Annotated in this window: 27 protein-coding genes and 1 pseudogene (1 of these 28 running past the window's edge); 12 read left to right on the top strand and 16 right to left on the bottom strand. The window is 64.8% G+C overall.

Annotation, left to right across the window (positions count from 1 at the left end; translation table 11 throughout):
- From EGJ22_RS05735 to EGJ22_RS05670, 12 genes are all read right to left on the bottom strand, one after another.
- Positions 1-1687, bottom strand: partial view of a non-ribosomal peptide synthetase gene (locus tag EGJ22_RS05735; RefSeq protein ID WP_125920154.1) — the beginning only. Its footprint begins 10130 nt before the window's first position; 1687 of the gene's 11817 nt are visible here — the first part of the coding sequence; it begins with the start codon at positions 1685-1687; its stop codon lies beyond the left edge, outside the window.
- 190 nt (positions 1688-1877) lie between these two features.
- Positions 1878-4373 carry a TonB-dependent receptor gene (locus EGJ22_RS05730; RefSeq protein ID WP_256671748.1) on the bottom strand — a complete coding sequence of 832 codons (2496 nt, stop codon included), beginning with the start codon at positions 4371-4373 and terminating at the stop codon, positions 1878-1880.
- 193 nt (positions 4374-4566) lie between these two features.
- Entirely contained in the window at positions 4567-7761 is a 3195-nt protein-coding gene (locus tag EGJ22_RS05725; RefSeq protein ID WP_029886514.1) for an amino acid adenylation domain-containing protein, read from the bottom strand.
- Positions 7758-19880, bottom strand: a complete 12123-nt coding sequence (locus EGJ22_RS05720) for a non-ribosomal peptide synthetase (protein ID WP_050492213.1) — start codon at positions 19878-19880, stop codon at positions 7758-7760. The genes EGJ22_RS05725 and EGJ22_RS05720 overlap by 4 nt, the downstream gene beginning before the upstream one ends.
- Positions 19881-20159: 279 nt before the next feature.
- Positions 20160-21551, bottom strand: a complete 1392-nt coding sequence (locus EGJ22_RS05715; protein ID WP_029886512.1) for an aspartate aminotransferase family protein — start codon at positions 21549-21551, stop codon at positions 20160-20162.
- Positions 21552-21757: 206 nt separating this feature from the next.
- On the bottom strand, positions 21758-23080 hold the full coding sequence (locus tag EGJ22_RS05710; protein ID WP_064314289.1) for an ATP-binding protein: 1323 nt from the start codon (positions 23078-23080) through the stop codon (positions 21758-21760).
- Complete coding sequence (locus EGJ22_RS05705) at positions 23077-23760, bottom strand: response regulator transcription factor (protein WP_009684795.1); 684 nt, start codon at positions 23758-23760, stop codon at positions 23077-23079. Before EGJ22_RS05705 ends, EGJ22_RS05710 begins: the two co-directional genes overlap by 4 nt.
- Positions 23761-24165: 405 nt before the next feature.
- On the bottom strand, positions 24166-24729 hold the full coding sequence (locus EGJ22_RS05690) for an NTP transferase domain-containing protein (protein WP_029887988.1): 564 nt from the start codon (positions 24727-24729) through the stop codon (positions 24166-24168).
- Positions 24726-25697, bottom strand: coding sequence for an XdhC family protein (locus EGJ22_RS05685; RefSeq protein WP_029887987.1), 972 nt, complete (start codon positions 25695-25697; stop codon positions 24726-24728). The genes EGJ22_RS05690 and EGJ22_RS05685 overlap by 4 nt, the downstream gene beginning before the upstream one ends.
- A gap of 3 nt (positions 25698-25700) precedes the next feature.
- On the bottom strand, positions 25701-26912 hold the full coding sequence (locus tag EGJ22_RS05680; protein WP_029887986.1) for a cytochrome c: 1212 nt from the start codon (positions 26910-26912) through the stop codon (positions 25701-25703).
- Between the two features lie 2 nt (positions 26913-26914).
- The gene (locus tag EGJ22_RS05675; protein ID WP_029887985.1) at positions 26915-27451 is read right to left on the bottom strand and encodes a (2Fe-2S)-binding protein; all 537 of its coding nucleotides are present in this window, start codon (positions 27449-27451) and stop codon (positions 26915-26917) included.
- Entirely contained in the window at positions 27444-30275 is a 2832-nt protein-coding gene (locus EGJ22_RS05670; protein ID WP_029887984.1) for a xanthine dehydrogenase family protein molybdopterin-binding subunit, read from the bottom strand. The genes EGJ22_RS05675 and EGJ22_RS05670 overlap by 8 nt, the downstream gene beginning before the upstream one ends.
- Before the next feature lie 696 nt (positions 30276-30971).
- On the opposite strand from EGJ22_RS05670, the gene dsbD reads away from it, so the two are divergent.
- From dsbD to dsbG, 3 genes are read left to right on the top strand one after another with little or no spacing between them, the layout of a single operon-like run.
- Positions 30972-32687 carry a protein-disulfide reductase DsbD gene (gene dsbD / locus EGJ22_RS05665; RefSeq protein WP_029886906.1) on the top strand — a complete coding sequence of 572 codons (1716 nt, stop codon included), beginning with the start codon at positions 30972-30974 and terminating at the stop codon, positions 32685-32687.
- Complete coding sequence (locus EGJ22_RS05660; RefSeq protein WP_009684802.1) at positions 32687-33523, top strand: TlpA disulfide reductase family protein; 837 nt, start codon at positions 32687-32689, stop codon at positions 33521-33523. The genes dsbD and EGJ22_RS05660 overlap by 1 nt, the downstream gene beginning before the upstream one ends.
- Before the next feature lies 1 nt (position 33524).
- Complete coding sequence (dsbG, locus tag EGJ22_RS05655; RefSeq protein WP_009684803.1) at positions 33525-34283, top strand: thiol:disulfide interchange protein DsbG; 759 nt, start codon at positions 33525-33527, stop codon at positions 34281-34283.
- A 421-nt stretch (positions 34284-34704) separates the two neighbouring features.
- On the opposite strand, the pseudogene EGJ22_RS05645 reads toward dsbG, so the two are convergent.
- Positions 34705-35046 (bottom strand): annotated as a pseudogene (locus tag EGJ22_RS05645) (phosphopantetheine-binding protein); the annotation flags it as partial.
- Positions 35047-35407: 361 nt separating this feature from the next.
- On the opposite strand from EGJ22_RS05645, the gene EGJ22_RS05640 reads away from it, so the two are divergent.
- The 6 genes from EGJ22_RS05640 to EGJ22_RS05615 all read left to right on the top strand — a co-directional run bounded on the left by EGJ22_RS05640 (position 35408) and on the right by EGJ22_RS05615 (position 40001).
- Complete coding sequence (locus EGJ22_RS05640; RefSeq protein WP_029886908.1) at positions 35408-35614, top strand: hypothetical protein; 207 nt, start codon at positions 35408-35410, stop codon at positions 35612-35614.
- Positions 35615-35680: 66 nt separating this feature from the next.
- Entirely contained in the window at positions 35681-36547 is an 867-nt protein-coding gene (locus tag EGJ22_RS05635) for an McbB family protein (protein ID WP_080709243.1), read from the top strand.
- Positions 36544-37335: a SagB/ThcOx family dehydrogenase gene (locus tag EGJ22_RS05630; RefSeq protein ID WP_080709244.1), complete on the top strand. Its 792-nt coding sequence runs from the start codon at positions 36544-36546 to the stop codon at positions 37333-37335. The genes EGJ22_RS05635 and EGJ22_RS05630 overlap by 4 nt, the downstream gene beginning before the upstream one ends.
- A 3-nt stretch (positions 37336-37338) precedes the next feature.
- A complete protein-coding gene (locus tag EGJ22_RS05625; RefSeq protein WP_080709245.1) occupies positions 37339-38544 on the top strand; it encodes a YcaO-like family protein in 1206 nt (401 codons plus the stop codon).
- Positions 38541-39299 carry an ABC transporter permease gene (locus tag EGJ22_RS05620; RefSeq protein ID WP_050492232.1) on the top strand — a complete coding sequence of 253 codons (759 nt, stop codon included), beginning with the start codon at positions 38541-38543 and terminating at the stop codon, positions 39297-39299. The genes EGJ22_RS05625 and EGJ22_RS05620 overlap by 4 nt, the downstream gene beginning before the upstream one ends.
- Complete coding sequence (locus EGJ22_RS05615; RefSeq protein ID WP_029886910.1) at positions 39300-40001, top strand: ATP-binding cassette domain-containing protein; 702 nt, start codon at positions 39300-39302, stop codon at positions 39999-40001.
- Between the two features lie 292 nt (positions 40002-40293).
- Here the strand turns inward: EGJ22_RS05615 and EGJ22_RS05610 are convergent, their stop codons facing one another.
- Entirely contained in the window at positions 40294-53247 is a 12954-nt protein-coding gene (locus tag EGJ22_RS05610) for a non-ribosomal peptide synthetase (protein WP_029886911.1), read from the bottom strand.
- Between the two features lie 618 nt (positions 53248-53865).
- On the opposite strand from EGJ22_RS05610, the gene EGJ22_RS05605 reads away from it, so the two are divergent.
- Complete coding sequence (locus EGJ22_RS05605) at positions 53866-54396, top strand: RNA polymerase factor sigma-70 (protein ID WP_009684812.1); 531 nt, start codon at positions 53866-53868, stop codon at positions 54394-54396.
- A 131-nt stretch (positions 54397-54527) separates the two neighbouring features.
- Here EGJ22_RS05605 and EGJ22_RS05600 read toward each other — a convergent pair whose 3' ends face one another.
- Positions 54528-55541: a GNAT family N-acetyltransferase gene (locus EGJ22_RS05600; RefSeq protein WP_009684813.1), complete on the bottom strand. Its 1014-nt coding sequence runs from the start codon at positions 55539-55541 to the stop codon at positions 54528-54530.
- 62 nt (positions 55542-55603) lie between these two features.
- Positions 55604-56413: an ABC transporter substrate-binding protein gene (locus EGJ22_RS05595; protein WP_009684814.1), complete on the bottom strand. Its 810-nt coding sequence runs from the start codon at positions 56411-56413 to the stop codon at positions 55604-55606.
- 185 nt (positions 56414-56598) lie between these two features.
- Between EGJ22_RS05595 and EGJ22_RS05590 the strand changes: the two genes are divergently transcribed.
- Together EGJ22_RS05590 and EGJ22_RS05585 are read left to right on the top strand one after the other, a co-directional pair.
- A complete protein-coding gene (locus EGJ22_RS05590; protein WP_009684815.1) occupies positions 56599-57150 on the top strand; it encodes an exonuclease domain-containing protein in 552 nt (183 codons plus the stop codon).
- A 73-nt stretch (positions 57151-57223) separates the two neighbouring features.
- Positions 57224-57508 (top strand): pyrimidine/purine nucleoside phosphorylase, encoded by a 285-nt coding sequence (locus EGJ22_RS05585; RefSeq protein ID WP_009684816.1) that lies wholly within the window; start codon positions 57224-57226, stop codon positions 57506-57508.
- Positions 57509-57671: the final 163 nt, after the last annotated feature.

Genomic DNA, 57671 nt, shown 5'->3' with positions numbered 1-57671 from the left:
CCTTCAGGATCGCCAGCAGGCCGATCACCATGTCCACGCCCCGCTCCAACGCGACCCCCACCCGCACGTCAGGCCCTACACCCGCTGCCCGCAGCAGGTGCGCCAGGCGGTTGGCCCGTCGGTTGAGCTCGTCATAGGTCACCCGCTGCTCGCCCGCCACCACGGCGATAGCCTGCGGCACCCTGGCCGCTTGCGCCTCGATGGCCACATGCAGGCATGGCGCGGCCGGGTATTCGGTGAGCGCCGGGTTCCACTGGGCGATGACCCGATGCTGCTCGTCGGCCGCCAGCAGCGCGAGCTCCGCGAGGGGCCGCTCGGGTGCCTCGGCCAGCCCTGCCAGCAGGTGCAGCCAATGCCGCCCAAGGCGCTCGATGGTTGCGCCGGTGAACTGACCTGCGTCGTACTCCAACACCGCGCTCATGGCCTCGGGGGCGTAGTCGACATCCAGCGACAGGGCGAACTTGGCCTGCTGCGGGCCGGTCGCGAGGAAATCGACGGCCACCTCCCCCAGGCGCAGCGCTGCCGGCCGGTCGCCATCCACCCGCCAGTTGAACAAGGTCTCGAACGTGGCGCCAGCCTGCCCCTGCTGCTCAAGCAGCTCGATCGGCCAGTCGGCGTGCTCCAGCAACGCCAGGGAATGACGCCGGATACCCTGCAGGAACGCCTGCCCCGTGGTCGCGCCGTCAACCTGCACGCGATACAGCTGGGCGTTGACGAAGTAACCGACCAGGTCCTGGATCTGTGCGCGGTTGCGCGCAGCATTGGGCACGCCGACGCAGAAATCGGCCTGGCCACTGTAGCGCGCCAGCAGCAGCTGCCAGGCGCCCAGCACGAAGGCGAACGGCGTCAGCCCGAGGCGCTCGCACTGGGTGTGCAGGCGGGCCATCAGCGCCGCGGGCACGCTTACCCGGTGCAGCGCCGCAATGCCAGACTGCGCGGCATGGGGCGCGCGATCGACCGGCAAGCTCAGTGGGGCGATGTCCCCTGCCAGGTAGTCTTTCCAGTAGGCCTGGGCTCGCCCGTATTCCGCCGTGCCGGGGTATACGTGGCGTTGCCAGTGGGCGTAGTCCGCATATTGCACCGGCAAGGCCGGCAAGGGCGTGGTGTCGCCTTGCAGGGCCTGGGTGTAGGCCAGGGTCAGGTCACGCAGCAGGATCGGGTTGGACCAGGCGTCGGAGACGATGTGGTGCATGTTCAGGAACAGCACATGCTCCTGCGGGCCAAGCTCGAACAGTACGCAACGCAGCAGCGGCGCCTGCCCCAGGTCGAACGGTTGCAGGGTCAGCGCTTGCAGGCGCGCGGCCAGCAGCTGCCGGAGCTCGGCACCGTCCGCCGCGGCCAGGCGTTCGACCTGCAGCAGCGGGCGCGTCGCGTTGTCCACCACTTGCATGGGCTGGCCATCGACCGCTTCGAAGCCGGTGCGCAGGATCTCGTGGCGTGCCACCACCTGCTGCAGCGCCGCCTCCAGCACCGCCACTTGCAAGGGGCCGACAAGGTGCAGCGCGCGCGCCAGGTGGTAGGCAGAACTGCTCGGGTCCAGTTGCTGCAGCACCCACAGACGCTGCTGGGCGAACGAAGCCTGACACGTGGATGGCCGCCCCATGGGGCAAATGACGCCGGGATCGTCGCTGTCGTCAGCCATCAACAGCGCCAGCAGGTCATCGTCGGTCAAGGGGGTGGAAGACATCAGTGTCGGCCTCGTGTCGAAGGGTGCGGGAAGTGCGTCGTCCTCAGTTGACGAAAGGCTTGCGGCGAAATTTACACGGCTGGGCGGCCCGCAGCGGGCGCCCTGGCGGCCTGCCCGGCGAAACGAAACCGGCCGGTCCCTGGGCAGGGATCGGCCGGTTTCAGGTGCCTGTCGGCAGGTGCTGGCGGGCTTAGAACTCGCCGCGCAGGGTCAGCATGTAGTTGCGAGGGTCGCCGTAGAAGTTGCCGTTCGCCGCACTGGAGACCGTCTGATAGTAGGTCTTGTCGAACAGGTTGTTGGCGTTGAGCGACACCGTCCAGTGGTCATCCACGCGGTAGCGCACCAGGGCATTCCAGACGGCGTAGCCGCTTTGCTTGTAATCGAACGGAATGTTCGACTCGACCACGTTGCCATTGCCGTCCACGCGTACGGTGGTACCGCTGACGTAAGTGGCGCTCTGGACATCGACGCCACCGCCGACGGTCCAGTCCTTGAACGCGTCAGGTAGCTGGTAGGTGGTCCACACCTTGAACTGATGCTTGGGCGTGATGGTGCTCAAGGCCGTGCTGTCGGTTTCGTTCTTGTTGTAGTTGTACACGTAGCTGGCCATCAGGTTCCAATCCGGGAGGATCTCGCCCGTCGCTTCCAGCTCGATGCCCTTGCTGACGACCTCGCCCTGGTTCACGTAGCAGCAGCTGCCGCCATACAGCACCGACGCCTGCGGGTAGTTGGTGTCTTGCACCGCGCCGTTCTTGCGCTTGGTGTAGAACACCGCCAGGCTGGTATTCAGGCGGCCGTCGAACAGCTCGCCCTTGATGCCCAGCTCGGTGGTCTTGCCCTCGAGCGGCTCGAGCACATCGTTGCTGCCCAACGGCCCGCGCAGGTAGCTCTGCTGCGGCTTGTAGATCTTCGAGTAGCTGCCGTACAGCGACCATTGATCGTCGAGGTCATAGATGGCGCCGAAGTACGGCACGAAGCGCGTCGGTTCGCGCATGTCGATGTCGCTCTGCACCACGCCTGCGTTGGTGTAGACCTGCTGGAAGTGGTAACGGGCCGCGCGCCCACCGAGGATGACCTTGAGCGGGTCGCTCACCTGCAGGGTCAGGCGCCCGTACAGGCCGTACTGCTCCTGGGTGTTGGGGCTGTAGTCGCGCGGGGTCACCAGCGAGGTAGTGGTCGGCTTCCAGTAGCCTGGGTCGAACACGTCGATCGGCACGCCGGTGCCGGTAAACACCCCCGAGCCCTGCCAGCGGCTGGTGACGCGCTGGTAGTCGGCGCCCAGCACGAACTGGTGCTCACGGCCAAAGGCGTCGAAGCTGCCGGACAGGTTGCTGTCGACCAGGTCCTGGCTGGTGGAATAGACGTTGTAGCTGGCCCGCCAGACTGGCCCGGCCAGGGTCACCGGGTTGACCGCGTTGCCCGACACCGCCGCCAGCGCCTTGCCGGCGTCACGGGTATTGGTGTACGAGACGTTCAGCTTCCAGTCGTTGTCGAAGTAGTGGTCGATCTTGGTGAAAATTTCCTGGGAGATATTGTCCATGTAGGACCAGTTCTGCCCCAGGTTGGTGTGCCGCGCCAGGCCGATGTCGGCACCGGTGGTGTAGCGCGGCAAGCCCAGCGACGAGTTGGAGTGGGTGCTTTCGTACATGCCGCCCAGGGTGAAGATGGTCTGCGGGCCGAGGTCGACCTCGAACACCCCGTAGACAGTAGGCTTCTGCGTGGCCAGCTTGTCGGTGAAGTACTGGCGGTCGTTGTAGGCCGTGACCAGACGGCCACGCACGTTGCCGCTGTCGGTCAGCGGGCCGGTCAGGTCGACCTGGGTGCGGTAGTTGTCCCACGAACCGGCGGCGGCCTCGAGCTTGAGCTGGAAGTCCGACAGCGGGCGCTTGCGCACCAGGTTGATGACGCCACCCGGGTCGCCGACGCCGCCGAACAGTGCGCCCGAACCGCGCAGCACCTCGACATGGTCGAATTCGGCCAGGTTGTACAGGCGGCGCGAATAGAAACTGGTGGCCACCGACGACAACGCCATGGGCGCAGCACCGTCGATCTGGATGCTGTCGATGTTGAAGCCGCGCGAGTAGAACTCGTAGGTGTCGCTGGTGGTTTTCTGCACCGTGACGCCCGGGGCCATTTTCAGCGCGTCCTGCAGGCTGGTGATACTGCGGTCTTCGATCAGCTGGCTGGACAGCACCGACACCGACTGTGGCGTGTCGCGCAGGCTGGTCGGCGTCTTGGAACCGACGCTTACCGCACCGGTGGTGTACGAGCCACTGTTCTCGGTCATTTCGCCCATGCCCTGGCTGGTGATGGCCGTGGACTGCAGGATGATGCCGTTGGTGCTGCTGGTGGCCGGCAGCAGGATCACCGCGCCGTTCTCGATCTGGAAGTTGTAGCCGGTGCCGTCGAGCAGCATGTGCAGGGCGGTTTCCGATTCCATGTTGCCGGACACGCGCGACGATTGCGCATCGCCGATCATCTCGGGCGAGAACAGGATCTGCAGGCCGGTCTGCTCGCCGAACGCGCGCAGGGCGCTGCCCAGTGGCTGCTTCGGAATATCGACCTTCACCTCTTTGGCGTAGGCCGCGTTCCCCAAGGCCAGCAGCACCGCCGATACCGACAGGCAAAGTATGCTCTTTTGCAGTGCAGACGCCTTGCGTCGCCCTTGCCGTACTACGGAACCCATTGTAATCCCCTTGCTGTGATGTTCTTTTCTAATGGTTGGCGTAAAAATGACGCCCCGCAGCCCCCTTCCCGAGCTGCGCCGGCACCTACGCCTTGGATGAAGGCGTAGATGAGACGAGCGACGTTCATGAGAAATTAGAGTTTTTTGCAATTTTGAGAACAGGCCCGGGCGCGGACGCACCCGGGCCCTCGGTTCAGCGCTGCGTTTCGCGCAGGCGCCGGGCCTTTTCTTCCAGTGCCGCGCGCTGCTCCGGCGGCAATGCCTCCAGTTGCAAGTGGGCACGGGCCAGCGCTTCCAGTGCCTGCGCATCGCTGCCGGGCAATGCGCCCAAGGCCTGGGCAAGCTCGGCCACGGTCGGGTTGTCGAACACCATGGCCGGGCTCACCTCGCGGCGCAGCACGTTGCGAATGCCCGCCACCAGCTTGATTGCCAGCAACGAGTGACCGCCGGCGGCAAAAAAGTCCTGGTGCAGGCCCAGGGCCGGCTGCTCCAGCAATTGCCCCATACGCTTGGCCAGCAGGCGTTCCAGCGCCGTGCGGGCTGGCTGCTGCTCGGTTTGCGGGGCCTGCGGTGCCAGCTTCGCCAAGCCCTGGCGGTCGACCTTGCCATTGGCCAGCCGGGGCAACTGCGCCACCACCTGGATACGCCGTGGTAGCAACGGCTCCGGCAGGCGCAAGGCCAGGTCGCGGCGGATACTGGCTTGCGGGTTCTGCTCATCGGCCTGCACCACCACGAAGGCCGCTGGCTGCAGCCCCGCCTGGGCGTCCTCGGCAGGTACCGCGACCACCGCTGCCTCGCGCACACAGGCCACCCGCTGCAGCTCGGCCTCAAGCTCCGCCAGCTCGACCCGGAAGCCATTGAGCTTGACCTGCTGGTCCCTGCGCCCATGCAGGGCCAGGCTGCCATCAACGCGGTAACGGGCCAGGTCGCCCGTGCGGTACAGCCGCTCTCCCGGCGCGAACGGGTGGTCGACGAAGGCTTCGCCCGCGTCGTTCAGGTAGCCCCGGCACAGCTGCCGGCCGCTGATGTAGAGCTCGCCCAGCACGCCAGGGGGCACCAGGCGGTGCCGTGCATCCAGCACGTACACCTGGTTGCCCGGCAGCACGCTGCCCAGCCCGACCGGCCCGTGGCCGAGCGGCTCAGGCGTCAGCACCTGCACCATCACCCCGACCGTGGCCTCGGTGGGGCCATAGTGGTTGAACACGCGGCAATCGGCGCGCAACTGGAAGACCCGCTGGAGCAGGCCAGGGGCTGGCGCCTCGCCACCCAGTACCAGGGTGCCAGGCAGGCGTGGTTGTTCGGCTTCGAGCAAGGCGCCCAGGTGCGAAGGGACGATCTTGAGGCAATCGACCTCGCCGGCCACCAGGTAGTCCCTGAAGCGTTCGGGGTCGCGCAGGGTGTCTTCATCCGCCACCAGCAGGCAAGCCCCGTTGTACAGGGCACCGAACAGGGTGGTATTGCCCAGGTCCGCCGCCACGCCGCTGGTGAAGGCGAACCGCGAGCACTGCTCCAGGCCCAGGAGCTGCGTGGCACCGGCCAGGTAGTTGGCCAACTGCCGATGCTCGATCACCACGCCCTTGGGCTCGCCGGTGGAGCCGGAGGTGAATAGCACGTAGGCCGCCTCGTCGCCCTGCAACGGGCAAGCTTGCGCACCGTCGTCTGCCTGCTGCACCACCAGCGCCGCCGGGTCGAGCAACTGCACACCCTGCGCGTCCCACGGATCTGGCTGCGCGGGCTGGCCGAGCAGCCAGGCCGCGCCCGCCAGGCCGACGATGCTGGCCTGGCGGGCCTGTGGCCAATGTGGGTCCAGCGGCACATAGGCCGCGCCCAGCCACCAGGTGGCCAGGATCGATTCCACCAGGGCACTCGAACGGGGCAAGGCGACGGCCACCCGGGCCCCCGGCCCCACACCCTGGGCAGCCAGGCCGGCAGCCAGTCGCCGGACCCGCTGCCCCAGGCCGGCGTAACTCAGGCGCTGCTCGCCGTGCACCAGCGCATCGCGGCTCGGCGCCTGTGCCAGCCACTGCGCCAGCCGGGCCATCAGCAATGGCGCCGGCGACGTCGGTACTGCCGGGTTGAGGGCCAGCAGGCGTGCCTGCTCCGCCGCACCGACCAGGTCAAGCGCGCCGATCGCGGTCGTGGCGTCATCGACAACCCCTTGCAGCAACATCAGCAACTGTTCGAGCAGACGCTGCATGCTGGAAGCGCTGTAGCAGTCGGGCAGAAAATCGAGCGCCAGTGCCTTGCATTCACCCTGCGCCGACAGCTGCACCTGCAGCATCAGTTCACAGCCATCAGCGCCTTGCGCCACCTGCTCCAGGCGCCACCCCGACGGGGCGTCGACGCAGTACTCACGCACAGCGGCAAAACCCAGGGCGGGCAGCGCCTGGTCAGGCGCCGCCGCCCAGTACTCCTGCCAGGTCACGTGCTGCGCCGCCAGCGCGGCGAACGCGCTCACCCACGCATCGAAGCGCTGGCTTTCATCAATACGCACCTGCACCGGCAGGGCCTTTTCCAGCACGCCGGCGCTCTGGGCAAAGTAGTCATAGTCCTCGCGGCCGTCATGGCGCCATTGAGCGAGGAAAGCGGGTTGGTCGCTGACCCGCCCCAGCAGCGCCCACCAGGCGGCCTGCAACAAGGCTGGCATTGCCACCTGCAACGCAGCGGCCCGGCCTTGCAGGCCGGCCTTCAGCGCCGGGTCGAGTGCGACCTGCACACGCTGCACCGGCGTTCCACGGCTGTCGCCGAGGCGATACGCCAGCCTGGCATGGCCGCTCGCCTCACCCTGAAGATGATCGTGCCAGTAACGCTGGGCCTGCCCGGCATCCTCGTCGATGGCCGTTTCCGCACGCCATTGCAGGTACTGCTCGAAGCACCCGGCCGCCTCGTCCTGGCGTGTATCAGGTGCCCGGTACAGGGTAATCAGCCCTTCGGCCAGCAGGCCCATGCCAGGGCCATCGACCAGCACGCTGGCCACCGCCAGGGTCAGTTGCCAATGCGTCTGGTCCAGGCGCAGCAGCAAGGCTTGCGCCCAGGGGCCCTGAGTCAGGGAGAACGGCGAGTCCAACCAGGCCTGGCGCTGCTGCTCAAGCGCCTCGGCAGGCAACGCCGACAGGTGCGCGGCCAATGCCAATGGCGCGCGGTCGGCGCCAGGGCACCAGCGCAGGCCGTGGAAGCCCGGCACCGTCTGCAGCCGCGCGGTCAGCTCGGGGTGCAGCTCGGGCAGCGCGGCCACGGCGCGCTGCAGGCGCGGCACATCCAGCTCGCCCTGGATGTGCAGGGTGACCTGCCGGCACGCCTGGGCGAAGGTCGTGGCGCGCTGCAGGGCCTTCAGGGCCACTTGCTGTTGCGGGCACAGGGCAACGCTTTCAGACATTGGCGTGCTCATGCGTCCACCTCCTGTGGCTGTACCTGGGTCGCCGCCAGGCTGGCCCGGTCGAGCATGTCGCCCATGGCGACGACGATCTTGCGCGGCCCTTCGAAGGGGTCGCGGGCGTGGGCGATCAGCATGTTGTCCAGCAGGATCACGTCGCCCTTGCGCCAGTCGAAACGCACCGCGCAGGCTTCGTACAGTTCGCCGATGCGCTGCATCACCTCGTCCTCGATCGGCGAACCATCGCCGTAATACACGTTGCGCGGCATGCGCTCGTTGCCGAACAGCGTCAGCAGGTCTTCGCGCACGTCGGCATCCAGGCAGTAAGGGTGGTGCAGCTGCACCTGGTTGAAGAACGACCGCGCACCGCTCACCGGGTGGGTGATGATGGCCGGGCATGGCGTGCGGATCTGCAGCCCGTCATCGGCCAGCCACTGCCACTGGATACCGGAGGCCTGGCAGCGGGCCTCGACTTCGGCGCGCTGTTCGGTCTTGAAGAAATGCTGCCAGGACACGTCGAGCTTGCCGGTGAAGGTGCGCACGTACAGCAAGCCATTGCGCTCGAACCGCTCACGCAGGGCGGTGGGCAGGCGCTGGTACATCTGCCGGCAATCCACCACCGGGGTGGCGCCGCCGACCGGCGACGGCAGCTCGCAGTAGAACAGCTGCTTTCGCGGCCAGCTGTCCTGGTGGGCGCTTTCGTTGTGGAAGAGGATCATCTTCTTCTCGGGGTAAGGCGTGGAGCGGTAGGTGTTCTGCCCGCCCTCCTTCTTCGGCAGATCACCGTAGTTGCCGTACAGGCCTGGCTGCACCGCCTCGGCGAACGCCTCGAACGCCTGGCTGTCGGGGATGCTGAAATTGCGGAACAGGATGCCACCGTGGTGAACCAGCTTTTCCTCGACCCAGGCGCGGTTGGCCGCGATCCAGCCGGTCACGTCTAGGCCGGGGTCAGTCGGTTCCAGCAGCAACGGGAACACCTGCTCTGGCACCAGCAGGGACTCGCGCACCGGTTGCTGCGCTTGCCCTGCCGGACGGGCCTGGTTCTTTTTCAGGAACTTGTCCAGCTTGTTGGCTTTGCCGGCAGGTACTGCCGGGCCGGCCGCCGCGTGTTGCATTGGCACGTTCATGTCTTCCACTCTCACGCTCTGGTCACATGTGATCTGCTCGAGAACGGCGATCCAGCCGTCCACGAACCCCTGGATCTCAGCCTGCTCGAACAACGCCGAGGCATACTGCCAATGGCCGCTGAGCTCGGCCTGCTGACCCTGTTCGACGAACAGCCCCATGTCGAATTTCGACTGCTGCGACACGCTGGGCAGCGCCTCGACGCTCAACCCGTCGATACCCGCGGTGGGCAGTGGCAGGTCGTTCATCACGAACAGCACCTGCACCAGCGGGCTGATGCCCTTGTGCCGAGGTACCCGTGCGGCCTCGACGATCATGTCCAGCGGCAGGTCCTGATGCTCGAAGGCGTTGAGCAACTGCTCGCGCCCCTGCGCCAGGAACTGGGCGAAGGTGCTGCCGGGCAGCTGGCGTGAGCGCACCGGCAGGACGTTGACGAAGAAACCGATCAACCCTTCAAGTTCAGGCTGCTGGCGGCCGGCGTAGTCGACGCCCACCACCACATCGTCACTGCGGGTCAGGCGGTGCAGGTAGGCCTGGAAGGCCGCCAGGATCACGCTGTACAGGGTGACCTGGGCCTGCGCCGCCAAGGCGTTGAGTGCCGCGGTCAAACCTTCGCGCAGGCGGAACGGGACCGTGCCGCCCTCATGGCTGGCCTTGGCAGGCCGCGGCTGGCGCAGCGGCAACGGCAACTGCCCGGAGTAGCCAGCCAGGGTCCGTGCCCAGTACTGCGCCTGTTGCTGCAGCACGCCAGCGTCCTGCAGCGCCTGCTGCCAGTGGGCGAAGTCCGAGTATTGCAGCGCCAGTGGCGGCAGCGGCGTGTGGTCCCCCGCACGCAGGCGGGCATAGATTCCCACCAGTTCGTTGGCCATGACCGCCATCGACCAGCCATCGGAGATAATGTGGTGCATCGAATAGAACAGCACATGCTCCTGCGGCCCCAGGCGGGCGAGCTGCATACGCAGCAGCGGCCCCTGATCGAGCACGAACGGATGGGCTTCGTTGGCCAGCGCCTGGGCCGCCACCTGGGCCTCCTGTTCGGCGCGGCTCAACTGCGACCAGTCGTGCAACGGCAGGTCTACGGCCAGGTGTGGTGCGATCAGGGCAACCGGTTCGCCCTCGCTGTCCTGGCCATAGGTGGTGCGCAGCACCTCATGGCGGCCGACCACAGCCTGCAGGCTGGCATGCAGCAGCTCGACCGACAGTTCGCCGCGCAGGCGCAACGCCATGGGCATGCCATAGGCGGCACTCCCTGGGGACAGTTGCTCGACCACCCACAACCGGCGCTGCACCAGCGCCAGCGGCGCCTGGGTGCTGACGGCGCGGGCCTGCAACAGCGGCAGCGCTGGCCGCGCCTGTTCGTCATGGCCCAGGCAGGCGACAAACGCGTCCAGCCGCGGGTGATCGAACAGGGCACGCAGCTTCAGGCCCGGCGCCAGTTGCTGGCGCACCCGCGCCACCACCTGGGTCGCCAGCAGTGAATGCCCGCCCAGGGCGAAGAAGTCATCGCTGCGCCCTACCCGCTCGACGTCCAGCACTTGGGCCCAGATCGCCGCCACCTGCTGCTCGCGCTCACCCTCGGGCGCGACATAGGCATGCCCCTGGCGGTCGGTCTGTGGCTGCGGCAACGCCTTGCGGTCGAGCTTGCCATTGGCGGTCAATGGCAGGCTGGCGAGAAACAGCAGATGGGCCGGCACCATGTGCTCGACCAGCACCGCCTTGAGCGCGCTACGCAAGCTGTCGCGCAGGCCCTGCTGGGCCTCCAGGCTGCCCGGCAGCGCTTCGGCAGGCACCACATAGGCCACCAGCTGCGTGCCGCCCGGTCCTTCCTGGGCCAGCACCGCGGCTTCGCGCACGACCGCCTGCTCCACCAGCCGGGCCTCGATTTCCCCCAGCTCGATGCGGAAGCCCCGCACCTTGACCTGGTGGTCGATACGGCCGCTGTACTCGATCACCCCATTGCCTGCGCTACGGGCCAGGTCGCCCGTGCGGTAGAGCCGCCCGCCCCCTTGCGCGCTGGTGTCGAAGGGGTCGGGCACGAAGCGTTCGGCGGTCAGCGCCGGGCGGTTGAAATAGCCCCGGGCCAGGCCGGCCTGGCCGACATGCAGCTCACCCCGACAACCCTGTGGCGCCAGCTCGAACGCTTCGTCCAGCAGGTACCAGGTCAGGTCGTCGATGACCCGGCCCAACGGGCTGGTCACACCGCCCTGCAAGTCCGCGCGGGTCACCGGGCGGTAGGTGACGTGTACCGTGGTCTCGGTGATGCCGTACATGTTGATCAACCGCGGTGTGGCATCGCCGAACTGGTCGAACCAGGGTGCGAGGCTGGCCACATCCAGCGCTTCACCGCCAAACACCACATAGCGCAGCGCAAGTGCCTTGCCCTCGCGGGCGCCGGCACAGGCGGCGCGAATCAGCGGTTTGAACGCCGAAGGGGTCTGGTTCAGCACCGTGACCCGCTCCTGCACCAGCAGCTCATGGAAATCTTCGGCCGAGCGTGCCACGTCCTGCGGCACGATCACCGCCCGCCCGCCATGTAGCAGCGCGCCGAACAGCTCCCACACGGAGAAGTCGAAGGCGTAGGAATGGAACACCGTCCAGACATCCCCGGCGTCGAAGCCGAAATCGCCCTGGGTCGCCGCGAACAAGCGCGTGACGTTCTGGTGCGCGAGCAAGGTGCCCTTGGGCTTGCCGGTGGAGCCGGAGGTGTAGATCACATACGCCAGGTTCTGCGGATGCGCACCACTGTCGGGGTTGGCCTCGCTGTAGGCCGACCAGGCGCCCTCGCCGCTGCCCACCTCCAGGCACTGCACCGCCGGGCCGGCCGACAGCCGCTGCTGCAGGTGCGGCTGGGTCAGCACCCACTGCACGCCACTGTCCTCCAGCATGTAGGCCAGGCGTTCGCTCGGGTAATGCGGGTCCAGCGGCAGGTAGGCGCCACCGGCCTTGAGAATCGCCAACAGGCTGACGACCATCTCCAGGCTGCGCTCCAGCGCCACACCAACGCGCACATCCGGCCCCACGCCCAGCTCGCGCAAGCGGTGCGCCAGGCGGTTGGCCCGGCGATTGAGCTGGTCATAGCTCAAGTGCTGGCGGCCCAGGGTCACAGCGATGGCCTGCGGGTTGCGCACCACCTGCTGCTCGATCAGCTGGTGCAGGCAATGGCCTTGTGGGTAGTGCGCGGTGCGCGGGTTCCAGGCCTGCACGGTCTGGCGCTGTTCGTCGGCATCGAGCAACGCCACCCGGGCGATTGCCTGCTGCGGCGCAGCGGCGACCGCTTGCAGCAACCGCAGCCAGTGCCGCCCCAGGCGCTCGACGGTCGCGGCATCGAACAGTTCGGTCGCATAGGTCAGCGACGCCGCCAGGGTGGTGCCATTGTCGACGGTGTCCAGGGTCAGGTCGAACTGCGCGGTGCCATGGGCATGCGGCCACAACTCCAGGCTCAGCCCCGGCAGCGTGCGGCGGTCGCCCTGGGCCTGGCCCTGATGGTTGAACATGACCTGGAACAGCGGGCTGTGGCTTTGGCTGCGCTCGGGCTGCAAAGCCTCCACCAGTTGCTCGAACGGCAGGTCCTGGTGCATCTGCGCGCCCAGGGCGGCCTGTTTCACCTGGGCCAGCAAGCCGGCAAAGGTGGTGTCGGGGGCGAATTCGGCCTTCATCACCTGGGTGTTGACGAAGAAGCCGATCAACTGCTCGGTTTCCACCTGCGTGCGGTTGGCGATGGGCACGCCGACACGGATATCGGCTTGGCCCGAGTAACGTTGCAGCACGCTTTGCCAACCCGCCAGCAACACCATGAACAACGTGGCATCGGCCGCCGATGCCAACGCCCGCAACGATTGGGTGAGCGGTGCGTCGAGCTGCAGCGCCAGGCGTGCGCCAGCGTGGCTTTGCACGTTGGGCCGTGGCCGGTCGGTAGGCAGTTGCAGTAACGGCTGCTCGCTGCCCAGTTGGGCGCGCCAGTAGGCCAGCTGGCGGTCGCGTTCGCCGCCCGCCATCCATTGGCGCTGCCACTGGGCGAAATCGGCGTACTGGATCGCCAGCGCCGGCAGTATCACGGGCTGCCCCTGGCGGTGCCCCTCATACAGTTGCACCCACTCGTCGAGCATGATCGGCACCGACCAGCCGTCGGTGACGATGTGGTGCTGGGTGACGATCAGCACATGCTCGGCCTGGCCCCGCGACAGCAGGCGCACGCGCATCAACGGCCCGTGCTGCAAGTCGAAGGGGCACTGGATTTCCGCGTCGATGTGCGCCTGCACCTGGGCATCGTCCCAGGCCTGCGCATCCTCCACGGCGAACGCCAGTGGCAGGCTGGCGTGGATGACCTGGCGCACCTGGTCGCCGTCCTGGCAGAAGGTCGTGCGCAGCGGCTCGTGGCGCGCGATCAGGTCATTGAAGCTGCGTTGCAGGGCGGGCACATGCAGTGCACCCGTCAGGCGCAGCACGGCCGGCACATGGTACGCCGCACTGTCAGGTTGCAACTGCCAGAGGAACCAGTGACGTTGCTGGCCGTAGGACAACGCCAGAGGCTGGTCACGGTCCACTTGGGGAATGCCGCCCGGGGTTGCGCGCGCCGCGCCCCCGGCCAGCGCGGCGAAGTCGGCCAGCACTGGGGCCTCGAACACGCTGCGCAGCGGCAGGTCGATGCTCAGGGCCTGACGGACCCGGGAGATCATCTGGGTGGCCAGCAACGAGTGGCCGCCCAGCTCAAAGAAGTGGTCGGCGCGCCCCACGCGGTCCAGCTTGAGCACCTGCGCCCAAAGGTCGGCGACCTGCGCCTCCAGGGTACTGGCCGGGGCCTGGTAGGCCTGTTGCAGCAGACTGGCATCGACCGCCGGCAGCGCCTTGCGGTCCAGCTTGCCGTTGGGCGACAACGGCAATGCCGGAAGGATGAGCAGGAACGCCGGCACCATGTGTTCGGGCAGGCTGCCCTTGAGCGCATCACGCAAGGTGTCACGCAGCGCCGCTTCGGCCTGCAGGTCGCCGGCCTGCCCAGCATCGGCAGGCACCACGTAGCCCACCAGTTGCACGCCGTTGGCGGTCGGCTGCGCCAGCACCACGGCTTCGCGCACCAGGGCGTGGCCCAGCAGGTGGCCCTCGATCTCGCCCATTTCCACCCGGAACCCGCGGACCTTGACCTGGTGGTCGATCCGCCCGCTGTACTCCAGCACACCATCGGTGCGGTACCGCGCCAGGTCACCGGTGCGGTACAGGCGCCCACCGCCTGCCAGGCTGGTGTCGAAGGGGTCGGGCACGAAGCGCTCGGCGGTCAGCGCCGGCCGGTTGAAATAGCCCCGCGCCAGGCAACCGTTGCCGCCGATCAACAGCTCTGCCACCACCCCCACGGGCGCCAGCGTGAAGCCGCTGTCGCACAGGTAGGTAGCACGCCCGCCGATGGCCGTGCCGATCGGTACGCTTGCCTTAGGCAACGCCTGCAAGGCGCTGGCCGAGCAGTCGAACACGGTCGACACCACCGTGGCCTCGGTCGGCCCGTAGGTATTGAGCAGACGCACGCCCTTGAGGCAGGAGGCAAACCAGTCGTTGAGGCCTTCGGGCGGCATGGCTTCGCCGCCCACGTGCACCTGGCGCAGGGCGCCACAGGACGACGCACCGCGCATGTGCGCGGCGAACAGCCGCCAGTACGCGGTGGGCAGGTCGGCCACGGTCACACCCTGGCGGACGATGGTGGCGGTCAGCGTCTCGATGTCCCAGCGCTGTTCGCCCCGCATCACCACCTGCGCACCCACGCACAGCGCCGGGTACAGCTGCTCGACGAAGCCGTCGAAGCTGACGGTGGCGAACTGCAACACCTTGTCTTCAGGGGTGAGTCGCGAATACTCCGCGGCCACCTGGCAGAACGCCGACAGTTCGCCACGGGCGATGGCCACGCCCTTGGGTTTGCCGGTGGAGCCGGAGGTGTAGATCACATAGGCCAGGTTGCTTGCCACGGTCAGCGGCTGCGGGTTGCCCTCGTTGCCGCCCGCCACTGCCTCCTGCGCCGCGCTCAGGTGCATGCGGCGCACGCCTGCCAGGTCTGGCAGGCTCGACGCCAGTTCGGGCTGGCTCAGCAGCAGTTCGATGCCACTGTCCTGGAGCATGTGCACCAGCCGCTCGCGCGGGTAGGAAGGGTCCAGCGGCACATAGGCGCCACCGGCCTTGAGAACCGCCAGCAGGCCGACGATCAGTTCGAGGCTGCGCTGCGCCGCGATGCCGACCCGCACATCGGGGCCCACGCCCTGTTCGCGCAAGCGGTGCGCCAGGCGGTTGGCCCGGCGGTTCAGCTCGCCGTAAGTCATGCTTTGGGCGTCGAGCACCAGCGCCGTGGCCTGCGGCCGTGCCTGGGCCTGGGCTTCGATCAGTTGCAGGGTGTCGGGCGCCTGTGCGGTGGCGGTGGGCAGCGGGTTCCAGTCCTGGACCAGCTGGCGCTGCTGCGCGGCATCTACAATCGGCAGCTCGGCAACGGCCACCTCGGCCTGACCGAGGCTGGCCAGCAAGGTCAGCCAGTGCCCCGCCAGGCGCTGGATGCGCTCGGCATCGAACAGGTCGGTGGCATAGTTGAAGGTCGCGGTCACGCCGTCCGAGCGCTCCAGGGTGTCCAGCGACAGGTCGAACTGGGTGGTCTGCTCCAGCCACTGCACTTCTTCCACGTGCAAGCCCTGCACGCTGTCACTGGAGACCTTCTCGCCCACATCCAGCAGGTGGTTGAACATCACCTGAAACAGTGGGTTGTGGGCCAGGCCGCGCTCCGGCTTGAGCTGCTCGACCAGCACGTCGAAGGGGATGTCCTTGTTGGCCTGGGCCTGAAGGGTGGTTTCCTTGACCGCGGCCAGCAACTGGCCAAAGGTGTGCGCGGGCACGATGCCGACCCGGGCAATGAGGGTATTGACGAAAAAGCCGATCAGGCCTTCCAGTTCCAGGCGGTTGCGATTGGTGACGGGAATACCAATGTTGAGGGTCTCCCGCCCGCTGTAGCGCGACAGCAGCAGGGCGAACGAGGCCAGGAACACATGGAACAGCGTGGCATTGGCTGCCACCGCCAGGCGCCGCAGCTGGCCGGTCAGTTCGGCGGGCAGTTGCACGTCGATGCGCCCGCCGCGGTAGCTCTGTTGCTGTGGACGCAAGCGGTCGGCAGGCAACTCCAGCACCGCGAAATCGTCCTCCAGGTTGGCCTTCCAGAACGCCAGCTGCGCCTGCAACTGGCCCTCGGCCAGGCGCTGGCGCTGCCAGCCGGCATAGTCGGCGTACTGCACCGCCAGCGCCGGGCGCTGGTCGGCCTGCCCCTGGGTGCGGGCGTTGTACGCGGCGGCCAGCTCGCGCACCATCACGCTCATCGACCAGCCGTCGGAGACGATATGGTGCAACGACACGGCCAGCAGGTGCTCCTGCGCGGCAGTGCGCCACAGCGCGACGCGCAGCAGCGGCCCTTGGGCCAGGTCGAAGGGGCTGGCGAACAGCTGGTCCAGGTGAGGCTTGAGCGCATCGCGTGACAGACCGATCAGGTCCTGGGCCTCGATGAGCACCGGCGCGGCCGGTTTCACCACCTGCCAGGGCAGGCCATCGTGCTCGGCGAACACGGTGCGCAGGCTTTCGTGCCGCGCGACCAGCGCATCGAAGGCGGCCTGCAGGGCGCCCAGGTCCAGCGCGCCGCGCAAGGTCACCGCCAGTGGCGTGTTGTAGGCGGTGCTGTCGGGGTTGAGCTTCCAGAACATCCACTGCCGGTACTGGGCATGGGAGACGGGCAGGCGCTCGCTGCGGTCCAGCAGCGCGATGGCGCCGCCGCCGGTTTGCTCCAGGCCTTCGAGTACCTGGGCATACGCCTCCAGGTCACGGGTATCGAACAGCACGCGCAAGGCCACTTCCCGCTGCAACTGCTCGCGGATCCGCGACACCACCTGGGTGGCCAGCAACGAGTGGCCGCCCAACGCGAAGAAGTTGTCGTCCAGGCCCACCTGGTCCACTTGCAGCACCTCGGCCCAGATTGCCGCCACCTTCGCTTGCAGCGCGGTTACCGGGGCACGGTAGTTCACCTGGGTGGCCAGCGCCTGCGGCAGGGCTTGCAGGTCGACCTTGCCGTTGGCTGTCACCGGCAGGTGCGGCAACAGCATCAGGTACCGCGGCACCATGTGCTCGGGCAGCGTCTGGCGCAGCGCCAGCCGGGCGGCGTCGATGCAGACCTGCCGGCCCGCCTCGTCCGCAGGCCACGCCCTGGGCACCAGGTAGGCGGCCAGTTGCCGGTTGTCCTGCTCGCCGACCACGCGCACCACGGCGGTGTCCAGCTCGGGTAACTGGCGCAGGCAGTTGTCGATTTCCGCCAGTTCCACGCGATAGCCACGGATCTTCAACTGGCCGTCCATGCGCCCGGCGAACGCCAGTTGGCCGTGGCCATCACGGCGGACCCAGTCGCCGCTGCGGTACAGGCGCCCGCCCTGGCCCGAAGGGTCGGGCACGAAGCGCTCGGCGGTCAGCGCCGGCTGCCCCAGGTAGCCCCTGGCCAGGCCCGCACCGCCCAGGTACAACTCGCCGCGCGCGCCAGCCGGCACCGGCAGCAGGCAGGCGTCGAAAACCTGCACGCTGAGGTTGCCCAGCGGGCGCCCCAGCAAGGCCTGGCCGTGGACCTCATGGGTCAGCACACCGACCGTGGTTTCGGTCGGGCCGTAGTGGTTGAGCAGCCGCAGCCCCGGTGCCAGCGCGGCGATGCGCGCGATCAGCGCTGGGCTGATGGCCTCACCGCCGACCACCAGGCAGCGCCGAGGCAGGGCATCGCTGCCGGCGGCGAGCATCGCCTGCAGGTGCGAGGGCACCATCTTCACCGCGTCGATGGCATGCCGTTGCAGGTAGTGCGCGTAGGCCTGGGCGTCCAGCACCGTATCATTGGCCAGCATGTGCAAGGTCTTGCCGTTGCACAGGGCGCCGAAGAGCATGGTGTGCCCCAGGTCTGCCGCCGGTGTGGTGACCATCGCCAGGCTGCGCAGTTCGTCGATACGCAGGCGTTCGCCCACGCTTTGCACATAGTTGGCCAGGGCGCCATGGCTGATGGCGACGCCCTTTGGTGTGCCGGTGGTACCGGAGGTGTAGATCACGTACGCCAGGTTGTCGGCGTGCACAGGCACGCGCGGCAACGGCGCCGCCGGGTAATCACCCGTGGGGTCGATACGCTCGATGCCGGGCGCCAGTTGCAGCCGCCCCGCCGGGGCCAGTACCCGCTTGACCTGGCTGTCGGCCAGCATGAAATCCAGCCGCGCCTGTGGCTGTCCGGGCTCCAGCGGCAGGTAGGCGGCACCGGCCTTGAGCACAGCCAGGATGGCGACCAGCATGTCGATGGAGCGATCGGCCAGCACCGCCACCCGCTCGTCGGGCTGCACGCCGGCGCCCAGCAGCACCCGGGCCACGCCCTCGGCGCGGGCTTGCAGGGCGCCATGGCTGATCTGCTGGCTGCCACTGACTGCCGCCAACTGCTGCGGATCGCGTGCGGCAGCGGCATCGATCAGTGTGTGGACCGCCGCGGGGGCGTCAAACGCCTGGGGCACGACCAAGGGCGCTTCATCGCCCGGCACCAGCTCGCCCACCGGGCCTTGCGCACGCTCGGTCAGGCCCTGTAGCAGGCGCAGCCAGTGCTGGCTGAGCGTCGCCACGGTGTGCGGTTCGAAGCGGTCCACGGCATAGGTGAACACCGCGTGCAGGCGGCCGGCACTCTCGTAGGTGTCCAGCGACAGGTCGAAACGTGCGCTGTGCTTGTCCAGCGCGACTTTTTCCAGGGTCAGGCCGCTGGCCAGCTGAATCTGCCCTGCATCGGCGATGGCCGCCTGATGGTTGAACAGCACCTGGAACAACGGGATATGGCTGGCACTGCGCGGCACGCCCAGGGCCTCGACCAACTGCTCGAACGGCAGGTCCTGATGGGCCTGGGCCCCCAACGCGGTGTCCTTGACCCGAAGCAGCAGTTGCGCCACGTCCATCAGCGGGTCGATCTCGGTGTGCAGCACCTGGGTATTGATGAAGCAGCCGATCAGGCCTTCCACTTCACTGCGGTGGCGGTTGGCGACCGGTACGCCGACGCGAATGGCCCGCTGGCCGCTGTAGCGCTGCAGCAGCAACTTGAACGAGGCCAGCAGCACCATGAACAAGGTCACGCCATGGGCCTTGGCCAGGCTGGCCAGGCGCGCCGCCAGGTCCGCCTCGAGCTGCAGTTCCACACGCTTGCCGCGCAAGCTGGGCAGCGCTTGCTGCGGGTGGTCGAACGGCAAGTCGAGGGGCGCATGGTCGTCGCCCAGCTTGTCTCGCCAGTACGCCATCTGCCGCTCCTGCTCGCCCGCCTCCAGCCAGCTGCGCTGCCACAGGGCGTAGTCGCGGTACTGGATGGGCAAGGCCGGCAACGACAGCGACACCTGGCTGCACGCGGCGTCGTACAGCTGCACGAACTCGTCGACCAGTACATTCAGCGACCAGCCGTCGGCGACGATGTGGTGCAGCGTCAACATCAGCACATGCTCTTGCGCCTGCAACTTCACCAGTTGCACCCGCAGCAGCGGCCCTTGCACCAGGTCGAACGGCGCCTGCGCCTCGGCGGCGCCGAGCGTGAGGACCTGCTGCTCGCGCTCGCAGGCCTCGAGCAGGCTGAGGTCGTGGCGGGTGATGGCCACTGCAGCGGGCGGCAGTACCTCCTGCAGCCATTCGTCGGCGTCGGCCCGCAGGCGTGTGCGCAGGCTTTCGTGGCGGGCCACCAACTGATCGAACGCAGCTTGCAGCGCGACAAGATTCAGCTCGCCCTTGAGCCTTACGGCCATGGGCAGGTTGTAGGCCGCGCCCTGTGGGTCCAGCTGCCACAAGAACGCCATGCGCCGCTGTGCATACGAGAGCCGGTCACGGCTGGCCTCGGCGACATTGCCCGGGATCGGAAACACGGCAAAATCCACCCCCTCTCGTTGCAGCGCGGCCAGGAACAAACGGCGTTTTTCCGGCGGCAGTTCAATGAAGCGGCGAGCGAGTTTCAACGAATCTTCGGCATTCATGCGATGCGTCCTTAGCAATAGGAAGCGGGACCAGAGGGTCCAGTCATCCCACAAGGACGAAACTGCGCGAGGCCGATTTAGCCCCTGCAGCCGCGCGGCCGGGCGCCTTCAAATGCGTGCGCCGAACTTGGCCTACGGTGACGTCATGCGGTTATGAATGGAAACCCTGCGGGAAGAGATCAGTAGCGCCAGCAGTGGGTTTCACGCCTGGTGGCGGGAGAAGCGGCGACGGTGATGGATAGGCTATTGGCGGGGCCGCTTTGTGGCCCCGCCAATCAGTCAGACCGCCGCGATCAACGCCTCGGCAAAGCGCTGCGCGACTTCATCGATCTGCTCGCCGCTGATGATCAACGGTGGCAAGAAGCGCACCACCGCACCATGTCGCCCTCCCAGCTCCAGAATCAGGCCACGCTTGAGGCACTCGCGCTGCACCTTGGGCGCCAGGTCGCGGTTAGCCGGTGGGTGGCCCAGCACATCGGGCTGGCCTTGCGGGTCGACCAGCTCCACGCCCAGCATCAAGCCCCGGCCACGGATATCACCCAACTGCGGGTAGTCCCGCTGCAGGCGCTGCAGGTGCCCACGCAACCGTAGCCCCATGGCCTCGGCATGCTCGGCCAGGCGATGCTCGACCAGGTAGTCGATCACCGCCGAACCCGCCGCCATGGCCATCTGGTTACCGCGGAAGGTGCCGGCGTGCGCCCCCGGTTTCCACGTGTCCAGCCAGTCGCGGTACACCACCACCGCCAACGGCAGGCTGCCGCCAATGGCCTTGGACAGCGTGACCACGTCCGGCACGATGCCGGCATGCTCGAAGGCGAACATCCGCCCGGTACGGGCAAAGCCGCTCTGAATCTCATCGACGATCAAGGCCACACCCGCCTGCTCGGTGATCCGGCGCACCCCCTTGAGCCATTCGATATCGGCCGGGATCACCCCGCCCTCGCCCTGCACCACCTCCAGGATGACTGCAGCCGGCAGTGGCACCCCGCTTTCCGGATCGAGCAGCAGGTTTTGCAGGTAATGCAGGTTGGCCTTGACCCCGGCCTCACCGCCCAGGCCGAACGGGCAGCGGTAGTCGTACGGGTATGGCATGAACTGCACGCCGCTGCTCAACAAGGCACCCAGCGGTTGCTTGGGACCATGGCTGCCCATCAGGCTCAGGGCCCCCTGACTCATGCCATGGTAGGCACCCTGGAAGGCCAACACGGTGCTGCGCCCGGTGGCGCTGCGCACCAGCTTGAGGGCCGCCTCCACGGCGTCGGTCCCGGTCGGGCCGCAGAACTGCACCTTGGCCTCGCGGCGCAGGGCCTCGGGCAGGGTGCTGTACAGGTCCTGAACGAAGCGGTCCTTGACCGGTGTGGTCAGGTCGAGTGTGTGCAAGGGGATCTCATCGGCCAGCACACGCTGGATCGCCTCGATCACCACCGGGTGGTTATGGCCCAGCGCCAAGGTGCCGGCGCCCGCCAGGCAGTCGATGAACTGTCGGCCTTCGACGTCTTCAACGTGGATACCCCTGGCGCGCTTGAGCGCCAGCGGGATGCGCCGTGGGTAGCTGCGGGCGTTGGACTCTTGCTGTTGCTGGCGTTGCAGCAAGGGTGAGTCGATGAATTCGTACAGGGCCTGCGGCACGCTGGCCGGCGGGACCTGGGCAAGGCTGGAAGCGGTGGACATGGGTAAATCCTCGCAAGCGAGCGAAAGTGCGGGTGTTCGTCGCTTGGAAAACGCTTGGGTGCTGGGAGGATTTAGCGGTTGTTACTGTATTTTATTCCCCCTGTGCCGGCCCTTTCGCGGGCTTGCCCGCTCCCACAGGTACTGCACAGCGCCTGACCCTGTGGGAGCGGGCAAGCCCGCGAAAGGGCCGGCACAGGCAGTGAAAATCAACTGCTCGAACGCGCCGGCACTCGTAACCACACCCGCAAGCCATCGCTACTGCTGTCGAACCTGAGGCTACCGGCACACCGCTGCACGATCGCCTGCACGATCGCCAACCCCAGCCCGCAACCACCGCTCTGCCCGCTGCGCCAGAAACGCTCGGTAAGGTGTTCCAGATCCGCCTCGGCAATCCCCGGCCCATGGTCACGCACCATGAAGCCCACCTGCCCGTCAGCCATCTGCACCTCCAACTCCACTGCCTGTTCGCCGCCATGGCGCAGGGCGTTGTCCAGCAGGTTGCGCAGCGCGGCCACTGCCAGCGGCGCCGGCATGCCCAGGTAGATCTGCGTGGCCTCTTCAGGCAGGCGCAACACGATACGCCGGTTGTCACCCCCGCCCGCGTCCTGTACGGCCTGGCGGGCCACCTGCTCGGCGCTGCACTGCACGCCATCCTCGAACGAAAGGCTGCCCTCCACCCGTGCCAGCATCAGCAACTGCTCAAGGGTACGGTGCATGCGGTCGGCGCCCTGCTCGGCATGCTCCAGTGCCTGCTCGCGCACGGCGCCATCGGTCATGCGCGCCACCTGCAGGTGGGTCTTGATTGCGGTCAACGGGCTGCGCAACTCGTGCGCGGCGTCGTCAGTCAGGCGCCGCTCGCGTTCGATGGTCTGGGCAATGCGCAGGAACAGCTGGTTCTGGGTGTCCAGCAACGGTTGCAACTCGCTGGGCAGGCCCGCCACCTGCAACGGCTCTACGCTGTCGGCACGCCTGCGGCGCAAGGCATCGCGCATGCGGTTGAGCGGTTCCAGGCCCTTGCCCAGGCCGATCCACAACAACCCCAGGCTACCGAGCAGGGCCATCAGCACCGGCGCCGAAGCCGCCAGCAGGATCGACTGGTTCAGCGCTTCACGCTCCATATGCCGGTCGGCGGTGGTGATGCGCACATCCCCATGGTTGTAGGTGAAGGTGCGCCACGAAGCGCCGTCGATGGTCTGGTCGCGGAAGCCGCTGCGCTCGTCATCCATGGTCCCGTCGTGCTTGTGGTTGCTGGCGAGGATTTCGCCGCGCAGCGAGCTGACCTGGCAGGCCATGCCGTCCGGCACGCTGAACTGGTCGGCCGAGAAATGCGCCTCGCCGCCCTTGGCCGTCAATGGCTGCGGCAACTGGTCGATCAGCCCGGCGACCATGCGCGCCGAGGCGACCAGCCGTTGGTCGAGGGAAAACATCATCTGCTGGCGCAGGTCGCGCAGCATCCATGCCGCAGCCAGCACCCAGATGATGATGAAGGCACTGCCCAGGATCAGGCTCAAGCGTACCCGCAGGCTCATGGTGCAGCCTCTTCCGGTGCCTGCGCCGGGCCCAGGCGGTAGCCCAGGCCGCGCACGGTCTCGACGATACCGTTGCCGAGCTTGCGCCGCAGGTGGTGGATATGCACGTTCAGGGCGTTGCTTTCCACTTCGTCACTGAAGCCATACACGCAGTCCTTCAACTGCTCGCTGGACAACACCCGCCCGGGGTTTTGCAGCAGGGCCTGCAACAGCGCCTGTTCACGGCGGGAAAGGTCGACCTGCTGGCCGGCCAGGGTCGCCTCGCAACTGCTGGGGTCATAACGCAGCGGGCCGTGCTCGATCACATTGACCGCCCGCCCCGCCACCCGCCGCAGCAGGGTGTGCAGGCGTGCAGCCAGCTCGCGCAGGTCGAAGGGTTTGAGCAGGTAATCGTCGGCACCGGCCTGCAGGCCATCGACGCGATCGGTGACGGCGTCGCGCGCGGTGAGCACCAGTACCGGCAAGGTCTCGCCTTTTTCGCGCAGGCGGCGCAGCAGCTTGAGGCCGTCTTCGTCGGGCAGGCCCAGGTCGAGGACCATCACGTCGAACTGCGCCGCCTGCAGCATGGCCCGCGCAGCGGCGGCGTTGCCCACCCGGTCGACGGTCAGGCCCTGAGCGGTAAGGCCGGCGCAGATGCCGGCGGCGATCAGGTCGTCGTCCTCGCAGAGCAGAACGTGCATGGTGGGGCTCCCGGAGTGGTGTGGCTGGTATTGCACTATGGGGGGATTAAGGGGGGATTATGGACCTTTTGTGGGGGGATCAGGTGTTCGCCGAAAGATTTTCAGCGCCTGTGAGATCGAGCGCCGCCCGCGCGGCGCATCGCGACCAAGGTCGCTCCTACATTTGTTTCGGGCCAATTATTCCTGTGGGATCCGCGCGCGCCCCTTGGTGCATGTCTCGATATGGCGTCGTACAAACAAGGCTGTCGCGCGCGCCTGGCACAGGATGGACTGGCCCGAAACAAATGTAGGAGCGACCTTGGTCGCGATGCGCCGCGCGGGCGGCGCTCGATCTCATAAGCGCTGAAATTGTTTCGGCGAACACCTTTCACAGGCGCAGAACATGTTGTGGCAAACACCCCATGCCTAAATCAACCCCTGCGGCGTATCCACATCCCGCAACACCCCTGCATCCTCCACCTCAACCTCCACACAACAATCCCGCTGCGCGCGCACTACCGCCCGCGCCCCTTCATCACCGGTCAACTGCCCCAGCGCCGGCCAGAAATCGCGGCCAAAGATCACCGGGTGCCCCTGTTGCCCCGCATGGCGCGGCAACACAATGCGCGAAACGCTGGAGGCCTCGGCCAACCGGCGCAGGGTGGCCAACTCGATCCACGGCATATCACCCAGCAAAATCGCCACCGCCTGCGCGTGGCTGTCGCCCAACGACCGGCCCCCGGCCACCAGGCTGTGCCCCAGCCCCAGCGCCGCATCCGGGCTAACGATCACCCGGCAACCGGCAGGCAAACCGAAATCCTCCCCCCGTTCACCCTCGCGCAGCACCACACGCACATCGTCGAACACCGCCCTCGCCCGCGCCACGCTATGCGCCAGCATGCTGCGGCCGTCAGCCAGGGTCGCCAAGCGCTTGTCAGCACCGAAACGCGTGCCGCGCCCGGCAGCCAGCACCAGCGCGACCACGCTCACAGCGCAGCCCGCCCGATGCCGTTACGCACCCGCAGCACATCGGCCAGCACCGCCAGGGCGATCTCTGCCGGGGTCTTGCTGCCCAGGTTGAGGCCGATCGGTGCATGAATGCGCCCCAGTTCGACCTCACCCAGCCCACCAATGCGCTGCAAGCGCTCGCGACGCTTGTCAGAGGTGGCCTTCGAGCCCATCACGCCGATGTAGAACGCTTCGGTACGCACCGCTTCAAGCATGGCCAGGTCATCGATTTTCGGATCATGGGTCAATGCAACCACCGCCGTGTCGGCATGGCAACCGCCATTGGCGATAAATTCCGACGGCAGCTCGCGGCGTAGCTCGATGCCGTCCAGGTGCACGCCGTCGAGCACCTCATCACGTGGCTCGCAGAGAATCACTTCGAAGCCCAGGCCTTTGCCGAACTCGGCGCAACAGTGCGCCACGCTGGAATAGCCCGCCAGCAGCAGGCGCTGGGCGGCGCCGACGCGCAGCCGTACACAGGTGGGCTCACGCTGCACCCGCGGCCCCTGGCTGGTGTCAGGCACCAACTGGCGGTTGCCGTCGGGCAGGCGCACTTCACGCAACAACCGGCGCTGCCCCAGCAATGCGCTTTGCAACTCGCGCAGGTGGGCCTGCACGTCGCACTCGGCCGCCAGGTTTTCCACCAGCACTTCCAGCACCCCGCCGCACGGCAGGCGAATGCCCGAGCGGGGGTCACTGCCATCGCCGTAACGCACAAGGGTGACCGGCTCGGCGAACTCGCCCAAGGCCACACGGTGCAGGAAGTCGTCCTCTACGCAGCCACCAGACAACGAACCCAGCCACTGGCCGCTGGCGTTGACCGCCAGCAGCGACCCCGGTGCACGCGGCGCCGAACCGTAGGTGGCGAGTACCGTGCACAACCACACCTGCTGACCGCTGCACGACCACTGCAAGGCCTGGCGAATCACCTGAAGATCGAGATGCTGCACCGGTTACTCCGCCTGCAGCTCGGCGAGCTGCTGTACCTTCAGGTCACCGGGCAATCCACCCCAGGCCTGGCGCAGGTAGTTGACCATGTCCGTCACCTGCTGGTCATCCAGCTTACCGGCGAAGCCAGGCATCGGCTGCATGCGCTCGAAGCCGGTGAACTGTTGTTCGCGGATGCCTTCGAGGATGACCTTGACCAGGTTGCGCGAGTCGGCCTGGCGCAGCACGGTATTGCCCTGCATGGCCACGGCGACGTGTGGCTTGCCCTCGCCGTCGACCCCATGGCAGCCGGCGCAAACGTTCAGGTACTGCTGGTGGCCGCGCTGGGCACTGTCGCTCATCTGCGCCAGGGCAACCGGCTGGATGACCTTGGCCGCGGGTGGCTGGTCGCCCAGCAGGTAGGTGGCCATGGCCGCCAGGTCGGCGTCCTCCAGGTGCTGGGTGCTGTGGTGCACCACCGGGAACATCTCGTTGAACATGCTGCCCTGGGCGCTGATGCCGTGCTTGAGGAAGGTGGTCAAGTCTGGCTGGGTCCAGCCCCGCTCAGCCAGGTCCTGGGCCAGCAGGCTGGGCGCCAGGTAACCCGCCAGCAGGCCGCCACTCAGGCGCTGGTCCTGCTGCAGTGCACCGATCGCATTGCGTGGGGTATGGCACTCGCCACAGTGGCCCATGACTTCGACCAGGTACTGGCCACGCTGCCAGGCCGGGCTTTTGCCCTCGGCTGGCTGCAGCTGCACGCTCTTGCCATACAACAGGTTCCAGCCGCTCAGGCCCATGCGCACGTTGAACGGGAAGCGCAGCGCCGTCTGCGGGGCCGGGCGGTTGATCGGCGGTACGGTTTTCAGGTAGGCAAGAATCGCGTCCGAGTCTTCGCGCTTGATCAGGTGGTACGAGGTGTAAGGCATCGCGGGATAAAGGTTGGCACCATCCTTGCGCTTGCCCTGCGTGACTGCTGCGAAAAACTCGTCGCCGCTGTAGTTGCCGATGCCGTACTGCTTGTCCGGGGTGATATTGCTGCCGTAGATGGTGCCGAACGGCGAATGGATCGGCAGGCCGCCGGCATACGGTGCGCCACCTTCGGCGGTGTGACAGGCCATGCAGTCGGCGGCGCGGGCCAGGTATTCACCGCGCTTGACCTGTGCTTCATCGGCAGCCAGGGCCGCCGAACTGACGGCAACACCCAACGCCAGCGCCAATGCGCTACGTACGAAGCCCATGTTCAACCCTCCTTGACCAGGCCGAGGTCGTTGAGCACCTGGCGGGTGGCGTCGTAGTAACGCACGTAGCCTGTGCACCGGCAGATGTGGTGCCCGAGGCTGGCCTCGATACGGTCTTGCACTTCGCTCTTGTTCAGCGGCTGGCGCTGGGCGGTTTCCACCAGCACGGTAGCGGCGTTGACGAAGCCTGGTGCGCAGTAACTGCACTGGAAGGCGAACAGGTCGACGAACTTCTGCTGGATCGGGTTCAGCGTCAGGTTGCCGGCCTCGTCCTTGCTGGCATGGCCTTCGATGGTGCGCACTTTCTTGCCTGCAAAGTAGTGGGCACCGGTGATGCAGGTGCGCACTTCTTCGCAGGTGCCGTCCGGGTTGTCCACGATCACCACGCAGGCGTGGCAGATGCCCTGGCCGCAGCCCAGGCGCGAACCGGTGAGGTTCTGGTGTTCGTGCAGGTAGTCGAGCATCGCCAGGTCGTCGGGGACCTCGACCGGGCCGACCGGTTGACCGTTGAGGGTCAGTTGCAGTGGGCGGTTAGCCATTGAGGGCCTCCTTGATACGGGCTGGGGTAATGGGCAGATCGCGCACGCGCTTGCCAATGGCATGCGCGACGGCATTGCCAATGGCACCGACGACCGGGATCATCACCACTTCGGCAATGCCCTTGGACGGGTCGGTGGGTGACAGCGGCGGCAGAATTTCGCTGGTCTGCTGCCACACCGCCACATCGCGCGCATGCGGCAGGCGGTAGCGGTTGAAGTTCCAGTCGCCCTCCCCGGGCCCGCCCTCGTACATTGGCATTTCTTCGGTCAGGGCGTGCCCGATACCCATGGCGATGCCACCTTCGAGCTGGCCTTTGACCAGCTCCGGCACCAGCGCCCGGCCGCACTCGACCCAGCTGTGGTGGTTGAGCACTTGCACTTCGTGGGTGCCCTTGTTGACCTTGACTTCGACAATGGTCGCCACCGGGCTGTAGTAGGTGACCATGGCGTTGTTCAGCTGGGTATCGGGGTACGCCGCGTTCTGCCGGTCGAGCAGGTGATAACCGTGGCTGCTCATCTGCGCTTTCTTGGCGTTGACCGCGCCGTCGCCGTATTTCACGGCCACGGCGTCGAGCGGGAAGCGCTCGCGCACACCGTCGATGACGAAGTCGGCCTCGGCCCAGCTCCAGCGGTTGAAGCCGTGTACGCTCACACCGGTGACCAGGCCCATGTCATGGGCCTTTTGCGCCAGCTGGGCGAACGGGATCGGTGCCAGGCCGTTGCCGGTCAGCTCACCGTTGACCCACACAGCGTTCTCGCGGCGCACCACCAGCGGGTTGGCCTGCCCGCCGTAAGGCCCCTGGCGCCAGATGGCCATGGCCGCCGGCCACAGGCCATGGTTGAACAGTACCCGTGCCGCTTCGCGAGTAGCGTGGCTGAAATAGAACGCCGAGTTGGTCGCCGACGATGGCGACGCCAGCTTGCCCACCCAGCGCGGGTTACGCAGGGCAGCGTCCTGTTCGGGCTGGCTGATCAGGTACGGGTTGCCGCTGGTGGTCAGCTGCAGCTCTGGCCACTCGGTAACGGCAGTGCGCACCTCATCGGCCGAACGGCCAAGGAAGTCGCTGACCACCAGGGCCTGCGAAGTGGACATGCCAGTGCCCAGTTCGGTACCGATGTGGCGCAGGCTGATGCGCCCGTCGCGGCTGAACTCGACGCTGGCCATCGGCGCTTCCGCGCCAGTCCCGAAGTCTTTCTGGCAGATGGCGAAACCCACGCCGTACCAGTGATCCTGGTCCTTGGCATCCATCTGCTGCTTGCGTGCGTCACGGTTGCGCCACCGGTCGTGCACAGCGGCCTTGTCGAGAATTTCGTACAGGCGCAGGGCGCCGGCCGGCACCGCGCCCTGGGTGTTCTTCATGCCCGACTTCAGCGCGTTGGCACGGCGCAGGTCGATGGCATCCACGCCCAGGCGGCCGGCGATTTCATCGACCATCATTTCAGTCGCCGCCATGCTCTGCAGGGTGCCATAGCCGCGCATGGAGCCCGCCTCCACGCCACGCGAGTAATAGGCAGTCACCGACAGGTCGTTCTGCGGCATGTAATAGATCGACTGCGCTGCGGTCGCACCCACTGCGGCCACCGACGGGCTGTAGTTGATGCGCCCGCCACCGTCGCAGCTCATGTCGGCGCGGAAAATCTTGAAGCTGTTGTCTTTCTTGTCCACCGCCAGTTGGTAGCGGATATCGAAGGCATGGCGCTTGATGCCGCTCTGGAACTGCTCGTAGCGGTCATTGGCCAGGCGGACCGGTACCCCGTCGCCGTACAACGCAGCCACGGCAGCGTAGAAAACGAAGATGTTGTTGTCCTTGGAGCCGTAGCCCACGGTATAGCCGGGGTGCATGTTCAGGGTGTTCAGGGTGAACCGCGACGGCTTGATCATGTGCACGCATTCCTGCGCCACTTCGAACGGGCACTGGGTGGCAACCACGAAGTGCAGCGTGCCGCTGGCCCGGTCGTACCAGCCATTGCCGTTGTCCGGCTCCAGCGCGGCAGGTTCGATGGACGGCGTCTTGTAGCGCTCGTCGAACACCAGCCAGTCCTCGGGCGGGTTGTCCAGCTGTTCGGCCATACGGTTGGCGTAGAACAGCCCCTGCTCGGTCAGGTCACCATGCTGGTTGGGCTGTTTCGACCACACCGGCTTGCGGTTGAGGATGGTGGGGAACAGCATGGAATTCTTCAGGCTGGAGAACTCATCGTCGTCGAACGGCGTGGCACCGCCCACCCGCACGAAGCGGAAGCTGCCATAGGGGTCACGCTGGTACAGCGGCGCCTGGGCGCCGTAGCGGATCGCCTGGTCGTTGAACTGCAGCTTGCGCTTGGCCTGGCGGAAACGCTCGAAATCGTGCCAGATCAGGATTGCCACGGGGTGGCCGATGAACATCGGTACCTTGCCAGGCGGCAGCAGCGGGTCGGGCGAGTGCGCTTCGGGCCAGGCGATGCCGTCCTGTTCCAGGTCGGCGGCGGTGACGACACGGTCTGGTTGCAGGTCTGCCCCCAGCAGGCTCAGGTCATGCCCGGCATAGATGCGGTCAGCCTTGGTGGCTTTGAGCAACAAGGCATGGCCCTGTTGCACCGGCCAGCCCGGCATGTCCTTGGCACGGATGTCGCGGGCGAACACCTTGTCGCCGCAGACCTTGGACAACGCATCATTACGGAAACGCGCCTTGCCGTCGTGGTTCATCCACTTCTGCGGCGAAGTGGTGACGCGTTCCTCCATCAGCGCGGCGAACGCCTGGCTGCCAAGTGGCGCCATGGTCACACCGACACCAGCGACCAGGCCGCCTTGCAGGAAGGCGCGCCTGGAAATATCACGGTTGGACATGCTTGATCCTCTGGGCAGTCGAGGGTCTGCCCTTTCTTCTGATTCTGGGCCTGGCTTGCAGAAAGCTGACCTGAACGTCAACTTTACAGCAATTTAGCGAGGACAGGCAAAGTCAAGCCGACAATATGTCGCGGTGTGTCGGGTTTTAAGCGGGGGGGATCCGTGCTGGGGCTGATAGGTGTTCGCCTTTGGAGATTCGGCGCTTGGGAGATCGAGCGCCGCCCGCGCGGCGCATCGCGAGCTGCGCTCGCTCCTACGCTTGTTTCGGGCCATTTATGCCTGTGGGATTTGCGCGCGAACGCATTGGCGCATGCCTCAATACCGTGCCGTACAAACAAGGCGGTCGCGCGCGCCTGTCACAGGCGTTACTGGCCCGAAACAAGCGTAGGAGCGAGCGCAGCTCGCGATGCTTATGCCTGTGGGATTTGCGCGCGAACGCATTGGCGCATGCCTCAATACCGTGCCGAACAAACAAGGCGGTCGCGCGCGCCTTTCACAGGCGTAACTGGCCCGAAACAAGCGTAGGAGCGAGCGCAGCTCGCGATGCGCCGCGCGGGCGGCGCTCGATCTCACAGGCGCTGCAAATCCCCCGTCAAGCACCGAAAACCCTCACACCCTCTTCAAAACCGCCGTTAACCTTCATTTAATCAACCCCAGCCAGCATGGCCCCATTCCCCGATCTGCCAAGGCGAAGACATGCGCGTTCTCCTGCTCTTCCTGACACTGCTACTGGCTGGCCCCCTGCAAGCCAACCCGTTCGACGTCAAACCCGATTTCCTGCCGGTCGAGCAGGCCTTCGTACTGACCCACGACCGCCAGGCCGACGGCCAGATGCGCCTGTACTTCCAGATCAAGCCGGGCTACTACCTGTATCAGAAGCGCCTCAAATTCGATGGCCTGCCGAGCGATCAACAGCCGCAATTGCCGCCGGCACTCAACCACCACGACGAGTTCTTCGGCGACAGCGCGGTGTACCGTGACCAGCTTGAACTGCTGCTGCCGGCCAACGCCCAGGGCCAGTTGCGCCTGGGCTGGCAGGGCTGCGCCGACGCCGGCCTGTGCTACCCGCCACAGACCACCACCATCGACCTGGGCGGCAGCGTAGCGCCGGCCGCCGAACAAGCCAGCGACCAGGCCCTGGCCAGCGGCCTGCAACAGGGGCACCTGGGCTGGAGCCTGCTGGCCTTCTTCGGCCTGGGACTGTTGCTGGCCTTTACCCCCTGCTCGCTGCCGATGCTGCCGATTCTCGCCGGGCTGGTGTTGGGCAACGGTGCCAGCGCCCGCCGCGGTTGGCTGCTGGCCGGGGTCTACGTACTGAGCATGGCCCTGGTCTACGCCGCCCTGGGCGTGGTCGCCGCGCTGCTAGGCGCCAGCCTGCAAGCCTGGCTGCAACAACCCTGGCTGCTGGGCAGCCTGGCGGGGCTGTTCATCATCCTCGCCCTGCCGATGTTCGGCGCCTTCGAACTGCAGTTGCCCGCCGCCCTGCGTGATCGTCTCGACCGGGCCGGGCGAGGCACCCGCGGCGGCAACCTGTATGGTGCGGCCTTGCTGGGCGCGTTGTCCGGTTTGCTACTGGGCCCCTGCATGACCGCGCCTCTGGCCGGGGCGCTGCTGTACATCGCGCAAAGCGGCGATGTGCTGCAAGGCGCGCTGGTGCTGTTTGCCCTTGGCCTGGGCATGGGCATGCCGCTGCTGTTGCTGGTCACCCTGGGCAACCGCTACCTGCCACGCCCGGGCGCCTGGATGGACCGGGTAAAGGCGGTATTCGGCTTCGTGTTCCTGGCCATGGCGCTGTACACCGTGCGCAGCCTGCTGCCGGCCAGCCTGCTGCTGGCACTCGCCGGTGCCTGGCTGGTCGCCCTGGCCTGGGCAGCCTGGCCGGCCCTGCAGCGGTTGCCGGCACTGCGCGCAGTGCCGCTGCTGGGGGCGCTGTGGGGGGGCTTGCTGTTGGTCGGCGCGGCAGCCGGCGGCGACGACCTCTGGCAACCCCTGCGCCCATTCGCCGGGGGGGCAGCCGCGCCAGCCACTGCTGCGCACGCCGAGGATAGCTTCGTCACCGTCAGCCGCCCAGAAGACCTGCAACGCGAACTCGATGCCGCCAAGTCTCGCGGGCAATGGGTCATGCTCGACTACTACGCCGACTGGTGCGTGTCGTGCAAAGTGATGGAAAAACAAGTGTTCAGCCGCAGCGACGTGCAGGCCGGGCTGGCCGGCGTGCACCTGCTGCGGCTGGACGTGACCGCCAACAGCCCCGCCAGCAAAGCGCTGCTACAACGCTACCAGGTACCGGGCCCGCCCAGCATCATCTGGATCGGCCCAGAAGGCGAAGAGCGCCGCGCGCGGCGCATCACCGGTGAAGTGGACGCCGCCGTGTTCCAGCAACACTGGGCCCAGACCAGGAGTCAAGGCTGATGCTCACCGTGACCCTGGGGCCGCTGACCATGGCCCTGAACCACCTGCTCATGCTCACCGCGCTGGTGATCGCCAGCGTGGTCGGCTGGTGGGTCGCACGGCGCGGCGGTGAAAGCCCGGAGTCGGCGCTGTTCAACCTGTTTCTGCTTGGCTTGCTCAGCGCGCGGGCGGGGTTCGTGCTGGCGTACTGGCCGATGTACCGGGACGATCCGCTGCAAATCATCGACATCCGTGATGGCGGCTTTCTGTTCTGGTCGGGCCTGGCGGGTATCGTGGGCGGTGCCCTGTGGCAGGGCTGGCGCCACCCAGGCCTGCGCCGCCCGCTGGGCTGGGCGCTGTTCAGCGGCGCGCTGTTCTGGGGCCTGGCCAGCTTTGGCGGGCACTTGTACAGCAAGGGCACCGAACTCCCCGAACTGAACCTGCGCAATGCCGGCGGCCAGCCCGTGGCGCTGCACAGCTACCGCGGTACACCGCTGGTGATCAACCTCTGGGCCACCTGGTGCCCACCCTGCCGGCGCGAAATGCCGGTGCTGCAGCAGGCGCAGAGCGAATACCCGAACGTGACCTTCCTGTTCGTCAACCAGGGCGAGACCCCGGAAAACGTCAGCACCTTCCTCGCCACCACCGGCCTGAGCCTGACCCACGTGCTGTTCGACGGCACCGGCCTGCTGGCCCAACGCGTCGGTTCGATGGCCCTGCCCACCACGCTGTTCTATGACGCCCAGGGGCGGCTGGTCGGTAGCCACCTGGGCGAGTTGTCCCGGGCCAGCCTGCGCCATGCCCTGGAACCTTTCGAGCGGGCCGCAGCGCCCGCCCCTGCCGCACAAGGAAACTGAAATGCGATTGACTGCACTGTTGCCCCTGTCCCTGGCCCTGCTGGCCGCCCCCGCCTTGCAGGCCGAAGAGCTGCCCAAGGCGGTTCAGCAACTGCAAGCCAAGGGTGCCGTGATCAAAGGCAGCTTCGACGCCCCCAACGGCCTGCGCGGTTACGCCGCCGAGTACCAGAACAACGCCCTGGCCCTGTACCTGACGCCCGACGGCAAGCACGTACTGGTCGGCAACCTGTTCGACGAACAGGGCAAGGACCTGAGCGCAGAGCCGCTGGAAAAGCTGGTGTATGCGCCGATGAGCAAGGAAATCTGGGCGAAGATGGAGAAAACCGCCTGGATCGCCGATGGCAGGGACGATGCACCGCGCAAGGTGTACCTGTTCAGCGACCCCAACTGCCCGTACTGCAACATGTTCTGGGAACAGGCACGGCCTTGGGTCGAGTCGGGCAAGGTGCAGTTGCGCCACATCATGGTCGGCATCATCCGCGAAGACAGCCCAGGCAAGTCGGCCGCCCTGCTGGCGGCACAAGACCCGGCCAAGGCTTTGCACGCGCATGAGAAGGCCGGCAAGGCCAGCACCCTGACAGCGCTGAAGCAGGTGCCGCCGGCGGTTCAGCAAAAGTTGGCGGCAAACATGGCGTTGATGGAAGAGATGGGGTTGCAGGCCACCCCAGCGATTTTCTACCAGGATGACCAGGGTCAGCTGCAGAGCCAGCAAGGCGCACCACGGCCGGAGATGCTTGGGAAGATTCTTGGCAAGCGCTGAGATATTGGTTGCCAGTACTGGCCCGTTCGCGGGTGAACCCGCTCCTACAGGTACTGCATAAGCCTTGAGAGCGGCGCTATATCTGTGGGAGCGGGCGTGCCCGCGAAACAGGCGACGCGATAGATGCCACCGGCTTTGCCGGTGTTCGCGGCGGTTCGACGCCTCGACAAGCTCGCTTCCACAGGCCGCGTCGCTGGTATCGTCTCACCACACCGAAGAAGTCGTAACGAACTGCCACCGGTTCTACATGCTTGCACACCAGCGCATCGAGCCGTTCGGGAATGGTGAAGCGTTTCTGACCCGCTACAGCGCAAAGTCCTATGATGAAGCTTTCATCAACGCTGCGATGTAAATCCAGTCATCTAGTTTGCATGGCGCGCCCCCGCCGCCAGACATTGGCGGTGGGGGCATAGCCTGCGGTTTACAACCCCTCCAGCTCCGCCATCAGGTCACTTAGCCGATCGACCTTGTCGTCATCCAGCGCACTGCCCTGCAGCCCCTGCACATACTCGGCCAGCTCCGCCACGGTACTGCACTCGAACATCGCCCTCAGCGGCACGTTCAACTGCAACTGCTTCTGCACCCGCGAGGCTATCTGCGTGGCCAGCAACGAGTGCCCGCCCAACTCGAAGAAGTTGTCGTGCACCCCGACCCGCTCAGCCTTGAGCACCTCGGCCCAGATACCCGCCAGTACGTCTTCCAGCTCATTGCGCGGTGCCTGGTAGGCCTGGCCGCCGATGGTGATCGCCGGCAGGGCCATCCGCAAGTAACTAGGTCGTGTATTTCGGAAATAATAATTAAATTTTACATTTTGAAACACTGAATTTTGCATCTCAAGCAATAAACGCCATTCATCTCAAACAGAACATCCCCAACTCAAACACATATCATTCCTACTAGAGATACGGGCTACCCCTGCATCACAATAGGAAATTTCTCACACTTGCAATCAGTCCTTGGTTTTCCGTCAGAAATACATTTCAGAAAAATCCTACAACACCAACCAGAACTCAAACATGAAATACGATCCTTAGTGGCCAATCATCTTCGGCAAATTTGACGCATATGAAATATCAAACTAAACCCACAGGACCCCGGACCACGGGGCAACCAAGGAGACTTCAATGGACACTCAATTTGGCATCAATTTGATGGATCTGACCTTCGACAACAACTGCGATATGGAAGCCGAATTTTTTGGCGGATCAGGAGGGGCAGGTGGATGTGGCGGTAGCGGCGGCTGTGGCGGCGGGGGTGGATGCAGCGGCGGAAGCGGCGGCTCCGGCGGTAGCGCTGGCAACGCCATCACTCAAATAGCGCAGGAGGACTGACTCACAAATATACACGGGCACCTGCGTTAACTATCGTCGGTGCCCGTCTCAATCGAAGGGGACAAAATGAAAACTTTGAGAATATACAATTACGAAATCCTAAACTTTGATGCACAACCTACAGTTTTCTCATCAAAAGGATTTACAAGAATAGACGACCCCAAACTCGTAAATACTCTTCACCACATGATTGAAAGACAGTCAACAGAAATAACACAGCATGAACTTACCAAGATCCTCGAAAGCGAATCACTTCAGCCCCAAAAGGCTATCAGCTTCTTGAAAGCCATATCAATAATCGGAGAACCCCGTCAACCACCTCATTTCAAAAATGTTACCGTATGCATTGACTGGGAAATCCCAGACACATTAAAAGAACACATAGAACAAAGACCAAACAACAAAATCAAAATCATAAAAACACCGCAACTCAATACCAATAAACACCCGAACCCAACGCTATTTGTTCTTGCATGCTCAAAATTAAAACCAGATGAACTAAGAACAAATTACACCAATTTATTAAAAAACAATCCAGATTGTGGGATCAGCGTAGGCTTTATAAGCAACCACTTTTTCCATTTAACAGAAACACATATACCCTCGATCGGAAACCCCTGTGCTTTTTGTACCCTGGACCGCATAGCACACTATGAAAGCGTACGAGCAAGCCAGCATCACTGGAGCAGAATATGGAGCTTCTGCCAGTCAAATAATATTGATCTTCCAAAGACCACCCTTGATGAGTGGCAGAGCACAATCATTCTGGGGACCATCGCCTCTTTCACTAACAAACTCACGCACTTTCAAAAATCGAAAGTAACTCAGGATCAAATTTTGCGCTCTAGAACATTGAATCTGACTGACGGCTCATTTACAGAGGACTGCAGCATCCATTGGTCTCTCTGCCAGTGTAGTGGAGAAATGTTATGACCCTTCCTCATGACTATTATCTAAAATTCGTATCCTCAGAAGTACTGGACGAAACGCTAGCGTTCCACGCCAAAGGGAATTACACAATCCACACCATATGCCAACACGCTAGCACTTTACATCACATTCCATCAAAAGAACTCGAGGCGCTGACTGGCAACGAATTACCCTTAAACATTCTAGAGAAAGAAGCCCCAGACCAATACTTCACATTGTCGCCACTCAAACCAGAGCATTACTTAAAAAGAAATGAGTCATGTGACTGGTTTGTAGAACGACCACTGGATTTTGAAACGATTCAATCTTTAACAGCTCCTCTATTGACACAAGAAGGACATTCCTACAAAAGAGGCTATCCGAGCGGTGGCGCGATCTACCCAATCGAAGTATTTTTTGTAAATCTAGATAATAGAATTAGTCGTTGGCCATCTGAGAGCAACGTTCTACACCTTTTACCCTCCTCGAAAACATTTGAAACCAACAGCCCTCAAATTGACGCCACCAAGCTTACGCAAGCAATTATACCTAAAGTATCCAATATTGGACGCCCCGCCCTAGCTTTGCTTTACATAGCCTATCTTCCGAAAGCATTATTCAAATATCGCTATAGAGGCTATCGCTTAGCACTCATGGAAGCAGGCTCCATGTATATGTTAATAGATTTACGCTGCAAAGAGCTGAACTTGCAGAGCAGGCCATGGTCAGGCTTCACTGATTACGAGATAACCAAATGCCTAAAACTTAACCCTGCGCTTTTCACCCCCCTATGTGTTCAATTTGTGGGCTAACGCATGAATATATTCAACGAAATACATACACTTGAATTTGCCGACTTTGAATTTCATCGACCGAGCGCAGTGTCTCATTTTCCACATAGCGTGGAATGTGGCAGCCGCTGGCAAACTTATGGATCAAGTAGTGGGTGGTCATCCTCAGTAACCTCCAGCGCTATAGGTGAGCATTTTGAGCGAAAGCACTTCTACTTGGATGTACCGATACACGGCAGGAACAAGCTGGGCGCAGGGCTGACACATGATGAATTCGAAGCGTTTGCCAATGCTTTTTCGCAAACAACAACGATTGATAGAAAGAAAACCCTTCACTCACACAATTTCGAGCGCACGAATGTCTACAGGATCACTGATTTAACTAAATGTGCAATTCCAACAGCACTAATTTCCATCACCCCCTGCAGAAGCCCAATTGACAACGAGTTCTACCCCATGCGGGACACCTGTGGGTGTAGCGTGCACGTGACTGTTGATAAAGCAGTGCTCGGCGCGCTCAAAGAAGCTATGGAGCGACAGTTTTTACTCAGATTTTGGCTAACTAAAACTTGCACAGCCAAAATCAAGTACAGAGATGCTTGTTCAGCGCTTTGGAACCGACCCAGTCTTTCGCTTTTCAAAGAAATGGGAAAAACAGGAGATCTCTGCATTTTAAACCTTACAGATGAACTTTTTCCTGGCTGCTGCGTCCTGCTTTGCTATGGCAACCGGGGCGGAAAACACCAGTATGTCAGATACTGTGCGGGCATGGCCTACTCCGACAACCTAAGTAGCGCACTGGAAAAATCAGTGATTGAACTGTGGCAAACCTTCCGATTCATGCACTCCTTTTACTTGAGAAATAAAACACTTAGCGACATTGAGGACCCCTACCTAAAAAATTTCTTAACGAACAACCTTTATGAAACTTATACCAACGTCACCACCTGCATCGAAAGCAGCCCAACTCAAAACAACGCTACCAACCCTCTCCCGCTCACCAGTGCAGCACTAATAGCACGCCTGAGACAATTAAAGCTTGATGGCTACCTATATCTTTCCTCCACACACTCACCCAAGAGGAACTTACACTACTGCAAGTATATCTCCCCCCACTTGTTTCTTCACATGAACAACGCCTCACACCTCAACATCCAAAACACCTATTCGAATCAATTTCAAAAGCAGATCATTCCACAACAACTTAACAGAATGGTACCTTTTCCATGACCAGCAGCAGTCTACGCCCCCTCCCAAGAACGATAAAGCTCTATAACATCTCAAAAATTTTGATAAAGGAGCATCTCAGAGAGCCTTCCAGTCTGTTGTGGACAGCCTTCGCACCCTGCATGCTGTTTTTTATCATGAGCCCAAGCGATCTGAATCCAGACAAGACCGCTCAACCCTATTTATCCTACGCCGGTTGGTTTTACGCTTACATTTCAGCGAACGTCGCTTTTTTTGGATTCAGCTTTTACCTTATCGGCAGACGGGAAAGCGGCTTTATCCGTTCGTTCATCTACCAAAAGGACTCCATTCGCCTTTTTCTGATGTCTCACATGATCAGCTACTCGATTCTAAGCGTCACATATGCATCTTTATTCTACCTGATCACCAAACCTATACATGGAGATTATTCAGTCCAAGAATACCTATACACAATTGCCTGCTTTTTTACCAGCTACCTGGGCTTTTCCTGTGTGGGTTTGGTCATGGCCGCCCTGCCTATCAAATTTGGAACAGCTAGTACACTTTTCTCATTGCTGTCATTTCTCATGCTGATGTCCAGCTATCTGGGCGCCGTCACAGGTAAAGAGCATGATCAACTGAACGCTCTCATCAACCCTCTGTACTTGAGCACCCGAGTTTTTCGCGGCGAACTTCCATTACTGTCAGTTTTCCCAGTGGCATTGTTCCTTCCCCTGCTTGGCCTTTATTTAACAGCGAATCACTTTAGAGTCCAGCCTATCTGGAGTCGTTATTAAATGAGCATACTAACCATTAATGATCTGACTTTCTCGCACAAAGAAAAAGCCTTGCTGCACAATCTCAACCTACATATCTCACCAGGTGAAGTAGTGGGTCTATTAGGGAGCAATGGCGCTGGAAAAACGACACTCTTCGACCTGATTTGTAAACTTAGAAAACCTGGCCGTGGAGAAATCATCAACCGCGCCCAACATCTGGCTTATCTGACGCAAATTCTGACGCCGCCACCCCAGTTGCGGATGATTGAAGTTTACGATCTAATCACCCATTTGAATGCCCCGTCGAAGCTTTGCCTTTCTGAAGCACTGTCTCGGCTTGGTGCGTGGTCGCCGGCGCTTTCTAAAAGGTATTCGGATATTTCCAAGAAAAAATCCTCTACTTGCAGCTATGGCGAAATTCGGAGCTTTTTCACCTTGACACTGCTACTCATGGGCAGCGATCTGATCATACTTGACGAACCCACGGCTGGAGTGGATCCGGAATTCCGACACTTTATCTGGCTTGGGATCAAACACGCGTGCAACGACGGGGCCAGTGTTTTGGTTTCATCCCACTATACGCAGGAAATCACGGCCCATTGCGATCGCTTTTACATGCTTGCCCATCGTCAACTCGAAGCGTTCCATAGCTCAGACCAATTCCTGACTCGGTATCGGGCGGGATCTTTGGATGAAGCGTTCATCAATGCCTCGATGTAGCTGGGCAGAAACGAGTTGCATCGCAATGCAGATGAGTTCAAGCCTCTTCGCGGGACAAGCCCGTAGGGATCGCATCAGGTCTGTGCCGGCCACAAGATATGCAGCGCGGGTGAGATCGAGCGCCCCTTGGCGTATGACTTGATACTAAGTCGTACAAACAAGGCCGCCAGCGATGACCTCACAGAAGAGACAGGCCCGAAACAGACAGTGGGAGCGGGCTTGCCCCGCGAAGCGCCGCGCGGGCGGCGCTCGACTTCTGCCGCGCAGCAAGCCTCAAGGCGGACCCTATCCCCTACAACCCCTCCAGCTCCGCCATCAGGTCACTTAGCCGATCGACCTTGTCGTCATCCAGTGCACTGCCCTGCAGTCCCTGCACATACTCCGCCAGCTCCGCCACGGTGCTGCACTCGAACATCGCCCTCAGCGGCACGTTCAACTGCAACTGCTTCTGCACCCGCGAGGCTATCTGCGTGGCCAGCAACGAGTGCCCGCCCAACTCGAAGAAGTTGTCGTGCACCCCGACCCGCTCAGCCTTGAGCACCTCGGCCCAGATACCCGCCAGTACGTCTTCCAGCTCATTGCGCGGTGCCTGGTAGGCCTGGCTGTGCTGGCCGCCGATGTCGATGGCTGGCAGGGCCTTGCGGTCCAGCTTGCCGTTGGCATTGTGCGGCAGGCTGTCGAACCAGCCCCAGTGCAACGGCACCATGTACTCCGGCAACTCGGCGCGCAGGCGTTGCTTGATCCGCTCCAGCAATTCAGCGTCCCCGGCAATGCCCTGGTGCGCAACCAGGTAACCGACCAAGTGCTTGCCATTGGCACCCTCCTGCACCCCCACGGCAGCATCGCGGATTTGTGCCTGTTCGTGCAGGCGCGCCTCGATCTCGCCCAACTCGATGCGATAACCGCGAATCTTCACCTGGTGGTCGATGCGCCCAACGTACTCCAGCACACCGTCCGGGCGCTGCCGCGCCAGGTCGCCAGTACGGTACAGGCGCTCGCCCGGCGCACCGTACGGGTGCGGGATGAACGCCAGTGCCGTGCGCACCGGGTCGCCAACGTAGCCACGGCCAACGCCGGTGCCAGCCACGCACAGTTCACCCACCGCGCCCAGCGGCACCAGTGCCTGATCGTCCCCGCACAGGTACAGGCGGTTGTTGTCGGTCGGCGTGCCGATCGGCAAATAGGCGCCTTGAGTCGAGGCAGCATCGACCCGGAAGAACGCCACGTCATCCGAGCACTCCGCCGGGCCATAGGCGTTCACCAGCCCCACCTGCGGGTAGCGCTGCAGCCACTGCGCGGCCAGCTCCGGTGGCATGGCCTCGCCGGTTGGCAGCATCCAGCGCAGGCTATCGAGCGCCTGATGGTCGTTGGCCAGCATGCCCTGGATCAGCGATGGCACGCTTTCCAGCACGGTGATGCCACTGGCCTGCACATGCGCCAGCAGGCCCTGCGGATCATGGGCGATGGCGTTCGGCACGATCTGCACGGTAGCCCCGAACAGCGGCGCCGCCAGGAACTGCCACACGGAAATGTCGAAACTCTGCGATGCCGTCTGGGCTATCACATCTTGCTCGCTCAACTCTAGGTAAGGCACCTTGCTCAACTGGTTGTTGAGCATGCCGCGCTGCTCGACCATCACGCCTTTGGGCAGGCCGGTGGAACCTGAGGTGTAGATCACGTAGGCCAGGTTGTCCGGCCCGCTGTGAATCCCAGGGTTGTGGCTGGCGACCTGGCTGGCCTGGATTTCCTCCCACACCAGCAGTTGCGGGCGCGCCTGCGTGGGCAGCGCACTCAACAGTTGCCGCCCTTGCTCGGCACAGGCGGCACTGCACACCAGCACCGGCGTGCGGCTGAGCTCGATGATGCTTTGCAGGCGCGCCGCCGGCAGGCCAGGGTCCAGCGGCAGGTAGCCGGCGCCGGCCTTGAAGCTGCCGACGATCATGCCCAGCAGCGGCAAGCCGCGCTCGGCCAGCAGCGCCACCGGCTGGTCGACCTTCACGCCGGCCAGGATCAGTGCGTGGCCCAGGCGGTTGGCGGCCAGGTTCAGACCGGCATAGTCGTAGGCGGCTTGCAGGCAGCGGGCAACCACGCGCTGCGGGTGCGCGGCCACTTGCGCTTCGAACTGGGCAACGTAGCTTTGCTCCAGCGGATAAACCCGCCCGGTGCTGTTGCAGCCTTCCAGCAGGAAGCGCTGTTCTTCGGCGCCCAGCAACGGCAGTTCGCTCACCTCCCCGGCAAAGCCCTCTACCAGCGCCAGCAACAGCCGCTTGAACTCGGCCAGCAGGCGCTCGACGGTCGGGTAGTCGAAGTAGCGCTGGTCGAACGACAGGTGCAGGCCCAGGTCATCGCCGGGGTAGCACACCGCCGTGAGCGGGAAGTTGGTGTGGGTACGGCCCGAGTCGGAGCTGGCGTTCAGGTGCTGCGCATGGTCGAGCACGGCGGTTTCCACCGGGGCGTTCTCGAACACGAACAAGCTGTCGAACAGCGGCTGGCCCTTGGGCAGTTGGCTGCACTCCTGGATCGCCACCAAGGGCAGGTACTCGTACTCGCGCAGCTCCATGTTGCTTTGCAGCAGGCTGTGCAACCACTGGCGCACGCTGCAACGCTCCCCGGCCAGCGGCAGGCGCACGCGCAACGCGACGCTGTTGATGAACAGGCCCACGGTGCGCTGCATCTGCGGCATGCTGACCGGGCGGCCGGCCACGGTCACGCCAAAGGCCACGTCACGCTCGCCACTGTAACGCGCCAGCAGCAGCGCCCAGGCCGCCTGGGCAAAGGTGTTGACGGTCAGCTGGTGCGCCTGCGCCAGTTCGCGCAGGCGCACGCCCTCGCTCACCTGCAAGCGGGTATGGCAGTCGCCCACGACCATGCCGCTGCCGGCATGGTCATGGCGCAATGGGCGGTCACTGGGCAGCGCCGTGGCGCGCTCGAACCCGGCCAGGTTGGCCTGCCACCAGGCCCGCGCATCGTCCAGCCCCTGGCGTTGCAGCCAGCCAATGTAGTCGCGGTAACGCGGCGGCACCGGCAACTGCGCCTGGCGGCCCTCGCCAAGCGCCTGGTAAACCTCGAAGAAGTCGTTCATCAACAGCGAGCGGCACCAGGCATCGATCAGGATGTGGTGGTTGCTCATCATGAACCAGTAGCGCTCGTCTGCCACGCGCACCAGGCGCAGGTGGAACGGTGCCTCGCTGAGCAAGGCAAAGCCCGCCTCGCGCTCCTGCTTGTGCAAGGCTTGCAGGCGTTGCTCCTGGGCAGCCTCGGCAAGCCCGCGCCAGTCCTGGTAGTCGACGGCCAGGTCGCCCGGCTTGTGAATGATCTGCAACATCGCCTCACCGCTGTTCCAGCTGAACGAGGCGCGCAGGGCTTCGTGGCGCGCCACTACGACCTGCCAGGCCTGGGCGAAGCGATCGGGGTCCAGCGCACTGTTGATGCGGTAGCGGTCCTGCATGTAGTACAGGCCGGTGCCCGGCTCCAGCAGGGTATGCAGCAGCATGCCCTCCTGCATCGGGCTCAGCGGGTACACGTCCTCGATCTGCGCTGCCGGCACCGGCAGGGCGTCGATCTGCGCTTGCGTCAGGTGCGCCAGCGGGAAATCCGAAGGGGTGAAACTACCATTGCCCTCGGCCAGGCAATGCTCCACCAATGCCAGCAGCTCCAGGCGGTAGGCTTCGGCCAGCGCGGCAATGGTCTGCCTGTCGTAGCGTTCGGCGCTGAAGGTCCAGCGCAGCTGCAGGGCGCCGCCATACACCTGGCCATCGACACTCAGCCAGTTGGGCAGCGGCGCGTCGGGGTCGTGGGCCAGGCCGGCCGGGGCATCCAGCGGCTGGAACAGCGCCGCGCTGTCGAACTGCTGGTCGAACTGGCCCAGGTAATTGAAGGTAATGCGTGCCTGCGGCAAGGCCGCCATCTGCTCGCGCCCGGCCGCGTCCGCCAAGTAGCGCAGCACGCCGTAACCCAGGCCTTTGTGCGGCACCTGGCGCAGCTGCTCCTTGATGCGTTTGATCGAGCCTGCCCGCGCGGCGTCATCCTCACCGGGCAACGGGCGCAGGCTCAACGGGTAGGCATTGGTGAACCAGCCCACGCTGCGGGTCAGGTCCATATCCTCGAACAGCCCATCACGGCCATGGCCTTCCAGCTGCACCAGCACGCTGTCGTCCCCACTCCAGCGGCACATGGCCCGCGCCAGCGCGGTCAGCAGCAGGTCGTTGACCTGCGTGTGGTAGGCAGCCGGGGCCTGTTGCAGCAACTGCCGGGTCTGCTCGGCGTTCAGGCCGGTCGTCAGGGTTAGCGCGTGGCGGTGCAGGTTACCGCCCTGCGGGTGATCGCAGGGCAGCTCACGGCGGGCACCCCCCAGTTGGCTTTGCCACCAGCCCAGCTCGTCACGCAACGAATCGCTGCCGGCATAGCTGGCCAGGCGCGCGGCCCAGTCGCCCATGGCATGGGTCTTGGCGGGCAGTGGCTGGCCACGGTACAGCGCCTGCAAGTCTTCCAGCAGCACACGCCAGGACACACCATCGACCAGCAGGTGGTGAATCGCCAGCAGCAGGCGCTGGTGGCCCTGGCCGTCCGTCACCAGCAGGCCGCGCAGCAGCGGGCCCTGCTGCAAGTCGAGGCTGCGCTGCACATCGCTGTACAGCGCCTGGCAATCGGCAAAATCGGCGACGGTGGCAGCCCACAACAGCTGATCCTCAGCCGGCTGGGTGTAGGCAGCCTGCCAACGGCCCGCGGCGGCACTGAAACGCAGGCGCAGGCTGTCGTGGTGCTGCACCAGCGCGGCCAGCGCCTGCTCCAGCGAGGCTTTATCCAGCGGCTGGCGCAGGGCCAGCAGCAGCGCCTGGTTCCAATGCTGTGGCTGCGGCACCTCGCTGTCGAAGAACCAGTGCTGGATCGGCGTCAGGCCAACCTGGCCCTCGCGCAGCCCCTGGTCGATGCTGCTGTGCGCTTCGCTCTGCCTTGCCACAGCGGCCAGCGTCTGGATGGTCTGGTGCTGGAACAGGTCGCGTGGCGTGAACTGCAGACCGGCCTGCCGCGCCCGGCTGACCACCTGGATCGACAGGATCGAATCGCCGCCCAGTTCGAAGAAGTTGTCCTGCACCCCCACCTGGGCGACGTTGAGCACCTCGCCCCAGATCTGCGCCAGCCGAGCTTGCACGTCATCGCCAGGGGCCTGGTAGTGCTGGCGGGCTTGCTCAAGGTCCGGCAGCGACAGGGCGCGGCGGTCGAGCTTGCCGTTGCCCATCAGCGGCAGGCTGTCAAGCAGCACCAGGTGCGCAGGCACCATGTAGTCTGGCAAGTGCTGGCGGAGCTCGGCCTTCACGGCTTCGCGCAGGCGGTGCTGCGCCTCGTTGTCGGCTGCGGCCTGCTGGCACACCAGGTAGCCCACCAGTTGCTTGCCGCCTGGCAGGTCGAGGGCCAGTACCACTGCCTCGTCGACATCGGCGTGTGCCTGCAGACGGCTTTCGATCTCGCCCAGTTCGATGCGGAAACCGCGAATTTTCACTTGCTGGTCGGCGCGGCCAACATACTCGACCAGGCCATCGGCGCCCAGGCGTACCAGGTCACCGGTGCGGTACAGGCGCCCACCTGCGCTGCCGAACGGGTCGGCAACGAAGCGCTCGGCGCTCAGGCCCGGGCGATCGTGGTAGCCCTGGGCCAGGCCGGCGCCGCCGACATACAGCTCACCGATACCCCCTTGCGGCAACAGCGCCAGGTCTTCGTCGAGGATGTAGGCCGTGCGGCTGCCGATGACCTGGCCGATCGGCACACTGCCCAGCGCTGCGGGCAGTACCTCTGGGGCCAGGCAGGCCAGCGGCATGACCACGGTCTCGGTCGGCCCATAGGCATTGAAGAACTGCTGGGGCGCGAATGCCTGGCGAATACGCTGCAGGTGCTCACCGGTCAGCGCCTCGCCACCGGTGATCACCAGGCGAACCGGCAGTTGCTCGCCCTGGCCGCCCAGGTATTGCGCCAGTTGGCTCCCGTAGCTTGGGGTAAAGCCAAGGATGCTCACCTGCTGCTCGCGCACCAGTTGGCAGATGTCCTCCGCGCCCCACTGCCCCTGGGCACGCAACACCACCCGCGCACCGCACAACAGTGGCACCCACAGGCGCTCGCTGGCGGCGTCGAAGTTGATCGAATAGAAATGCAGCTCGCAATCGTCGCTGCGCATGCCGAACGCGGCGCTCACGGCCTGGCAGTGCATGGCGAATTCGCCATGGCTGACGACCACGCCCTTGGGTTTGCCGGTGGAGCCGGAGGTGTAGATCAGGTAAGCCTGGTGCTGCGGCAGGCTGAGGTTGTCCAGCGGCGCAGCGCTGTAGGCCGCCAGGCTGGCTGCGTCGTCTTCCAGGCTCCAGCGCGCCACGCCTTCGGGCAATTCGCCCAGGCTTTGCAGCAGCTCGCGCTGGCTCAGCAGCAGGCCGATACGGCTGTCCTCGATCATGTAGCGCAGGCGGTCGAGCGGGTATTCAGGGTCCAGTGGCACATAGGCGCCGCCAGCCTTGAGGATGGCCAGCAGGCCAACCACCATTTCCAGCGAGCGCTGCAGCGCCAGGCCCACCCGCACCTGCGGCCCGACACCCCGTTCGCGCAGGGCCCGGGCCAGGCGGTTGGCGCGCTGCTCGAGCTCGGCATAGCTCAGGTGCTGGCCGGCGAAGGTCAGCGCCCCGGCCTGCGGCGTGCGTGCGGCCTGGGCCGCGAACAACCCGTGCAGGGTCTGCCCGAGGCCCAAGTGCGGGTCGCCCTGCAACTGGCCCAGCAGTTGCTGCTGCTCGCTGCTGCTCAGCATCGGCAGCTCGCACAGGCGCTGTTGCGGGTTGTCGAGCAGCCCGACCAGCAGCTGTTGCCAGTGTTCGGCCATGCGCGCGATACGCGGCTCATCGAACAGGTCACGGCTGTAGGTCAGGCAGCAGCCCAGGCGGCCATCCAGGTCGGTCACTTCCAGGTACAGGTCGAACTTGGTGGCGCTGGCGTCGTTGACCAGGTAATCCACCTGCATGCCGGCCAGGCTGCGGCTTTGCTGGAAGGCCCAGCGCTGCACGTTGCACATCACCTGGAACAACGGGTTATAGGCACTGCTGCGTGGCGGTTGCAGGGCCTCGACCAGTTGATCGAACGGCAGGTCCTGGTGCGACTGGCCTTCGATGGCAGCCTGGCGCACCTGCTCCAGCAAGGCGCTGGCGCTCATCTGCCCATCCAGTTCGCAGCGCAGCACCTGGGTATTGAGGAAGGCGCCGATCAGCCCTTCGCTTTCCGGGCGGATGCGGTTGGCCACCGGCGCACCGATGCGCAGGTCGCGCTGGCCACTGTAGCGGTGCAGCAAGGCAGCCAGGGTGGCTGTCATAGTCATGAACAGGGTCAGGCCACGCTGGCTGTTGAAGGCATGCACGCGCTCGACCAGGGCCGGGTCGAGCTCGAAGCGGTACAGCCCGCCCCGGTGGCTTTGCACCGCCGGGCGTGGGCGGTCGGCGGGTAACGCCAGCACCGGGTGCTCGGTGCCCAGGCGCGTTTGCCAATAGGCCAGTTGGCGAGCGCCCTCGCCGCTTTCCAGCCATTGCCGTTGCCACACGCTGTAGTCCAGGTACTGCACCGGCAGTGGTGCCAATGGCGACTCGCGGTCGTCGACAAAGGCCTCGTACAGTTCACCCAGCTCGCGGGCGAAGATGTCCATGGCCCAGCCTTCGGTCACGATATGGTGCAGGGTCAGCACGAAGAAGTGCTCGCGCTCTGCGGCCTTGACCAGACAGGCGCGCAGCAGCGGGCCGCGTTCAAGGTCGAACGGCTGGTGCGCCTGGTCATCGGCCAGCTGTTGCAGGCGGTGCGCACGGGCAGCGCCGGGCAAGGCGCTGAAGTCCTGCCAGTGCAGGTGCAGGCCGCTGTCTTCGGCCACGCACTGGTAGGGCACCCCGTCGATGCTGGGGAACGTTGTACGCAGGGCTTCGTGACGCACGATCAGCGCATGCAGCGCCCGCTCGAACGCCTCGACGTGCAAGGTGCCGCGCAAGCGCGCCATGCCGCCCACGTTATAGGCCGGGCTGTCGGGCTGCATTTGCCAGAGGAACCACATGCGCTGTTGCGAATAAGACAGCGGCACCGCCTGGCGGCGGTCTACGCGGGCGATCTGCCCTTGCAGGTTGCGCTGGCCATTGACCTGGATGCGGGCTACCTCGGCACAGAATGCGCCCAGCTCGCTGGCCTCGAACAGGGCCTTGAGCGGCAGCTCCACGTCGCACGCCTGGCGCGTGCGGGAAACGATCTGTGTGGCCAGCAGCGAGTGGCCACCCAGGGCGAAGAAATCATCGCGCAGCCCCACACGGGGCAGGTGCAGGACATCGCGCCAGATGCCAGCGACCTGCTGTTGCAGTGCTGTTTGCGGCTCGACGTGCTCACGCTGCTGCCACACCGGGGCCGGCAGCGCCTTGCGGTCGACCTTGCCGCTGGGGCCCAGGGGCATGTGCGCAAGGGCAATCAGCTGCGCCGGCACCATGTACGCCGGCAGGTGCTCGGCCAGTACCGTCAACAAGGCTTCGGCCTGGGCGCTGCCGCTGTAGTAGCCAACCAGTTGCGCGCCGACCGCATCGTTGTGGACCAGCACCAGCGCCTGCTCGACACCCGCTTGCGCCAACAGGCAGGCCTGGACTTCTTCAGGTTCAACGCGCAACCCCCGTACTTTCACCTGCTGATCCAGACGCCCGAGGTATTCCAGCGCTTGCAGCTGAACCTGCCAACGGGCGCGGTCACCACTGCGGTACAGGCGCTGGCCATTGCCATCGGCCTGGGGTACGAAACGCTCGGCGGTAAGCCCTGGGCGCCCCAGGTACCCACGGGCCAAGCCCGCACCGCCGAGGTACAACTCACCCGGCACGCCGGGTGCGGTGAGTTCGAGTTCGTCATCCATTACCCGGCAGAGCACGTTGGCCAGCGGCCGGCCGATGGGCGAACGCTCGCCGTCCGTGGCCTGGCAATGCCAGTGGGTGACGTTGATGGCGGTTTCGGTCGGGCCGTAGCGGTTGTGCAGCTGCACGTGCGGCAGCAGTTGCAGCACCCGGTCGCGCAGCGCCGCCGACAAGGCCTCGCCCCCGGAAAACACCCGGCGCAGGCTGGCGCAGCCCGCGGCCTGTGGTTCCTGGACAAACACCTGCAGCAGTGGCGGCACAAAATGCAGGGTGGTCACGCCATGCGCCTGGACAAGGGCCGCGATGCGCTGCGGGTCGCGGTGCTCGCCAGGGCCGGCGAGCACCAGCTTGCAGCCGGTGATCAACGGCCAGAAGCACTCCCACACCGACACGTCGAAACTGATCGGCGCTTTCTGCAGCAGCACATCCTCGTCGCCCAACCCATAGCTGGCCTGCATCCAGTGCAAGCGCTCGGCCAGCGCCGCGTGAGTATTGCCCACGCCTTTGGGCTGGCCGGTGGAGCCGGATGTGTAAATGACGTAGGCCAGGTTGTCACCTTGCAGGTGCAAGCCGGGGGCCTGGCTGGGCCAGCTGTCCAGGTGCAGCTGGTCGAGGGCGATGGTGCTGACGCCATCGACCTGTGGCAGCTTGCCCACCAGGCTGCTGTGGCTGAGCAACAGGCCGGTACCACAGTCTGCCAGCATGTACGCCAGGCGCTCGGCGGGGTAATCCACGTCGAGCGGCACGTAGGCGCCGCCGGCCTTGAGAATGGCCAGCAAGCCGACCAGCAGTTGCGGCGAGCGCTCGAGGGCGATGGCGACGCACGTGTCAGGACCGACACCTTTGTCGCGCAGGTAGTGCGCCAGGCGGTTGGCCTTCTGGTGCAGTTCGGCGTAGTCCAGGCTGCCACCCGCCCATACCAGGGCGGTACGCTGCGGGGTCAGGCGGGCCTGCTCGTTGAGTTGCTCGACCAGCAGTTGCTGCGGCGCGGCGGCTTCGGCCTGGCCCCAGCCCAACAACTGGCGCCGGCCCGCCTCGTCGAGCAGTTGCACCTCGGCCAAGGCCAGGTCGGGCGCGGCGCACACTTGCTCCAGCAGTGCCAGCAGCTGCCCGGCCAGGCGCTGGATGGTGCTGGCCTCGAACAGTTCGTCGGCATAGTCGAACGCCAGGCTCAACCGGCCCTGGTGGTCCTCTTCACTGTGCAGTTGCAGGTCGAACTTGGCTTCGCGGCTGTGCCACGGCAACTCTTCGGCCAGCAGGCCTGGCAGGCGGCGCAGTGCCGACAGGTCGCGTTGCTGGTGGTTGAACATGACCTGGAACAGGCCCTGCTCGCGGGCTTGCGGCAAGGCCTCGAGCAACTGCTCGAACGGCAGGTCCTGGTGGGCCTGGGCCTGGAGCGTGGCCTGGCGCACCTGCGCCAGCAGTTGGCTGAACGGCATGCGGCCATCGAGTTGCGCGCGCAGCACCTGCGTGTTGATGAAGAAGCCGACCATGCCCTGGGTTTCCAGGCGCGGGCGGTTGGCATTCGGCACGCCGACGCGGATCTCGGCCTGGCCGCTGTAGCGCTGCAACAGTGCCTGCCAGCCGGCCAGCAGGACCATGAACAGGCTGGCCTGCTGCGCCTGCGCCAGGCCCTTGAGGGCTTGGCTGAGCGTGGCGGGGACCTTCACGCTGAAACGCGCAGCACTGAATGTGCGCTGGTTGGCCCGGGGTTGGTCGGTGCACAGGTCAAGCACGGGCAGTTCGTCACCGAGCTGGGCCTTCCAGTACTGCAGTTGGCGTTCGGCTTCGCCGTCGGCCAGCCACTGCCGCTGCCAGTTGCCGTAGTCCGCGTAGCCCAGGGGCAGCGGCGCCAACGCTGCCTCCAGGCCCTGGCAGTGAGCGGCATACAACTTGGCGAATTCATCGAGCAGGATGTTCAGCGACCAGCCGTCGGCCACGATGTGGTGCAGGGTCACCCAGAGCTGATGGTCTTCATCGTCGAGCCGGGCCAGGGTCACACGCAGCAACGGGCCTTGCGTCAGGTCGAACGGCTGGCAGGCCTCGGCCTCACGCTGGGCGGCGACCTGCTCGGGGGTCTGGCCTGCGAGGTCTAGGCGGGCCAGGCTGAACGGCTGCTGCGGCAGAATACGCTGCAGCGCCTGGCCGTTTTCTTCAGCGAACACGGTACGCAGCGACTCGTGGCGCGCCACCAGTGCCTGGAATGCGGCCTGCAGGGCGCTAGCGTCCAGTTCGCCACGCAGGTGCAGGCCGGCGGGAATGTTGTAGGCCGCCGATTGGGGTTGCAGTTGCCACAACAGCCACAAGCGGTTCTGCGCCAGCGACTGGGGCAGCGCCTGGGCGCGTGCCAGGGGCGCGATAGCTGTGGGCTGGGCAGCGCCTGCACCGATGAGCGCAGCCACCGCGTTGCTGTAGTCGGCCAACACCGGCGCCTCGAACAAGGTGCGCAGGCTCAGGTCGATGCCCAGTTCGTCGGCCAGCCGCGCCGTGGCCTGGGTAGCGGCGATGGAGTTGCCGCCCAACAGCAGGAAATGGTCATCTGCCGCTACTGCCTGCACCTTGAGGGTGTCGCGCCACACCGCCGCGATGCGTGCCTGCAAGGCATCGCCTGATGCCTGGGTGGCAGCACCGGCGCTCGGCTCGGGGAATTGGGCATAGCAGTCCAGGCTGCCCTCGGCCATGCGTACGCGGCAGGCCGAACGCTGCAGCTTGCCGCTGGAGGTTTTCGGCAGCGCGCCCGGGTTGAGCAGCAGTACCACCGCCGGCGCCTGGCGGCAGGCATCGGCGATGACCTGGCGCAGGGTGTTGATCAGCGCCTGGGCCTGGGTTGCCTTTTGCACGCTGCGGCTGATCTCCACCGCCACGCCGATGCCCTCCTCGCCCTGATGCTCGACGGCGAACACCGCCACCCGGCCTTTGCGCAGTGCCTGCACTTCACGCTCGAGGGTTTTTTCCAGGTCTTGCGGGTACAGGTTCTGCCCACGCACGATCAGCATGTCTTTCAGGCGCCCGGTAACGAACACCTCGCCTTCACGCATAAAACCCAGGTCGCCGGTTCGCAGCCAGGTCTGCCCGTCCATTTCGACGAAGGCGCGCGCGCTGGCTTCTGGGTTACGCCAGTAGCCCGAGGCGATACTCGGCCCACCTGCCCAGATTTCCCCCACCTGGTTGTCGCCCAGCCGTTGCAGCTGTTGCGGCTCGACAATGCGTACCGCGTGCCCCGGCTGCGGGAAGCCGCAACTCATCAGCACGCTGCCGGTACCGGGCTCGGCGCGGTTGGCAGCCAAGGCGTCGGCATCCAGCGCAAGCGCGGGGATACCCTGGCCACGGCGGCTGCCGCTGACGAACAAGGTTGCTTCGGCCAGGCCGTAGCTGGCGAAGAAGCTCTGGGGGTCGAAGCCGCAGGCCTTGAAGGTGTCGGCGAAGCTCGCCAGGCTGTCCTGGCGGATCGGCTCGGAGCCCGAATAGGCCACGCGCCAGCGGCTCAGGTCGAGCCCGGCCAGCGAGGCCTCGCTGACGCGCTCGCTGCACAGGCGGTAGGCAAAGTCGGGGCCGCCGCTGATGGTGCCGCCGTAGTCGCTGATGGCCTGCAACCAGCGCACTGGCCGGGCGAGGAAATAGCCGGGCGACATCAGTACGCAAGGCACTCCGCTGAAGATCGGCTGCAACAGGCCGCCGATCAGGCCCATGTCGTGGTACAGCGGCAACCAGCTGACGATCACGTCGTCGGGGTTGAGGTCGATGCCAAAGCCGCTGCGGATGAGTTGTTCGTTGGCCACCAGGTTGCCATGGCTGACCTGCACGCCTTTAGGCAGTGCGGTGGAGCCGGAGGTGTACTGCAAGAAGGCGATGTCCTGGCTGCTGAGGGCAGGTTCCTGCCAGGTGTCGGCCAGGGCGGGGTCCAGGCCATCCACTGCCAGCAACGCGGGCGCCGCCTCGGCGGCAAGTGCTTCCAGGTCCTGCAGGCTGTCGTGCAGCGCCGCCACGGTCAGCAGCAGGCGCGGCTCGGCGTCGGCGATGATCGACAGCAGGCGTTGCTGGTGGTGCTGGCGGGCAGACTCTGGCGGGTAGGCCGGCACTGCGATCACGCCGGCGTACAGGCAGCCGAAGAACGCCGCTACGTAATCCGGCCCACTGGGACACAGCAACACCGCGCGGTCACCAAAGCTGGCGCGTGCCTGCAGGGCGGCGGCGATGGTGCGCGCGCGCTGGTCGAGCTCCCGATAACTGAGCACAGCCTGCTCGTGCGGGGCGTCGGCGAGAAAGCGCAGGGCAATCCTGTCCGGGGTCTGCGCGGCGCGTTGCGCCAGGGCCTGGACCAGCGAGAGCGGGAGTTCGAAGGCGTCCGTCATGGGGTGTTCCTGCCAGTATCTGTTGGGGCGTGCCGACTGCGCCGCGGACATGGGCGGGCAGCGGTTGGCGGCCGGGGATGTACTCAGGGGAACGGATGGGCGGCGGGAGAAATTAGCGGAGCTGGCGGGGTCGGCGGATTGACGGGCATGCCATGACGGGGGTGTCGCCTGGGAGACCGAGCGCCGCCCGCGCGGCGCATCGCGAGCTGCGCTCGCTCCTACGCTTGTTTCGGGCCAGTTACGCCTGTGACAGGCGCGCGCGACCGCCTTGTTTGTACGGCACGGTATTGAGGCATGCGCCAATGCGTTCGCGCGCAAATCCCACAGGCATAAATGACCCGAAACAAGCGTAGGAGCGAGCGCAGCTCGCGATGCGCCGCGCGGGCGGCGCTCGGTCTTCCAGGCGACACACCTGTCATGGCCTGCACTTTGTCGCCGCAACACTTTCTCCAGGCAGGCACCACGCCCCCCCTGACAGACCTCGCAAAAATCGAAAACTCCTGATACCAATTACATTTCGCATTTGACAATCATTATCATTGTGAATAGCTTGTCGCACGTCGTAGGAAGCTTCCCTGAGCCGGGTGCGTCCTCCCCCTTTGTGACAAGGTGATTTCCATGGCGGAACAACTATCCACAAGTAAGTGCGATTCACCATTACTGCAGGCCTTCGTAGACAACCGCAGCATTCTGGTCAAGATTGCAGCGCGCATTACCGGCTGCCGCTCGCGTGCCGAAGATGTGGTGCAGGACGCCTTCTTCCGGCTCAGCGCCGCTCCGCAGATAACCTCGTCGTTCAAGGCGCAGCTGAGCTACCTGTTCCAGATCGTGCGCAACCTGGCGATCGACCATTACCGCAAGCAGGCGATGGAGCTGAGATACTCCGGCAGTGAAGAGGAAGGCCTGAATGTGGTCATCCAGAACGCCTCGCCCGAAGCCACCCACATCAACCTGGCCGCGCTGGACGATATAGCCGAAGCGCTGAACCAGTTGCCCCAGCGCACCCGCTATGCGTTCGAGATGTACCGCCTGCATGGCGTACCGCAGAAGGACATCGCCAAGGAACTAGGCGTGTCGCCGACCTTGGTCAACTTCATGATCCGCGATGCCCTGGTGCATTGCCGCAAGACCGCCAACCGGCAGGGCTGACCCTAGCTGCAAGCTTCAAGCTACAAGCTACAAGCTTCAAGTTAAAAGAAAAAGCCAAAGCAGAACGCGATCGGCTTTTGCTTGTAGCTTGCAGCTTGTAGCTTGCAGCTTGCAGCTTGCCGCTCTGGCCATCAGGCGAGCCTGCAACGATCGAAGAACCGCTCCCGCCCCAGAATCATCAGCGCCGCGCGCTTGTGCGGGAAGTCGAACTCCTTCTCGCAATGGAAGCACTGGTCGTGCATGTAGCCGATCATCTTGCCATTGTCGGCACGCGGCTCGGCGACCACCCGCTGGGTACGCGGGTCATCCAAGAACAGGTAATGCACCAGCGCCGATAGCCAGCTGGTGACCTTGTGGGGCCCACGATGGCTCTGCTCCCCGACCAGCATGTGGATGCCGCGGTCGTAGTCATCAGCTGGGTAGAACGGTGCAATGCGATCCTCCTTGGCCCAGTAAGCCTCGAAATAGGCAAATGGCTGATCGTCGAAGCAGCCAATCAACGTCAGGGTATGCGGGTCGGCCTCCAGCTTGGCCAGGTACTCGCGGTGCTGGGCAAGCGTGCCGCTTTCCTGCCAGAACGCCTCCACGCGCGGGTCGTTCTGCCAGCGGTTGAAGCGCTCCAGGTCATGCTCGATGTCCAGGGTGCGCAGTGACACCCAGCTACCCAGCCGCGCATCGAAGCGCCGATAGACCTCGCCACGGGGCTTGGGCGCCCGCCGCGGGTGGCGCTTGCCGTTGCTGATCTGCATCTGCTGCGGGTAGGGGGCAGCCAGCGCCTCACCCAGCCAGGGCTGCGGCAATTGCCAGAACAGCGCGCGCTCGCACAGGTACTGCCCAGGCACATCGCCCACCAGCAGCAGGCCGCTGGCCAATGCCTGCGGCACCACCTCGGGCAGGTGCCAGGCCAGGCGCTGGCAGGCACTGTCACGGGACAACAGCCAATAGCAGGCCGCCCACAAGGCTTGATAAGGGCGCTCGGGGCACAGCTGCTCAAGGTGTACCTGCAAGGTTGGACCCGCCTGCAGGCGCACCTGCGCCAGCGGGCGGCCCTCCAGGGTCAGGCTCAGCCTGTTGGCCCCCTCCTCGGCACTGAGGCTGCGCCAACGTGGCGGTGACTGTGGCTGCGAAGCGGCATCGAAGGGCATGGGTGGGTCTCGCGAAATGAACAAAGGGCTCACTGTCGAGAACGATGCCACGCCGCGGCAATTTAGTCCTCGGGCGCACTGACGGCGATGCGGTAAGGCTGGAAAATGCGCGCCAGTTCACCGCTATCACGCAAACCTCTCAACAGTTCAGCGAACGACCGCTCGCCAATGGGCGCGGCGGGCCGCAGCAGCGCGTAGTGGTGGTAAACCTGATCGATGCGCTGCGATGCAACCAGTTGCGCACGGCTGGACGGGTTACGTGCCAGGAAGTCACTGAGGTAGGAGCGCGTGACCAGGGCAATGTCGGCGCGGCCCGCCTGCACCATCAGCAGGTTGCTGTCGTGCGAATAGGTCAACGTCGCATTGTAGGCCTTGCGCAGGTAGCGCGGGTCGGCGTTGAAACCGGCGAACGCATAGTGATAGCCGTTGAACAGGGCCAGGCGCTTGCCCTTCAGGTCATCGAAGTAATGCGGGGCGCGCCCGTCCACCTGGCGGGCCACGAACACTTCGGCATCTTCCAGGCCCATGTCCACCTGTTGATGGGGGATCTGCTCCCAGCCCCACTGCGGGTTCTCGAAAATGGCCATATCGGTACGGCCCTGCTGCAAGTCACTGAAACGCCGCTGGATGGAAGTGGGCACCAATACGAAGCGGTAGCGCTGCTGGGCACGGTTGAGCGCAGCGACCAACTGCGGCAACAAGCCGATATCGGCGCCCTGCTCGGGGCGCACCGTATACGGCGGGAAATGCGCGGCACCGACTTTCACCTCGATGGCACCTGCCGCGCATGCCGGTACGGCCAACCAGTAAACAGCCAGCAACATGAGGGTGGACAAGGCCTTCAGGCCGGGCGCAAGGGTAAAGGCGGACATTCATCACGGTTCATGCCTGGGTTCGCTTAAGCTAGGCGTTTTACCGGGGCGGCACAACTGCTGCCTCCGGCTTTCGTGCCCCTCGATACGCCATTGGCGGTGACAAAACGGGCGGCAAAATGCCACGAGGTGCCGGATGCGCCGAGTTTGGCTACGCTCTAGCAGGATCTGCAAGGGAGCCTGGTATGGGCCATTGGTTGGTGATCGACCTGGAGGCCACCACCGATGAGGGTGGGTGGCCGGTCACGGAGATGGAAGTCATTGAAATCGGCGCGAGCCTGGTCACCCGCGAAGGCCGTGAGGTCGACCACTTCCAGCGTTTCGTGCGCCCGCGGCGGCGCCCGCAGCTGACCCCGTTCTGTCGCGAGCTGACCCACATCAGCCAGGCCGACGTCGATGCGGCCGCGCCGTTTCGCGAGGTATGGGCCAGCTTCGAGCACTGGCTCGGGCAGCATCGTGAACAGTTGCAGGCCTGGGTCAGTTGGGGCGACTACGACCGCCAGCAACTGCATCAGGAATGGCACCTGCACGGCGTGGACAGCCTGCTGCGCACGCTGGCGCACATCAACCTCAAGCAACGCTTTGCCAAGGCCCGCCACCTACAGCGCCCTGCCGGCCTGAACGGCGCCCTGCAACTGGCTGGCATGCACTTCTGCGGGCAGCAGCACCGGGCCCTGGAAGATGCGCGCAACACAGCGCGGCTGCTGCCCTTGAGCCTGCCCGCCGACGGGCCCTGAAAGCAGATGACGAGGCCATTGGGCTTGGGCATACTGGCCAGCCCTTTTTCCTCCCCTTTTTCAGGAGACGCCCATGTTCCAGGTCAACGAGTACTTCAACGGGACCGTCAAGTCGATCGCCTTCACGGGCGAAGAAGGCCCGGCCACTGTCGGCGTGATGGCCCCGGGCGAATACGAGTTCGGCACCGCCAAGCGTGAAATCATGCACGTGGTGTCGGGTGCGTTGATCGTCAAGCTGCCAGGCAGCGACAACTGGGAAACCTTCAAGGCGGGCGACACGTTCAATGTACCGGCTGACAGCAAGTTCCAGCTGCAGGTGAAGGTCGACACCGCCTACCTGTGCGAGTACCGCGACTAAGCGTCAGCCTGCACCCGCCCTATCGCCGGCAAGCCAGCTCCCACAGGGATCGCGTCAGGGCTGATAGGTGTTTGTAACAAGATATGCAGCGCCTGTGAGATCGAGCGCCGCCCGCGCGGCGCATCGCGAGCTGCGCTCGCTCCTACGTTTGTTTCGGGCCAAT

Source organism: Pseudomonas sp. p99-361 (genome assembly GCF_003935475.1).
Lineage (GTDB): Bacteria > Pseudomonadota > Gammaproteobacteria > Pseudomonadales > Pseudomonadaceae > Aquipseudomonas > Aquipseudomonas juntendi.
The sequence above is the reverse complement of the archived record's forward strand: the minus strand, read 5'-3'. Positions and strand labels throughout refer to the sequence as shown.

Excerpts from the sequence above, each read along its gene's own strand:
- dsbD (WP_029886906.1), top strand. The coding sequence starts at position 30,972 with ATGCGCGTTCTCCTGCTCTTCCTGACACTGCTACTGGCTGGCCCCCTG.
- EGJ22_RS05635 (WP_080709243.1), top strand. The coding sequence starts at position 35,681 with ATGAAAACTTTGAGAATATACAATTACGAAATCCTAAACTTTGATGCA.
- dsbG (WP_009684803.1), top strand. The coding sequence starts at position 33,525 with ATGCGATTGACTGCACTGTTGCCCCTGTCCCTGGCCCTGCTGGCCGCC.
- EGJ22_RS05610 (WP_029886911.1), bottom strand. The coding sequence starts at position 53,247 with ATGACGGACGCCTTCGAACTCCCGCTCTCGCTGGTCCAGGCCCTGGCG.
- EGJ22_RS05605 (WP_009684812.1), top strand. The coding sequence starts at position 53,866 with ATGGCGGAACAACTATCCACAAGTAAGTGCGATTCACCATTACTGCAG.
- EGJ22_RS05585 (WP_009684816.1), top strand. The coding sequence starts at position 57,224 with ATGTTCCAGGTCAACGAGTACTTCAACGGGACCGTCAAGTCGATCGCC.
- EGJ22_RS05725 (WP_029886514.1), bottom strand. The coding sequence starts at position 7,761 with ATGAGCACGCCAATGTCTGAAAGCGTTGCCCTGTGCCCGCAACAGCAA.
- EGJ22_RS05715 (WP_029886512.1), bottom strand. The coding sequence starts at position 21,551 with ATGTCCACCGCTTCCAGCCTTGCCCAGGTCCCGCCGGCCAGCGTGCCG.
- EGJ22_RS05710 (WP_064314289.1), bottom strand. The coding sequence starts at position 23,080 with ATGAGCCTGCGGGTACGCTTGAGCCTGATCCTGGGCAGTGCCTTCATC.
- EGJ22_RS05720 (WP_050492213.1), bottom strand. The coding sequence starts at position 19,880 with ATGAATGCCGAAGATTCGTTGAAACTCGCTCGCCGCTTCATTGAACTG.
- EGJ22_RS05675 (WP_029887985.1), bottom strand. The coding sequence starts at position 27,451 with ATGGCTAACCGCCCACTGCAACTGACCCTCAACGGTCAACCGGTCGGC.
- EGJ22_RS05615 (WP_029886910.1), top strand. The coding sequence starts at position 39,300 with ATGAGCATACTAACCATTAATGATCTGACTTTCTCGCACAAAGAAAAA.
- EGJ22_RS05630 (WP_080709244.1), top strand. The coding sequence starts at position 36,544 with ATGACCCTTCCTCATGACTATTATCTAAAATTCGTATCCTCAGAAGTA.
- EGJ22_RS05640 (WP_029886908.1), top strand. The coding sequence starts at position 35,408 with ATGGACACTCAATTTGGCATCAATTTGATGGATCTGACCTTCGACAAC.
- EGJ22_RS05590 (WP_009684815.1), top strand. The coding sequence starts at position 56,599 with ATGGGCCATTGGTTGGTGATCGACCTGGAGGCCACCACCGATGAGGGT.
- EGJ22_RS05670 (WP_029887984.1), bottom strand. The coding sequence starts at position 30,275 with ATGTCCAACCGTGATATTTCCAGGCGCGCCTTCCTGCAAGGCGGCCTG.
- EGJ22_RS05625 (WP_080709245.1), top strand. The coding sequence starts at position 37,339 with ATGAATATATTCAACGAAATACATACACTTGAATTTGCCGACTTTGAA.
- EGJ22_RS05680 (WP_029887986.1), bottom strand. The coding sequence starts at position 26,912 with ATGGGCTTCGTACGTAGCGCATTGGCGCTGGCGTTGGGTGTTGCCGTC.
- EGJ22_RS05660 (WP_009684802.1), top strand. The coding sequence starts at position 32,687 with ATGCTCACCGTGACCCTGGGGCCGCTGACCATGGCCCTGAACCACCTG.
- EGJ22_RS05595 (WP_009684814.1), bottom strand. The coding sequence starts at position 56,413 with ATGTCCGCCTTTACCCTTGCGCCCGGCCTGAAGGCCTTGTCCACCCTC.
- EGJ22_RS05730 (WP_256671748.1), bottom strand. The coding sequence starts at position 4,373 with ATGGGTTCCGTAGTACGGCAAGGGCGACGCAAGGCGTCTGCACTGCAA.
- EGJ22_RS05600 (WP_009684813.1), bottom strand. The coding sequence starts at position 55,541 with ATGCCCTTCGATGCCGCTTCGCAGCCACAGTCACCGCCACGTTGGCGC.
- EGJ22_RS05620 (WP_050492232.1), top strand. The coding sequence starts at position 38,541 with ATGACCAGCAGCAGTCTACGCCCCCTCCCAAGAACGATAAAGCTCTAT.
- EGJ22_RS05705 (WP_009684795.1), bottom strand. The coding sequence starts at position 23,760 with ATGCACGTTCTGCTCTGCGAGGACGACGACCTGATCGCCGCCGGCATC.